The 57,671-nt window shown below is 65.2% G+C and carries 50 protein-coding genes and 1 pseudogene (2 of these 51 cut by a window edge); 39 read left to right on the top strand and 12 right to left on the bottom strand.

The genetic code is table 11. The annotated features are described in order from the left end of the window. The 3 genes from treY to J3S28_RS25255 form a co-directional block, all read right to left on the bottom strand. Window positions 1-1,980, bottom strand: partial view of a malto-oligosyltrehalose synthase gene (gene treY, locus J3S28_RS25265; protein WP_207843706.1) — the 5' portion only. 348 nt of this gene lie to the left of the window's left edge; the window shows 1,980 of its 2,328 coding nt (coding positions 1-1,980); its start codon is at window positions 1,978-1,980; the stop codon falls past the left edge of the window. A 31-nt stretch (window positions 1,981-2,011) separates the two neighbouring features. Beyond that, window positions 2,012-4,306, bottom strand: coding sequence for a glycogen debranching protein GlgX (glgX, locus tag J3S28_RS25260; RefSeq protein ID WP_237342115.1), 2,295 nt, complete (start codon window positions 4,304-4,306; stop codon window positions 2,012-2,014). A 241-nt stretch (window positions 4,307-4,547) separates the two neighbouring features. Beyond that, window positions 4,548-6,770, bottom strand: a complete 2,223-nt coding sequence (locus J3S28_RS25255; RefSeq protein WP_237342081.1) for an acyltransferase family protein — start codon at window positions 6,768-6,770, stop codon at window positions 4,548-4,550. Window positions 6,771-6,951: 181 nt separating this feature from the next. Between J3S28_RS25255 and J3S28_RS25250 the strand changes: the two genes are divergently transcribed. The 8 genes from J3S28_RS25250 (at window position 6,952) to J3S28_RS25215 (ending at window position 14,121) form a co-directional block, all read left to right on the top strand. Next, on the top strand, window positions 6,952-8,256 hold the full coding sequence (locus J3S28_RS25250; RefSeq protein WP_207843720.1) for an adenosylmethionine--8-amino-7-oxononanoate transaminase: 1,305 nt from the start codon (window positions 6,952-6,954) through the stop codon (window positions 8,254-8,256). Window positions 8,257-8,301: 45 nt separating this feature from the next. Continuing rightward, window positions 8,302-9,444: an 8-amino-7-oxononanoate synthase gene (locus J3S28_RS25245; protein ID WP_207843703.1), complete on the top strand. Its 1,143-nt coding sequence runs from the start codon at window positions 8,302-8,304 to the stop codon at window positions 9,442-9,444. A 99-nt stretch (window positions 9,445-9,543) separates the two neighbouring features. After that, on the top strand, window positions 9,544-10,251 hold the full coding sequence (gene bioD / locus J3S28_RS25240) for a dethiobiotin synthase (RefSeq protein ID WP_372436072.1): 708 nt from the start codon (window positions 9,544-9,546) through the stop codon (window positions 10,249-10,251). Between the two features lie 35 nt (window positions 10,252-10,286). Continuing rightward, on the top strand, window positions 10,287-11,300 hold the full coding sequence (bioB, locus tag J3S28_RS25235) for a biotin synthase BioB (protein ID WP_207843702.1): 1,014 nt from the start codon (window positions 10,287-10,289) through the stop codon (window positions 11,298-11,300). A 14-nt stretch (window positions 11,301-11,314) separates the two neighbouring features. Then, on the top strand, window positions 11,315-11,551 hold the full coding sequence (gene bsaP, locus J3S28_RS25230; protein ID WP_207843701.1) for a biotin synthase auxiliary protein BsaP: 237 nt from the start codon (window positions 11,315-11,317) through the stop codon (window positions 11,549-11,551). Beyond that, window positions 11,551-12,138 (top strand): DUF2567 domain-containing protein, encoded by a 588-nt coding sequence (locus tag J3S28_RS25225; protein WP_207843700.1) that lies wholly within the window; start codon window positions 11,551-11,553, stop codon window positions 12,136-12,138. The genes bsaP and J3S28_RS25225 overlap by 1 nt, the downstream gene beginning before the upstream one ends. A gap of 41 nt (window positions 12,139-12,179) precedes the next feature. Further along, window positions 12,180-13,673 carry an MFS transporter gene (locus J3S28_RS25220; RefSeq protein WP_207843699.1) on the top strand — a complete coding sequence of 498 codons (1,494 nt, stop codon included), beginning with the start codon at window positions 12,180-12,182 and terminating at the stop codon, window positions 13,671-13,673. Next, on the top strand, window positions 13,666-14,121 hold the full coding sequence (locus tag J3S28_RS25215) for a MarR family winged helix-turn-helix transcriptional regulator (RefSeq protein ID WP_207843698.1): 456 nt from the start codon (window positions 13,666-13,668) through the stop codon (window positions 14,119-14,121). Before J3S28_RS25220 ends, J3S28_RS25215 begins: the two co-directional genes overlap by 8 nt. Window positions 14,122-14,372: 251 nt before the next feature. Here J3S28_RS25215 and J3S28_RS25210 read toward each other — a convergent pair whose 3' ends face one another. Then, window positions 14,373-15,068 carry an NUDIX hydrolase gene (locus J3S28_RS25210; RefSeq protein ID WP_207843697.1) on the bottom strand — a complete coding sequence of 232 codons (696 nt, stop codon included), beginning with the start codon at window positions 15,066-15,068 and terminating at the stop codon, window positions 14,373-14,375. A 191-nt stretch (window positions 15,069-15,259) separates the two neighbouring features. Between J3S28_RS25210 and nadA the strand changes: the two genes are divergently transcribed. The 3 genes from nadA to J3S28_RS25195 all read left to right on the top strand — a co-directional run bounded on the left by nadA (window position 15,260) and on the right by J3S28_RS25195 (window position 18,369). Continuing rightward, entirely contained in the window at window positions 15,260-16,279 is a 1,020-nt protein-coding gene (nadA, locus tag J3S28_RS25205; RefSeq protein ID WP_207843696.1) for a quinolinate synthase NadA, read from the top strand. Next, window positions 16,276-17,142, top strand: a complete 867-nt coding sequence (gene nadC / locus J3S28_RS25200; protein WP_207843695.1) for a carboxylating nicotinate-nucleotide diphosphorylase — start codon at window positions 16,276-16,278, stop codon at window positions 17,140-17,142. Before nadA ends, nadC begins: the two co-directional genes overlap by 4 nt. A gap of 186 nt (window positions 17,143-17,328) precedes the next feature. Beyond that, window positions 17,329-18,369, top strand: a complete 1,041-nt coding sequence (locus tag J3S28_RS25195) for an NAD(P)-dependent alcohol dehydrogenase (protein ID WP_207843694.1) — start codon at window positions 17,329-17,331, stop codon at window positions 18,367-18,369. 60 nt (window positions 18,370-18,429) lie between these two features. On the opposite strand, the gene J3S28_RS25190 is transcribed toward J3S28_RS25195, so the two are convergent. Further along, window positions 18,430-18,816 carry a phage holin family protein gene (locus J3S28_RS25190; RefSeq protein ID WP_207843693.1) on the bottom strand — a complete coding sequence of 129 codons (387 nt, stop codon included), beginning with the start codon at window positions 18,814-18,816 and terminating at the stop codon, window positions 18,430-18,432. A gap of 116 nt (window positions 18,817-18,932) precedes the next feature. Here J3S28_RS25190 and hisD point away from each other — a divergent pair, with 116 nt between their 5' ends. The 21 genes and pseudogenes from hisD (at window position 18,933) to J3S28_RS25085 (ending at window position 42,213) form a co-directional block, all read left to right on the top strand. After that, complete coding sequence (gene hisD, locus J3S28_RS25185) at window positions 18,933-20,261, top strand: histidinol dehydrogenase (protein WP_207843692.1); 1,329 nt, start codon at window positions 18,933-18,935, stop codon at window positions 20,259-20,261. Beyond that, window positions 20,258-21,382 carry a histidinol-phosphate transaminase gene (locus J3S28_RS25180; RefSeq protein WP_207843691.1) on the top strand — a complete coding sequence of 375 codons (1,125 nt, stop codon included), beginning with the start codon at window positions 20,258-20,260 and terminating at the stop codon, window positions 21,380-21,382. The genes hisD and J3S28_RS25180 overlap by 4 nt, the downstream gene beginning before the upstream one ends. Then, window positions 21,379-21,999, top strand: a complete 621-nt coding sequence (gene hisB / locus J3S28_RS25175) for an imidazoleglycerol-phosphate dehydratase HisB (protein WP_207843690.1) — start codon at window positions 21,379-21,381, stop codon at window positions 21,997-21,999. Before J3S28_RS25180 ends, hisB begins: the two co-directional genes overlap by 4 nt. Continuing rightward, the gene (gene hisH, locus J3S28_RS25170) at window positions 21,996-22,640 is read left to right on the top strand and encodes an imidazole glycerol phosphate synthase subunit HisH (protein WP_207843689.1); all 645 of its coding nucleotides are present in this window, start codon (window positions 21,996-21,998) and stop codon (window positions 22,638-22,640) included. The genes hisB and hisH overlap by 4 nt, the downstream gene beginning before the upstream one ends. Window positions 22,641-22,671: 31 nt before the next feature. Further along, window positions 22,672-22,929: a hypothetical protein gene (locus J3S28_RS25165; protein WP_084892961.1), complete on the top strand. Its 258-nt coding sequence runs from the start codon at window positions 22,672-22,674 to the stop codon at window positions 22,927-22,929. Window positions 22,930-22,935: 6 nt separating this feature from the next. Continuing rightward, window positions 22,936-23,676 (top strand): bifunctional 1-(5-phosphoribosyl)-5-((5-phosphoribosylamino)methylideneamino)imidazole-4-carboxamide isomerase/phosphoribosylanthranilate isomerase PriA, encoded by a 741-nt coding sequence (gene priA, locus J3S28_RS25160; RefSeq protein ID WP_207843688.1) that lies wholly within the window; start codon window positions 22,936-22,938, stop codon window positions 23,674-23,676. A gap of 13 nt (window positions 23,677-23,689) precedes the next feature. Then, window positions 23,690-24,550, top strand: a complete 861-nt coding sequence (locus J3S28_RS25155; RefSeq protein ID WP_207843687.1) for an inositol monophosphatase family protein — start codon at window positions 23,690-23,692, stop codon at window positions 24,548-24,550. Further along, a complete protein-coding gene (gene hisF / locus J3S28_RS25150; RefSeq protein ID WP_207843686.1) occupies window positions 24,547-25,320 on the top strand; it encodes an imidazole glycerol phosphate synthase subunit HisF in 774 nt (257 codons plus the stop codon). The genes J3S28_RS25155 and hisF overlap by 4 nt, the downstream gene beginning before the upstream one ends. Before the next feature lie 43 nt (window positions 25,321-25,363). Beyond that, a complete protein-coding gene (gene hisI, locus J3S28_RS25145) occupies window positions 25,364-25,711 on the top strand; it encodes a phosphoribosyl-AMP cyclohydrolase (RefSeq protein ID WP_207843685.1) in 348 nt (115 codons plus the stop codon). A 40-nt stretch (window positions 25,712-25,751) separates the two neighbouring features. Beyond that, complete coding sequence (locus J3S28_RS25140) at window positions 25,752-25,934, top strand: tautomerase family protein (protein WP_028462844.1); 183 nt, start codon at window positions 25,752-25,754, stop codon at window positions 25,932-25,934. A gap of 25 nt (window positions 25,935-25,959) precedes the next feature. Next, window positions 25,960-27,519, top strand: coding sequence for an anthranilate synthase component I (locus tag J3S28_RS25135; RefSeq protein WP_207843684.1), 1,560 nt, complete (start codon window positions 25,960-25,962; stop codon window positions 27,517-27,519). Continuing rightward, a complete protein-coding gene (locus J3S28_RS25130; RefSeq protein WP_207843683.1) occupies window positions 27,512-28,303 on the top strand; it encodes a Trp biosynthesis-associated membrane protein in 792 nt (263 codons plus the stop codon). Before J3S28_RS25135 ends, J3S28_RS25130 begins: the two co-directional genes overlap by 8 nt. Window positions 28,304-28,451: 148 nt before the next feature. Beyond that, the gene (gene trpC, locus J3S28_RS25125; protein ID WP_207843682.1) at window positions 28,452-29,270 is read left to right on the top strand and encodes an indole-3-glycerol phosphate synthase TrpC; all 819 of its coding nucleotides are present in this window, start codon (window positions 28,452-28,454) and stop codon (window positions 29,268-29,270) included. A gap of 16 nt (window positions 29,271-29,286) precedes the next feature. Beyond that, window positions 29,287-30,561, top strand: a complete 1,275-nt coding sequence (gene trpB, locus J3S28_RS25120) for a tryptophan synthase subunit beta (RefSeq protein ID WP_207843681.1) — start codon at window positions 29,287-29,289, stop codon at window positions 30,559-30,561. After that, window positions 30,554-31,381: a tryptophan synthase subunit alpha gene (trpA, locus tag J3S28_RS25115; protein ID WP_207843680.1), complete on the top strand. Its 828-nt coding sequence runs from the start codon at window positions 30,554-30,556 to the stop codon at window positions 31,379-31,381. Before trpB ends, trpA begins: the two co-directional genes overlap by 8 nt. After that, window positions 31,378-32,664: pseudogene (gene lgt, locus J3S28_RS25110) on the top strand (prolipoprotein diacylglyceryl transferase); the annotation flags it as partial. The gene trpA and the pseudogene lgt, both read left to right, overlap by 4 nt. 186 nt (window positions 32,665-32,850) lie before the next feature. Next, window positions 32,851-37,422 carry a glutamate synthase large subunit gene (gene gltB / locus J3S28_RS25105; protein ID WP_207843679.1) on the top strand — a complete coding sequence of 1,524 codons (4,572 nt, stop codon included), beginning with the start codon at window positions 32,851-32,853 and terminating at the stop codon, window positions 37,420-37,422. Beyond that, complete coding sequence (locus J3S28_RS25100) at window positions 37,415-38,920, top strand: glutamate synthase subunit beta (protein ID WP_207843678.1); 1,506 nt, start codon at window positions 37,415-37,417, stop codon at window positions 38,918-38,920. The genes gltB and J3S28_RS25100 overlap by 8 nt, the downstream gene beginning before the upstream one ends. 105 nt (window positions 38,921-39,025) lie before the next feature. Next, window positions 39,026-40,444 carry a pyruvate kinase gene (gene pyk / locus J3S28_RS25095; RefSeq protein ID WP_207843677.1) on the top strand — a complete coding sequence of 473 codons (1,419 nt, stop codon included), beginning with the start codon at window positions 39,026-39,028 and terminating at the stop codon, window positions 40,442-40,444. Window positions 40,445-40,823: 379 nt separating this feature from the next. Then, a complete protein-coding gene (locus tag J3S28_RS25090) occupies window positions 40,824-41,705 on the top strand; it encodes an acyl-CoA thioesterase (protein WP_207843676.1) in 882 nt (293 codons plus the stop codon). A 22-nt stretch (window positions 41,706-41,727) separates the two neighbouring features. Next, window positions 41,728-42,213, top strand: a complete 486-nt coding sequence (locus J3S28_RS25085; protein ID WP_207843675.1) for a hypothetical protein — start codon at window positions 41,728-41,730, stop codon at window positions 42,211-42,213. Between the two features lie 9 nt (window positions 42,214-42,222). Here the strand turns inward: J3S28_RS25085 and J3S28_RS25080 are convergent, their stop codons facing one another. Continuing rightward, window positions 42,223-43,104 carry a crotonase/enoyl-CoA hydratase family protein gene (locus tag J3S28_RS25080; RefSeq protein WP_207843674.1) on the bottom strand — a complete coding sequence of 294 codons (882 nt, stop codon included), beginning with the start codon at window positions 43,102-43,104 and terminating at the stop codon, window positions 42,223-42,225. A 194-nt stretch (window positions 43,105-43,298) separates the two neighbouring features. Between J3S28_RS25080 and J3S28_RS25075 the strand changes: the two genes are divergently transcribed. Then, on the top strand, window positions 43,299-45,125 hold the full coding sequence (locus tag J3S28_RS25075; RefSeq protein WP_207843673.1) for an AMP-dependent synthetase/ligase: 1,827 nt from the start codon (window positions 43,299-43,301) through the stop codon (window positions 45,123-45,125). A 7-nt stretch (window positions 45,126-45,132) separates the two neighbouring features. Here the strand turns inward: J3S28_RS25075 and J3S28_RS25070 are convergent, their stop codons facing one another. After that, window positions 45,133-45,798: a YoaK family protein gene (locus tag J3S28_RS25070; RefSeq protein WP_307797420.1), complete on the bottom strand. Its 666-nt coding sequence runs from the start codon at window positions 45,796-45,798 to the stop codon at window positions 45,133-45,135. A 185-nt stretch (window positions 45,799-45,983) separates the two neighbouring features. Here J3S28_RS25070 and J3S28_RS25065 point away from each other — a divergent pair, with 185 nt between their 5' ends. After that, a complete protein-coding gene (locus tag J3S28_RS25065; protein WP_207843671.1) occupies window positions 45,984-47,822 on the top strand; it encodes an AMP-dependent synthetase/ligase in 1,839 nt (612 codons plus the stop codon). Window positions 47,823-47,867: 45 nt separating this feature from the next. Continuing rightward, entirely contained in the window at window positions 47,868-48,542 is a 675-nt protein-coding gene (locus J3S28_RS25060) for an HAD family hydrolase (protein WP_372436071.1), read from the top strand. 78 nt (window positions 48,543-48,620) lie between these two features. On the opposite strand, the gene J3S28_RS25055 is transcribed toward J3S28_RS25060, so the two are convergent. Then, window positions 48,621-50,144 carry an MFS transporter gene (locus tag J3S28_RS25055; RefSeq protein ID WP_207843718.1) on the bottom strand — a complete coding sequence of 508 codons (1,524 nt, stop codon included), beginning with the start codon at window positions 50,142-50,144 and terminating at the stop codon, window positions 48,621-48,623. A gap of 104 nt (window positions 50,145-50,248) precedes the next feature. Between J3S28_RS25055 and J3S28_RS25050 the strand changes: the two genes are divergently transcribed. Next, window positions 50,249-50,776, top strand: coding sequence for a TetR/AcrR family transcriptional regulator (locus J3S28_RS25050; RefSeq protein WP_207843669.1), 528 nt, complete (start codon window positions 50,249-50,251; stop codon window positions 50,774-50,776). Here J3S28_RS25050 and J3S28_RS25045 read toward each other — a convergent pair. Genes J3S28_RS25045 through J3S28_RS25035 form a run of 3 tightly spaced genes read right to left on the bottom strand, consistent with a single transcriptional unit; the run spans window position 50,751 to window position 53,429 of the window. Next, window positions 50,751-51,236: a phosphoribosyltransferase gene (locus J3S28_RS25045; RefSeq protein ID WP_207843668.1), complete on the bottom strand. Its 486-nt coding sequence runs from the start codon at window positions 51,234-51,236 to the stop codon at window positions 50,751-50,753. The two genes, J3S28_RS25050 and J3S28_RS25045, sit on opposite strands and share 26 nt — an antisense overlap. Before the next feature lie 59 nt (window positions 51,237-51,295). Further along, window positions 51,296-52,387 carry an NAD(P)H-dependent amine dehydrogenase family protein gene (locus J3S28_RS25040; RefSeq protein ID WP_207843667.1) on the bottom strand — a complete coding sequence of 364 codons (1,092 nt, stop codon included), beginning with the start codon at window positions 52,385-52,387 and terminating at the stop codon, window positions 51,296-51,298. 34 nt (window positions 52,388-52,421) lie between these two features. Further along, window positions 52,422-53,429, bottom strand: coding sequence for a Rieske 2Fe-2S domain-containing protein (locus tag J3S28_RS25035; RefSeq protein ID WP_207843666.1), 1,008 nt, complete (start codon window positions 53,427-53,429; stop codon window positions 52,422-52,424). 118 nt (window positions 53,430-53,547) lie between these two features. Between J3S28_RS25035 and J3S28_RS25030 the strand changes: the two genes are divergently transcribed. Further along, window positions 53,548-54,189: a TetR/AcrR family transcriptional regulator gene (locus J3S28_RS25030; RefSeq protein ID WP_207843665.1), complete on the top strand. Its 642-nt coding sequence runs from the start codon at window positions 53,548-53,550 to the stop codon at window positions 54,187-54,189. Here J3S28_RS25030 and J3S28_RS25025 read toward each other — a convergent pair whose 3' ends face one another. Then, a complete protein-coding gene (locus J3S28_RS25025; RefSeq protein WP_207843664.1) occupies window positions 54,190-56,562 on the bottom strand; it encodes an FdhF/YdeP family oxidoreductase in 2,373 nt (790 codons plus the stop codon). Window positions 56,563-56,761: 199 nt separating this feature from the next. Between J3S28_RS25025 and J3S28_RS25020 the strand changes: the two genes are divergently transcribed. Both J3S28_RS25020 and J3S28_RS25015 read left to right on the top strand, forming a co-directional pair. Further along, complete coding sequence (locus J3S28_RS25020; protein ID WP_207843663.1) at window positions 56,762-56,941, top strand: hypothetical protein; 180 nt, start codon at window positions 56,762-56,764, stop codon at window positions 56,939-56,941. Between the two features lie 71 nt (window positions 56,942-57,012). After that, on the top strand, window positions 57,013-57,671 hold the 5' portion of the coding sequence (locus tag J3S28_RS25015; RefSeq protein ID WP_307797418.1) for a WcbI family polysaccharide biosynthesis putative acetyltransferase. 262 nt of this gene lie beyond the right edge of the window; 659 of the gene's 921 nt are visible here — the first part of the coding sequence; it begins with the start codon at window positions 57,013-57,015; its stop codon lies off the right edge, out of view.

The following is a 57,671-nucleotide window of genomic DNA, read 5'->3' as shown; positions in this document are numbered from 1 at the left end:
CGAGTAATCGACCGGACGTCGATTGTCCGGGTCGACCAGCGAATCGTCGAACCACTCCGTGCCCTGGTAGACGTCGGGGATACCGGGGGCCAGCAGAGCCAGTGCCTTCTGCACCACGGCATCGGACTCGAGGTGGTGCCGGGTGTCGTGGACGAGTTCGGTCAGGTCGTCGCCGCACGGGCCGTCGAAAGTTTGATCCAGCCAGCCGTGGACGGCGGATTCGAAGGCCTCGTCGACGTCGGTCCACGTGGTCCCGACCCCGCCTTCGCGAATGGCCTTCGTCGCATAATCGTGTATGCGGGTGCGCAGCTCCGCTGTGACCGCTCCGTCCGCCGGCCACACGCCGAACAGGTTCTGACGCAGGAACAATCCCGTGACGCCGGCAGGCGCGGGGTTGCGAGCCTGGGAGCGATCGACCAGCTCCGCCCAACGCTCCGGGATCTGCGACAGGAACCCGATCCGCGCCCGGACGTCTTCGCTGCGTTTGGTGTCGTGCGTCGACAAAGAGGTGAGCGCGCGCGGCCACGCCGACGCCCGGTCAGCGTTGAAGAGGTGGAAGTCGTCGAGAGAATCGGCGAAGACCCCGGGGCTGCCACCGACCTCTTGCAGGCTGACCAACCGTGCGGTCCGGTAGAAGAGGCAGTCTTCGACGCTCTTCGCCGTCACCGCACCGCAGACCTGTGCCAGGCGTGCCCGCGACTCTGCATCCGACGCCACTGCAGACCCGATCAGATCGAACGACGACGCGAGAGCGGGGAGTCGCTTCCTCTCGGTGTCCAGTAGCGACTCGAGCGTGCCCGACAGAACCGGATAGTCGCTGCGATACACACCGAGACCGGCCACCACCGCGCCGATCGCGACGTCGAGATCCTCAGCCGCAGGCACGTCGGCGCCGTGCGCGGTTGCCACGAGCGTTCGTCTAAGCCGCGCCCTCTCGGCGGGAAACGTCTCGTCCAGGATCGAGAGTTTGAGGTGTCGCTCGGTGGCTTCCAACCACAGGTTGTCGCCGCGGTCGCCGCTGTAGCGCTGGTGCAGATCGCCCATCGGGCCTTCGCCCTGGGGGTCGACCAGTACTGCGCCGACGGCGCGTAGAACCTCGTAGCCGGTTGTCCCATCGACCGGCAGGGACGGATCGAGTGGTTCGGAGCGGGCCAGGATCTTCTCGATCAGCAGGACGCGATCCGGCCCGATGTCGGCACGCAGGTTTTCGAGGTAACCGACAGGGTCGGCGAGGCCGTCGGGATGATCGACGCGGATCCCGTCCGTGAGATCTTCGGCGACCAGTTGCCGAACGAGGGTGTGGGTGGCGGCGTAGACGGCGGGATCTTCTTGTCGTAGGCCCGCAAGACCGTTGACCGAGAAGAACCGCCGGTAGCCGATGACACCGATGTCCCAGGGCACCAACCGATACGACTGCTCCTGATGCACGACAGTCGCCGACGTCGGGTTCGCCGGATCATAGGTACCCGGTGCCAGCGGAAACCGATGTTCATAGAAGGCGAGCTCCGGCTCGCTGCCATCGGTGTCGATTGTCAAGGCGCCGAGATCGTCGGGGGACCCGAGGACGGGAAGGGCGATCTTGCCCGCGGCACCATTGTCTTTCGACCAGTCGATGTCGAAGTAACCGGAATACTCCGATGCGGCACCCAGCCGCAGGACGTCCCACCACCACGGGTTCTGCCTGGGATCCTCGACACCGGTGTGGTTGGGAACGATGTCGACGATGAGACCGATGCCTCGCGCCGTCGCCGCCGCCCGCAGTGCGCGGAGTCCCTCGATACCACCGAGCGCAGGAGACACCTCGGGCGGCGGCACCCAGTCGTATCCGTGATTCGACCCGGCCTGCGCGGTCTGGATCGGTGACAGGTACAAGTGGCTCACCCCGAGAGCCGAATAGTGATCGAGGTGTTCGATCGAGTCGGCGAAGGTGAACCCGGCGTGTAGCTGAAGCCGATAGGTTGCCGTGAGCGGCAGGATCATGAAAGCTCCGGTGCTTGTCGAATACGAGTGGTCAGTTCACCTTGCGGAGTACCAACAACGACCGTTCTCTAACCAGAAGGCTGCTCTCGGCGTGTGCGCTCACCGAACTATCTCCCACCGCGTCGGCGGTGTCGAGTACCCCGGCCCACTCCTCGGCGTAGAAGGCCGTCGGCACCCGGAAGTCGATCGGCTCGTAGTGCGCGTTGAAACACATCAGGAAGTCGTCGTCCCGTACCACCCGGCCGCGGACATCCTTCTCGCCGATGGCCGAGCCATTCAGGAACACCGCGAGGGACTTGCCGAAACCGCTGTCCCAGTCGGCCTCGGTCATCTCCTCGCCGCCCGGGGTCAGCCAGGCGATGTCGCGTGGCTGATCACCCGAGCGGATCGGTCGGCCCGCGAAAAATCGGCGACGGCGGAACACCGGATGAGCGGTTCGCAGCGCGATGACGCGCGAGGTGAACGCGAGCAGGTCGGAGTTCTCCTCTGCCAGGGCCCAATCCATCCAGGCGATGGGGCTGTCCTGGCAGTAGACGTTGTTGTTGCCGTTCTGGGTGCGGCCGATCTCATCGCCGTGCGCGATCATCGGGGTGCCCTGGCTGAGCATGAGGGTGGCCAGAATGTTCCGCTGCTGGCGGGCCCGTAGACGCTCGATCTCCGGATCGTCCGTTGGCCCCTCGACACCACAGTTCCACGACCTGTTGTGGCTTTCGCCGTCGCGATTGTCCTCGCCGTTTGCGTCGTTGTGCTTCTCGTTGTACGACACCAGGTCTCGTAAGGTGAACCCATCGTGGGCGGTCACGAAGTTGATGCTCGCGCTGGGGCGGCGTCCGGTCGCCTCGTACAAGTCGGACGATCCGGTGAGCCGGGATGCGAACTCGCCCAACGTTGCCGGCTCACCGCGCCAGTAGTCGCGGACGGTGTCGCGGTATTGTCCGTTCCACTCGGTCCACAGTCCGGGGAAGTTGCCCACCTGGTAGCCGCCCTCACCCACGTCCCACGGCTCGGCGATCAGCTTGACCTGACTGACCACCGGATCCTGTTGCACGAGATCGAAGAACGCGGACAGCTTGTCCACGTCGTGTAGTTCTCGTGCCAGGGTGGAGGCGAGATCGAATCGGAAACCGTCGACGTGCATCTCGAGAACCCAGTAGCGCAGTGAGTCCATGATCAGTTGGAGTGTATGTGGATGCCGGACGTTGAGGCTGTTACCGGTGCCCGTGTAATCCATGTAGTGCCAGGGCTCGCCGTCGAGAAGTCGGTAGTAGGCGGCGTTGTCGATACCGCGGAACGCGATACTCGGACCGCGATGGTTTCCCTCGGCGGTGTGGTTGTAGACCACGTCGAGGATCACCTCGATACCTGCCTCGTGGAACGCACGCACCATCGCCTTGAACTCGGGGACGGCACTGCCGGCCTTCTTGTTCGAGGCGTAGTCGGCATGAGGCGCCATGAACCCGAAACTGTTGTAGCCCCAGTAGTTCTTGAGCCCCTGGTCCAACAGGGTCTGGTCCTGCAGGAACTGATGAACCGGCATGAGTTCGATCGCGGTCACACCCAAATCGGTCAGGTGGTCGATGATCGCCGGATGCGCCAGCCCCGCGTAGGTGCCGCGGAGTTGTTCCGGGACCTCGGGATGCGTCGCGGTCATACCCTTGACGTGGGCCTCGTAGATGACGGTCTCGTAGTACGGCCGGTTCGGTGCCCGGTCGTGCTGCCAGTCGAAGAACGGATTGATCACGACCGAGGTCATGGTGTGCCCCAACGAATCCAGCCGCGGCGGCTCGCCGAACAAAGGATCGGGCGGTTCAGGTGTCGGTTCGGGTTCGACGATGGCTGCCTGCTGGGCCGAGTCGCTGTCGTCCTCACTCACGGCCGCGGCGGAGTCATCGGCGTCGACGGCGATCGTCTGGCGGTTCACATCCGAAGGGAGGGAGGATGTCTCGGCCTCTGCTGGCTCAGGTTCGGCCTCGGGGGTCTCGAGCACGATCGGATAGGAATACAGGGAGGCGTCGCCGTCGAACTCGCCGTGAAACGCCTTCCCGTAAGGGTCCACGAGCAGTTTGGAAGGGTCGCAACGCAAACCCTGGCGCGGGTCATAGGGGCCGTGCACCCGGTATCCATACATCTGGCCCGGAGCGATCGAGGGCAGGTACGCGTGCCAGACATATCCGTCGACCTCTTCGAGCGAGATACGGGTCTCGGAATTGTCCTTGCCGATCAAGCACAACTCGACCTTGGTGGCGACCTCGGAGAACAGGGAGAAGTTGGTGCCGGCGCCATCGAACGTGGCGCCCAAGGGATAAGCGGTGCCCGGCCACACCATGATCTCCGCGGCCACGGCGTGGCTCGTCCCGTTGGCGGAGTCGGCTGAAGTGGCGGTGGTCGCCGGGTCGATCACGTCGGTGTGCGCGGAAGTGCCGGTGACCTCGGCGTGCGCTCCGACCTCGGGCGGCGTCATCTGCACCCTCGTTTTTTCATGGCTTGACCCTACTTGTCGATGGAGCGGGTGGCATGTCCAGCGCGGGCGGGGTGCAGCGGCGCGGACAGGTCGGTGAATGTGGTGGTCAGGTCCAGGGCAGCGCGGCCTGCATCTGCCGCTGTAATTCGGGGACCAAGCTACGGACGAACGTTGCGCTGAGGTGGTGCAGGTCGTGGTAGACGATGATGTTCCCCACAACTGCGGGGCACTGTGTTTCGGTGCACATTCCGTCGGTGAGGTCGAGCGGCAACACGTTGGGGTGATCTCGCACTATGTCCAGCGTTGGATTGGTGGGGGCGAACGACGACGCGCGCGAGGTCGAGCATTCGTCGACATTATTGTTCGAGAGACAGTCCGGGGTGTTGATCGACCCCTCGCCGTTGTGCGGCCAGGATGTGTCGCGGATGCCGAGCACCGGGATACCCGCCTCGCCGAACTGGTCGAAAATCGGCAGGTAGTCGTCGGGAACCCAGTCGCCCGGCTCGTAGTCCCGAGGTCGCGTGGAATTGGTGAACACTGCATCGGGTCTGTCGGCGATGATCTGGGGCACCACCTTCTCGACCCAGTCGTGACATTGCGGGTACGGCACACCGGCCTGTTTCGGAATCAGTTCTGTCGAGAGCGGGCAGCCCATCTTCAGGTACGTCTTGACCTTGAAGTGGTTCTGTTTGCCGAGGATGTCCAGAGCGGTGATCCACATCTCGGCATGCGACCCTCCGGCAAGAGCAATCGTCTTGGTGGCCAACGGATCCCCGTAGACGCCGACGTGCACACCGTCGTCCTTGAAGTCGCTGATGTGGCCGTTGAACGACGTCGCGGGCAAATCCTTGACGACCTGCAGCGGCGAGGGTTGCGGGTCGACGTGGGGGACCGGTGCGTTCTCGAGCAGCGCGCGTGCTCCCGGATACACCCGCGGGTCGAGATCGGTCGTGTCCACGGTCATGTGTGCGACGTGGTAGTCCCAGGCCTTGAAACCCACGGTCATCAGAATCGCGCCGACGGCGAGCATCGTGGTGACCACGGTGGTGTAGTTCAGCATCCGTGCGCGCCACGGGTTGACCGGTGCGGCGTGCGCCGCGTGGTGGTGCCGAGTGGGACTGCCTTTGTGCGGCGGTGATTCTTTGTGGATCGAGACCGAGCGCGGCGCACGGAGCGGCTCCTCGATGTACCGCTTGGTGAGCCAGGCCATCGCAATCGACACCGCGATCAGTACCGTGCCCTCGACGATCGAGGCGTGATCCTTGTCCCGCCATGTCAGATAAAAGATCAGCAGCGGCCAATGCCACAGGTACAGCGCGTAGGAGATGGAACCGAGCCAGACCATCTGCGGGGTCGAGAGCCCCTGGTTCACCTTTGGCTGATCCGTCGTCGGGCCGTGCTGCAGGCCTGTCGCGCCGGCCCAGATGATGGCGAGGGTCGACAAGACGGGGACCAGCGCCCAGGGCCCCGGATACTGCTCGACCCCGACGATCCACCACCCGCAGGTGATGATCATGCCCAGGGCGACGATGGCCACCAGGCTGCGGATGACATTCGGTACCCGCCACTTCGGCATCCAGATCGCAAGGAGCCCGCCGGCGAGCGGTTCCCATGCGCGGGAGATGGTGTCGTAGTAGTTGAACTGCTGGTTGACCTCCATGCGCATGTGAGCCCAATAGAAGGACACAGCGGCAACACCCAGGATGGCGACGAACACCACGACCCTGATCACGGTCGGATCGGCCAGCTTCTTCACGCCGGCCCGCACCAGCAACTTGATCGCACCCGCGAACGCGAGGGCTGTGAGCATCGTGAGGACGAAGAACTGGCCCTGCACCGACATGGACCACAGATGCTGGAGGGGGCTGTTGGCCGAGCTGGCCGCGGTGTAGTCCTGCGAATTGAACGCCAGATGCCAGTTTTGGTAGTAGAAGAGGCTTGCGATGACCTCTTTGCCGGTCGACACCCACCTCGTCTGGGGGAAGATCAACAACGTGCCCAGGCTGATCACGATGAGGATGGCCACCAGTGCCGGCAGTAGTCGCCTGGCGAGCCGGGTGAGCCGCTTTGTCGGATTGACGGTGTGCCAGAGTGTCGCGCGATCGTCCTGGCTGACGATCACGTGGCGGAGCAGCGATCCGACGAAGAAATAGCCGGACAGGGTGAGGAAGACATCGACGCCGCCGGAGACCCGTCCGAACCAGATGTGAAAGCACGCCACCAGCACGATGGCGAGGCCACGAAGGCCGTCGAGGTCAGTGCGATACGAGGGCACGGTGTCGGCCGGAACCGACGGCGGCCGACTGTCCACACTGGGCGTGGCTGTCAACTGGTTGTGTCTCACTTGTCCGGTTGCGCTGAAATCGGTGTTGCTTCCCAGCATCGGGTGGGCTGTTCCGGCACGTAATGTACCTGCTCTTGCTTAGAATCCCCGGCCGGGAACGCCGCACGAGGCTCACTAGGGTGGAGCAGTGCCCCCATTGCCCGAGTTTCCGACCCCGCGAGCACCGATGTCGGCGCAGGAGATAGTGCGCCTCGATTCCGAGCTGATCTGGCATCCCTACGGGACCCTGCCGCACCCGGATCCCGCGCCGCGGGTGGTGCGGTCCGCAGCCGGCGTCCGGCTGACGTTCGCCGACGGGACAACCGTCGTCGACGGGATGAGTTCGTGGTGGGCCGCGATCCACGGCTACGCCCATCCGGTTCTCGACGAGGCCGCGCGCCGCCAGCTCGACGCGATGGCACATGTCATGTTCGGCGGTCTGACCCACGAACCGGCAGCTCGGCTGGCCGAACTCCTCGTCCAGATCACGCCGGAGCCACTGCGCACCGTCTTCTTCTGTGACTCGGGATCGGTCTCGGTGGAAGTGGCGGTGAAGATGGCGCTGCAGTATTGGCGGGCGCGTGGTGAGTCGCGGCGTACCCGACTGCTGACCTGGCGCGGCGGTTATCACGGGGACACGTTCACTCCGATGAGCGTCTGCGATCCCGAAGGTGGGATGCACACCTTGTGGACTGACGTGTTGACCCCACAGGTGTTCGCAGACGCACCCCCCGCAGAGTTCTCGGCCGATTACGTCACACACCTGGAGAACGTGGTCGCCGAACACTCCGGTGAGCTCGCCGCGGTCATCGTGGAACCGGTCGTACAGGGCGCCGGCGGCATGAGATTCCACGACGCGCGTTATCTGACCGAGCTGCGCCGGATCTGCGACGAGCACGGACTGCTGCTCATCTTCGATGAGATCGCCACCGGGTTCGGACGCACCGGTGCACTGTTCGCCGCCGATCATGCCGGGGTGTCGCCCGACATCATGTGTCTGGGCAAGGCGCTCACCGGTGGTTACCTGTCGATGGCGGCGACACTGTGTACCCGTGCCATCGCCGAGACCATCTCCCGCTCGGAGGTCGGGGTGCTGGCGCACGGACCGACCTTCATGGCCAATCCGCTGACGTGTGCGGTGGCTCTTGCCTCGACCGAACTGTTGCTTGCCTCGCCGTGGCGACAGCGGGTGACGCACATCGAAGAACGTCTGACCACCGGACTGGCCCCACTCGCCGAACTGTCAGGAGTGCGTGAGGTCCGGGTGAAAGGCGCGATCGGCGTCGTGCAGCTGGAGCAACCGGTCGACATGGGCCCGGCGACGTATGCCGCGGTCGACGCGGGCGTCTGGTTGCGGCCTTTCCGCGACCTCATCTACACGATGCCGCCTTTCATCTGCTCAGATGATGATCTCGACGCGATCGTCGGTGGTATCGGCGCGGCGGTCACGGCGGTGACCGGCGAGCGAGTGTCCGGCAGTCATAGTGGGTGAGAGGTGACAACGTCGCCTGTGAGACGCTCTTGGGCAGTGAATCCGATGACATCTTCCGACACGGCGACCGCGCTCAGCTGGCTTGACGAGGCCGCGGATGTGCGCGCGGCCGCCGGCCTGCATCGCACGTTGGTACCGCGTGCCGCCGAGGGCGACCTGCTCAACCTGGCGTCCAACGACTATCTCGGACTGTCCCGCGAACCGTCCGTGATCGCGGGTGCCCGAGACGCTCTCGAGCGATGGGGCGGCGGGGCCACGTCGTCGCGGCTGGTGACCGGCACCACCACGTTGCACTCCGAACTCGAGGCCGACCTCGCGGCTTTCCTGGAGTACGAGTCTGCGCTCGTGTTCTCGTCCGGCTATCTGGGGAACGTCGGGGCCGTGTCAGCGCTCATGGGCCGCGGTGACCTGATCGTCAGCGACGGCGGCGCGCATGCGTCGTTGATCGATGGATGCCGGCTTTCGCGTGCACGCGTGGTGGTGGTCGATCGCGGTGACCACGATGCAGTACGGCGCGAACTCGACAGGCGAACCGAAGAACGCGCCATGGTGGTCACCGACTCCGTGTACTCCATCGACGGAGCCATCGCGCCGGTGACGCAGTTGTATTCGGCCGCCCGAGACCACAACGCCGTCCTGCTCGTCGACGAGGCCCACGCGCTCGGCATCCGGGGCGCCGGTGGTCGCGGTGTTCTGCACGAAGCGGGACTGTCGGGCGCCCCAGATCTCGTCGCGACCGCGGTGCTGTCCAAATCGTTGGGATCTCAGGGGGGAGTGGTGCTCGGATCGGCAGCGGTCCGCGGTCACCTCATCGACCGGGCCCGGAGTTTCATCTTCGACACCGGACTCGCCCCGGCTGCTGTCGGTGCCGCACAGGCGGCCTTGACCCTGTTGCGGCACCGCCCTGAACTCGCGGTCCGCGTGCGGTCGAATGCTGCGCGCCTGGCCCAACTGTGCGGCGGAGAAGTTCCGGAGGCCGCCGTGGTCTCGATCGTCCTCGGCGACCCGGCCCGTGCCCTCGACGCCGCCCAGCGTTGCCGCGACCGTGGAGTCCTCGTCGGCTGTTTCCGGCCGCCATCGGTCCCGCCCGGCACGTCGCGACTGCGTCTGACGGTCCGCGCCGACCTCACAGACGACGACATCACGACCGTGACCGAGGTGGTCAACTCCGTGCTCGCCGAGATCTGACATGTCTCCCGTCGAACGTGCCGACAACGCCGTCGAGCGTGCCGATAACGCCCTCGAGCGTGCCACAACAATCGCCATCGGCCCGTCATCGTGAAACTCGTGATCACCGGCACCTCCACAGAGGTGGGAAAAACGGTCGCGACCGCTGCACTCACGGCCGCGGCGATCGACCGCGGAGCCTCGGTCGCGGTCTGTAAACCCGCGCAGACCGGGGTCGGGCCGGGCGAGCCCGGGGACATCGCCGAAGTGCGTCGGCTGACCGGGGTCAGGGCAACCGCAGAGAGTTTTCGCTACCGCGACCCATTGGCGCCGGACCGGGCCGCCCGTCGGGAGGGCGCACCGTTCGTCGACCTCGAGACGGTGCTGTCCGCGGTGTCACAGTTCGACGATCACGACCTGACATTGGTCGAGGGCGCCGGGGGAGCGCTGGTGCGGTTGGCTCCGGATCTCACCATCCTCGATGTGGCGGCAGGCCTCGACGCGCCGTTGCTGGTGGTCGCCGCCGCAGGGCTCGGCACCCTCAACCACACCGAGCTGACCATTCGCGCCATCGAGGCTGCCGGCCTCGATTGTGCGGGCATCGTCATCGGTTCCTGGCCCGACGAACCCGATCTTGCGGAGCGCTGCAATATGGAGGATCTGCCGCTGGTCACCGGCGTTCCGATCGTCGGCCGGATCCCGACAGGCGCGGGCCGTTTCGATCGGCGATTCTTCGGTGCGCAGGCACGGCACTGGTTCGATGCCGATTGGCTGTCGCGGCTTGTGGTGTACCCCAAGTCCGCCGACGCAGGTGATAGGGCACACTAGGACCGCAAAGTGTCATGACGAGAGGGAGGCCCAACGTGACCCAGGCGCCAGTACGCACGGACATTCTCGACGTCGCGCGTGAGCAGGTGTTGGAACGCGGTGAGGGTTTGAGCCAGGAGCAGACGCTGCAGATCTTGCAGTTGTCCGATGATCGGCTGACGGACCTGCTGCAGCTCGCTCACGATGTGCGGATGAAGCACTGCGGACCTGAGGTCGAGGTGGAAGGCATCATCTCCCTCAAGACCGGTGGTTGTCCCGAGGATTGCCATTTCTGTTCGCAGTCGGGTCTGTTTGCCTCTCCGGTGCGTAGTGCGTGGATCGACATTCCTGCGCTGGTGGAGGCGGCCAAGCAGACTGCCAAGTCGGGTGCGACGGAGTTCTGCATCGTCGCTGCGGTGCGTGGCCCGGACAAGCGTCTGATGGCGCAGGTCGCTGCGGGTATCGAGGCCATTCGCGCCGAGGTCGACATCCAGATCGCGTGCAGCCTGGGAATGTTGACCCAGGAGCAGGTCGATGCGCTCAAGGCGATGGGGGTGCACCGGTACAACCACAATTTGGAGACCGCGCGCTCGCATTTCCCGAACGTTGTCACCACGCACAGCTGGGAAGAGCGTTTCGGGACGTTGAAGATGATTCGCGAGGCCGGCATGGAGGTCTGCTGCGGCGGCATCCTGGGTATGGGTGAGACGCTCGAGCAGCGCGCCGAGTTCGCCGCCGATCTCGCTGCACTTGATCCCGACGAGGTTCCCCTGAACTTTCTGAACCCGCGTCCGGGTACCCCGTTCGGGGACCTCGACGTGCTGCCGGCTGCCGAGGCGCTCAAGGCGGTTGCGGCGTTCCGGTTGGCGTTGCCGCGCACCATCTTGCGGTTCGCCGGTGGCCGCGAGATCACCCTGGGTGATCTCGGTGCCAAGCAGGGCATCCTCGGTGGCATCAATGCGGTGATCGTGGGTAATTATCTGACGACCCTGGGCCGTCCGGCCGAGACTGATCTGGATCTGCTCGAAGAGTTGCAGATGCCGATCAAGGCACTCAACGACTCGATTTGAGCGCGAGCCCACTCGTGAGTGACATCCCGACACCACTGGCCGCACCGTTGGTGTTCGGGGTCTACACCGGGGTGAAACTCGACGTCGAAGACCCGCAATCAGTACCGCGCGCAGCGCAATTGGGCCTCGAGCCGCCGCGCTATTGCGGGCAATGCGGTCGCCGGATGGTGGTGCAGGTGCGTCCTGACGGCTGGTCTGCGCGGTGTTCTCGGCACGGTACTGTCGACTCCGTGGAGCTGACACAACGTTGATGGGCAGTGGTCGGTCCGGGCTGTTCGCGGCCGCGGGCGTGGCGGCAACGGGGATCATCTGGGGCGCCGTCTGGGCCTTGCTGACACCGGGTATCGAAGGCCGGGCCGTCGAGGACGGTCGGGCGGTTGCGATCGGCGATGCGACGGCCGAGTTCGGCGCGATCGCGCGATTCTTCTGCCTCGCACTCGCGGCGGGTGTTGTCCTGGCCATCGTGTTCTGGTATCCGCCCGCGCTGCGCGGTCCCTTGGGGGTGGTCGGGTTGTCTGCCGGCGCCGTGGCGGCGGGGATCTTCGCGATCTGGGTTGGTGATGCCATTGCCCGGCAACGTTTTTCCGGCCGGGATGGCGTCCCGGCAGGCGGTGAGTTCACTCAGCCGCCGACTCTTCGGATCGATGGTGCACATCTCGACACCTTGGGTGGGCTGAGCGTGTCGTGGGTGCTGCTGGTGGTCGCGCCTCTCACCGCGTTGGTGACGTATTTCCTGCTCGTGGTGATGAATCGAGACGCCGATCTGGGTCACCCGGCCTCGGCCCCTCATGATTCGACGGCCCTCGATTCGACTCTGAGTGAGCCATCGCATAGTTGAGGGCCTTGCTGCGCCGATAGTTGTAGTTTCACAATAGTTAGGTGAACTCAACTACAGGCACGCTCACTCCGCGCCGAAAGGCTGCGATCTTGGCGACCTGTTGCCTCAGTCTGCTGATCGTCTCGATGGACGCGACCATCGTCAACGTTGCCATTCCCTCTATCCGTAGCGATTTGGACGCAACGCCGTCCCAGCTGCAGTGGGTGATCGACGTCTACACCCTGGTGCTGGCGAGTTTGCTGCTGTTGTCGGGGACGATGGCGGATCGCTTCGGCCGGCGTCGGGTCTTCCAGATCGGATTGGGTACTTTCGCGCTCGGATCGCTGTTGTGCAGCTTGGCGCCGACCATCCAGGTCCTCATCGCCGCACGATTCCTGCAAGCGGTCGGCGGTTCGATGCTCAACCCGGTCGCGATGTCGATCATCACGCAGACGTTCTCCGGACGGGTCGAGCGCGCCCGGGCCGTAGGTGTGTGGGGTGCGGTCGTCGGGATCTCGATGTCGCTGGGCCCGATAGTGGGCGGTCTGCTGATCGATTCGTTCAGTTGGGAGTCGGTCTTCTGGATCAATTTGCCGATCTGCCTGATCGCAGTGGTGGCGACGGCCCTCGTCGTGCCCGAATCGAAGTCGGCCAAGGTCCGAGGGCTCGATCCCATCGGGCAGGGTCTGGCGATCGTCGTCATGGCAGGCATGATCGTCGGGTTGATCGAGGGGCCGGGCCTGGGCTGGACCGATCCGCGCACCATCGCGATCTTCGCCGTAGGGATCGCGTCGTTCGCAGCCTTCTGTCGCTACGAGCTACGCCGCGACGAACCGTTCATCGAGCTTCGGTTCTTCCGGAGTGTCCCGTTCGCTGCGGCGACGGTCACCGGTGTGTTCGCCTTTGCCGCATATGGCGCCTTCTTGTTCATGATGTCGATCTACCTACAGAGCATTCGCGACTACTCGCCGGTGCAGACCGGGCTGATGTTTCTCCCCATCGCCGCCGGAACACTGGTGTTCTCGCCGCTGTCGGGGCGGCTGGTCGGCAAGTACGGGACGCGGCCCTCGTTGGTGATCGCCGGGTTGTTGCTGGCGGTGGCGTCGGCGACCCTGACCCAACTCGACCAATACACACCCAACTGGCAGCTGCTGGTGGTGTTCGGTCTGTTCGGTATCGGTTTCGGCATGGTCAACGCTCCGATCACGACGGCCGCGGTCAGTGGGATGCCGCGGGACCGGGCAGGCGCAGCCTCGGCCATCGCGTCGACCAGTCGTCAGGTCGGGATCAGCCTGGGCGTCGCGTTGTCGGGAACGCTTGCCGGAACAGTGATCGCCGCGGATGCGAACTCGGCAGGCGCGGTGGACGACATGGCTCCGCTGTGGTGGGTTTCGGTCGGACTGGCCCTCGGCATCGCCGCGCTCGGGTTCTACTCGACGACTGCGGCGTCGGCGCGCACCACGCAGCGCGTTGCCACGTTGTTCGCTGAATCGGACGAGGAACCGATCACGCAACCCACCCTTGCCGGGCGCGCTCGCGGGAGCGCACATGAGTGATCGCCGAGACGACGTCTGGCAGGTGATGGCGTCGCTGGTGCACAGTAATCGCGATACCTGGCGACGAGCGGTGATCGAACGTAGCGGCCTGCCTTTCAGCAGATTTCGGGTTCTGAGCAGGCTCGATGACGGGCCTCGCTCGGTCAAGGCATTGGCGGCGGCGGCAACGCTCGACGCGCCCGCGACCACCGTCGCCGTCAACGATCTCGCTGAGCGCGGACTGGTGGACCGGAAGGTCGACCCCGGTAATCGCCGCAGCAAGATCGTGTCGCTGACCGGGGCCGGACGTGAACTCCTCGATTCGATCCGAGCAATCGGTGATCCTGCCCCGTCTGCTTTCGAAGTCCTGTCAGATGACGAACTCTCGACCCTTGCCGGACTGCTGGAAAAGCTGAGTCAGGGGTCAGGCGGCCGGTCGACGAGAAATGAGAACGAGCGGGTGACGTAGCGGCTACGTTCCCATCCGCCGAGCGTGCCCTTCCAGACGCCGACCGTGCCCTTCCAGACGCCGGCCGTGCCCTTCCAGACGCCGACTGGGCTTTACCGGACGCCGAGCGTGCCGTTTCCGCCGCCGAGCGGGCTCATCCGACGGCGCCGACGCCGACGCCTGCCGGCTCGCTGCCGAGCGCGCTCGCAAACAGCACGCTCGGCGACGCCAAGGGCACGCTCGGCGTCTGGAAGGGCACGCTCGGCGGATGGTCAGGGAGGCGGACGTAGTGTCGCGAACTCGTCGGTGATGCGTAAACGGTTGTCGGCGAAGCGATACAGGGCAGGCGGCCGTCCACCGTTCGGTCCCGTTCGGCCGACTGTCCCGGTTGCGGTGATCACGCCGCGGCGGGACAAAATGCGCAGTAGGTTCGTCGAATCCACCGGGTAACCCAGTGCAGCGCAATAAATGTCGGACAACGCTGACATCGAGAATTCCGGCGGCGCGAGCGCGAACGCGATGTTCGTATAGGACAGCTTCGCGGCTAGCCGTGATCGCGCCCTTTCGATGATCGTGCTGTGGTCGAAGCTGATCTGGGGCAGCAGTGATACCGGATGCCAGCGTGTGTCCGGGGGCAGGTTCGGTCGCGAATCCGAGGGCACCATGCCGAGGTACGAGGATGCGATGACCCGCGGACCGGGGATCCGGTCGGGCGCAGAGAACACGGTCAGCTGTTCGAGGTGGGCGACCTCGCGGACATCGACCTTGTCCGCGAGCTGACGAAGCGCAGACGACCTGAGGTCTTCGTCGGCATCGAGGTGACCACCTGGCAGCGACCACGAACCGGCCTGAGGGTCGTATGCACGTTGCCACAGCAGTACCGACAACTGGGGGGCTTGGCCGACGTGGTGCTCGCGAACCTGGAACACGGCGCAGAGGACCTCGTGAAGGACACTCTGAGCGGGCATGGCTGCGAGTGTAGTGGCTCGTTCGCCTCGTGCCTGACCAGCCGACTTCTTCCCGGACGTTGACGGGTGATCGGCCCCACACCGTGCAGTGCTACGATCGGGGACAGGTTTTCGATCTACAGTCGAAAACCCAGCCCCCACGCCAAGGCCGGCCACCGACTGACCGGCGCCACGAACAGGAGGTGGTTGTCATGACCACCACGTCACTCACGCTCGGGTCGACCGAACCCGCCTACACCGGGGTCGAGCCGACTCCCGAATGGTTTGCCGAGATCAAGAGCCTCGCCAAGAAGCGCAACGCCACCCTGCTGGCCCACAACTATCAGTTGCCCGCCATTCAGGACGTTGCCGATCACGTGGGCGATTCCCTCGCCCTGTCGCGTATCGCGGCGGAGGCCGAGACAGACGAGATCATTTTCTGCGGCGTTCACTTCATGGCGGAGACCGCCAAGATCCTGAGCCCCGACAAGCGGGTCCTGATCCCGGACGAGCGGGCAGGTTGCTCACTCGCCGACTCGATCACCGCCGATGACCTGCGTGCGTGGAAAGCGGACCATCCCGACGCGGTGGTCGTCTCGTACGTCAACACCACTGCGGAGGTGAAGGGCCTGACCGACATCTGCTGCACCTCGTCGAACGCAGTCGACGTCGTGAACTCGATCGATCCCGACAAAGAGGTGCTGTTCCTGCCGGACCAGTTCCTCGGCGCGCACGTCAAGCGGGTCACGGGTCGGCAGAACATGCAGATCTGGGCGGGTGAATGCCACGTTCACGCCGGGATCAACGGCGACGAGCTGACCGCCAAGTCGCAGTCGCACCCCGACGCCGAGCTGTATGTCCACCCCGAATGTGGTTGCGCCACCTCAGCTCTCTACCTCGCCGGCGAGGGTTTCGTTCCTGCCGACAAGGTGAAGATCCTCTCGACCGGTGGCATGCTCGACGCCGCGCGGGAAACAGGTGCGACGCAGGTTCTCGTCGCGACCGAGGTCGGGATGCTGCATCAATTGCGCAAGGCTGCGCCGGACGTCGATTTCCAGGCCGTCAACGATCGCGCCTCGTGCCCCTACATGAAGATGATCACCCCGGCTGCGCTGCTCCGCTGCCTACGTGAGGGCAAGGACGAGGTGCACGTGGCACCCGATGTTGCCGCGCGGGCAAAGCTGAGTGTCCAGCGGATGATCGAGATCGGCACCCCCGGGACAGGGGAGTGACGGGCAACCCGGCCGGCACCGCGGAGGTCGCGACCCTGATTGCGACCGCTCTCGACGAGGACCTGCGTTACGGACCTGACGTCACCACGGCCGCAACGGTTCCCGCCGGTGCGGTGGCGACCGCAGTGCTGTCGAGTCGTCAGCACGGTGTGCTGGCAGGTCTCGATGTCGCGCTCGAGGTCTTCGACGCCGTCGTCGGCGCCGGTGAGTACGAGGTGCTCGACCGGCTCGAGGACGGCGCCGAACTCGAACCCGGCACGGCGGTGGCGACTGTGCGCGGCCCGGTTGCGGGTCTGCTCGTTGCAGAGCGCACGGCACTGAACCTGCTGTGCCACCTGTCCGGTATCGCGAGCGCCACGGCCCTCTGGGTCGCGGAGGTCTCCGATACCAAGGCGCAGATCAGGGACTCACGAAAAACGTTGCCCGGCATGCGAGCACTGCAAAAGTACGCCGTGCGGTGCGGCGGCGGTCACAACCATCGGATGGGTCTCGGCGACGCCGCGTTGATCAAGGACAACCACGTCGCCGCGGCAGGATCTGTCACCGCAGCGCTGCAGGCGGTCCGCGCCGCAGCGCCCGACATCGCGTGTGAGGTCGAGGTCGACAGTCTCGAGCAACTGGACGAAGCTCTGGCGTTGAGCGCTGAACTCGTTCTGCTGGACAACTTTCCGCTCTGGCAGACGCAAATGGCGGTGCAACGCCGAAATGCGAAGTCTCCGACGACGGAACTGGAGAGTTCGGGAGGGCTCACCATCGATGTCGCGCAGGATTACGCCAAGACCGGCGTCGAGTATCTGGCAGTGGGAGGTCTCACGCACTCGGTGATGGCCCACGACATCGGCTTCGATTGGGTCGGCGACTGACATCAGGGCAATCGGTGCCGGCTTTGCAGGACCGCACCCGACCCTGCAACTGGGGCACGTGGACGGAAAGGCGGCACGTATTCCGGGTTGTGGCACATCTCGCAATCATTAGCCATGCTCACATGCGTATGTAGGCTTGGTTCGGCGGTTCCGCCCATCCCACCCGATTTTCGGAGGTAAGAACACGTGCCGACCATCAATGCCTACGCCGCGCCGTCCGCGAGCGAAGCCCTGGTTCCCACCACCATCGAGACCCGCGACGTGGGCCCGACCGACGTGCGTATCGCGATCGCCTACGCCGGCATCTGTCACAGCGACATCCACACCGCACGTGACGAGTGGGGTGGTACCCGTTACCCCGTCGTGCCCGGTCATGAGATCGCGGGCACGGTCTCCGAGATCGGTTCCGAGGTCACCAAGTACCAGGTCGGGGACCGGGTAGGGGTGGGCTGTTTTGTCGACTCCTGCCGCGAATGTGAACCCTGCCTTCTCGGCCAGGAGCAATACTGCGAGAAGGGGAATGTCGGTACCTACAACGCAATCGGCGCCGACGGAAAACCAACCACCGGTGGCTACGCCCAGGAAGTGGTGGTCGACGCCAACTACGTCCTACGGATCCCTGACTCGCTGGCCCTCGATGTGGCGGCCCCGCTGTTGTGCGCCGGCATCACCACCTACTCGCCCTTGCGCCATAGGGGCGCGGGCCCGGGCAAACGAGTAGCCGTCATCGGGCTCGGAGGTCTGGGACACGTGGGAGTCAAGATCGCCCACGCGATGGGTGCGGAGGTCAGCGTGATCTCACAGTCACTGAAGAAGATGGAAGACGGACTCCGTCTCGGTGCGAGCAACTACTACGCCACCGACGATCCCGACACCTTCAAAACACTTCGCGGCAAGTTCGACCTCATACTCAACACCGTCTCGGCGAACTTCGACATCAACAAATATATGTCGATGCTTGCCATCAACGGGATGCTCGTCGAACTCGGTCTGCCCGAGAAACCCATCTCGGTACGTGCTTTCTCACTTGTCGCGAACCGCCGATCCCTCGCCGGTTCGATGATCGGCGGGATCGCCGAGACCCAGGAGATGCTCGACTTCTGCGCCGAACACAACATCGGTGCGGAGATCGAGGTCATCTCGGCCGATCAGATCAACGAGGCCTACGAGCGCGTCGTCGCCTCCGACGTCCGCTACCGCTTCGTGATCGACAACTCCACCTTGTAATCCCGATAGTGGGTCCTTATGGCGAACAAAACCCCTGGTCAGGGTCGCTAAAAGGGCACATTATCGGTCTTGACGGTCGGGAACCAGCGCGCCGAGCAAAAAGTTCACGATCGAGATGATAATCGAACCCCAGATCGCGGTCCAGAAGCCATCGACGCTGAGTCCGAAGTCCGTGGTCTCGGTGACCCACGCCGTCAGCAACAGCATCAGCGCGTTGATGACCAGGGTGAACAGTCCGAGGGTCAGTATCAGCAGCGGTAGCGAGAGCAGCTGGACGATCGGTTTGATCGCGGTGTTCACGATGGTGAAGACCAGGGCGATGAACAGCACCACCAGGATCTGAGCAGCGGTGTCGCGACCGTCGGTGGCGATCGAGATGCCACCGACGAGCGCGGCGGCGATCCAGATGGCGACGGCATTGATGAGTAGTCGGGCAGCGAAGACCATGCCGAGAATCGTAGTGCTGTGGACCACCGGTGAAAACGGCTGGCCGGACCGCATATCCTTGAGGTCAGTCCATGGCGAACTGTGGATCGTTCACCAATTGTCAGGAGTCAGTGTCCATGCTTGCCCGCACCGACCTTCGCGGCGGCAATGCCACCACCGCCCAGCTCCGCCGGGCGCTGCCGCGCGGCGCCACCGATGTCGACACCGTCCTGGACCAGGTCAGGCCGGTCATCGACGCGATTCGCGAGCGCGGTGCCGCCGCAGCCCTGGAGTACGGACAGAAGTTCGACGGCGTCGCACCTGACACTGTTCGGGTACCGGCGGACCACATAGAGCGGGCTCTCGCCGATGTCGCCCCCGATGTCCGTGCCGCGCTGACCGAGTCGATCGATCGGGCCCGGCGGGTGCATGCCGCCCAGCGCCGCACCGATGTCACCACCGAGGTCAGTCCGGGTGGCACCGTCACCGAGCGGTGGATCCCCGTCAGTCGGGTCGGTCTCTACGTGCCCGGTGGCAACGCGGTGTATCCCTCGAGCGTGATCATGAATGTGGTGCCCGCGCAGGAGGCGGGCGTCGACACCCTCGTCGTGTCGTCGCCGCCGCAGGCCCAGTTCGGCGGCCTGCCCCACCCCACGATCCTGGCGGCGTGTGCACTTCTGGGGGTGACCGAGGTCTGGGCGGTCGGAGGGGCGCAGGCCGTGGCTTTGCTGACCTACGGCGGTACCGACACCGACGGCACCGACCTCGAGCCGGTCGACCTGATCACCGGGCCCGGGAACATCTACGTCACCGCAGCAAAACGGTTGTGCCGCAGCGTGGTCGGTATCGATTCGGAGGCAGGTCCGACCGAGATCGCGATTCTGGCCGACGACTCCGCCAACCCGGTCAATGTCGCCGCCGACATGATCAGCCAGGCCGAACACGATGTGATGGCCGCGTCGGTCCTCGTCACCGACAGCGCGGCGCTCGCGGACGCAGTCGACGCGGAGATCGAGATCCAGGTGCAGCGGACAAAACACAGCGAGCGCGTGCGCGAGGCGCTCGGCGGTACGCAGTCCGGAATCATCTTGGTGGACAACGTCGACCAGGGTTTGCGGGTGGTGAACGCGTACGCCGCTGAGCACTTGGAGATCCAGACGAGAAACGCACCTGCAGTCGCCGCGCGGGTACACAGTGCGGGCGCTGTTTTCGTGGGCGACTACTCACCGGTCAGCCTCGGTGACTACTGCGCCGGTTCCAATCACGTTCTTCCCACCTCGGGTTCGGCGCGGCACAGTTCGGGCCTGTCGGTTCAGACGTTTCTCAAGGGCGTCCACATCATCGACTACGACGAGGCCGCTCTCAAAGAGGTCTCGGGTCACGTGCTGACCCTGGCCAAGGCCGAGGACCTGCCGGCTCACGGTGAAGCGGTGCGGGTGCGCTTCGGCGGAGGCGGCGCCGAGTGACGCCGGCCACGAGTCGGATCTCCCTGGACGATCTTCCGCTGCGCGATTCCCTGAAGGGTCAATCACCCTACGGTGCACCGCAGCTCGACGTCCCGTTCCGGCTGAACACGAACGAGAACCCGCACCCGCCATCACAGGCGTTGATCGACGATGTCGCAGTGTCGGTGCGCGAGGCCGCAGCCCAGTTGCACCGGTATCCGGACCGTGACGCCGTGGCACTGCGGACGGATCTGGCGAGGTATCTCACTGCCCGGACCGGCGTCGAATTGGGGGTCGAAAACCTTTGGGCTGCAAATGGTTCCAATGAGATCCTGCAGCAGCTACTGCAGGCGTTCGGCGGGCCGGGCCGCAGTGCGCTCGGGTTCGTCCCTTCCTACTCCATGCACCCGATCATCTCGACCGGTACCGATACCGCCTGGATCGACGGAAGACGCAGCGCCGACTTCTCGTTCGATCTCGCGGGTGCACTGTCGGCCATCGAGGAGCTGGGTCCCGACGTGGTGTTTCTCACCTCGCCGAACAACCCGACCGGCGGGTCGATCGCGCTCGACGACATGAGGGCGGTCGCGGCTGCCGCGCCGGGAATCGTCATCATCGACGAGGCGTACGGCGAGTTCTCTGCGGCGCCGAGTGCGGTCGAACTGATCGACGAGTTCCCCGCGACTGTCGTGGTGAGCCGCACCATGAGCAAGGCGTTTGCGTTCGCCGGCGGCCGCCTCGGGTATCTGGCCGCGGACCCGGCGGTCATCGATGCCCTGCTCTTGGTGCGCTTGCCGTATCACCTGTCGGTGGTCACGCAGGCCGCTGCCAGGGCCGCATTGCGCCACGCCGACGACACCCTCGCAGGCGTCGCCGCCATCGTCGCCGAACGGGAGCGGGTCGTCGCCGCGCTGAGCGGATACGGCTACGACGTCATCCCGTCCGACGCGAACTTCATCTTGTTCGGTCGGTTCGTCGACGCCACGGCGAGCTGGCAGCACTACCTCGACGGCGGGGTGCTGATCCGTGACATGCATATCGATGGACATCTGCGTGCGACGATCGGGTTGCCCGCCGAAAACGATGCCCTCCTCGCGCGGAGCGCCGAACTCGCACGTACCGACCTGCTAGGAGAACTATGAGCACCTCGCCACGGGTGGCCCGGATCGAACGGACCACGCGCGAATCGGCGATCACCGTCGAGATCAACCTCGACGGCACCGGCATCACCGACATCTCCACCGGCGTAGCGTTTTATGACCACATGCTGACCGCGTTCGGTGCGCACGGCAGCTTCGACCTCACCGTGGCGGCCAAGGGCGACGTCGAGATCGAGGCCCACCACACCGTCGAGGACACCGCCATCGTGCTCGGCCAGGCGATCCGGCAGGCCCTCGGCGACAAGAAAGGTATCCGGCGCTTCGGTGACGCCTGGATCCCGATGGACGAGACCTTGGCCCAGGCGATCGTGGACGTCTCCGGGCGGCCCTACTGCGTGTTCAGCGGCGAGCCCGAGCACCTGCTGACCACCACCATCGGCGGCAACCCCGGAGTGCCGTACCACACCGTCATCAACAAACACGTCTTCGAGAGTCTTGCGATGAACGCGCAGATCGCACTGCATGTGCGCACCCTGTACGGCCGAGATCCACACCACATCACCGAAGCGCAGTTCAAGGCTGTGGCGAGGGCGCTGCGCGCGGCAGTCGAACCCGACGCCAGAGTCACCGGCGTGCCGTCGACCAAGGGCACGTTGTGAGCACGGGCGACCGCACGGTCGCGATCCTCGACTACGGGTCCGGCAACCTTCGCTCGGCGCAGCGGGCGCTGGAACGAACCGGCGCCCAGGTGACGGTCACCTCGGAACCAAAGGTCGCGCTCGAGGCCGACGGGCTCGTGGTTCCCGGCGTCGGCGCCTATGCCACGTGCATGGCCGGCCTGCTCGAGGTCAAGGGCGACCGGATCATCGACGAGCGACTCGCCGGTGGCAGGCCGGTACTCGGAATCTGCGTGGGCATGCAGATCCTGTTCGAGCGGGGCGTCGAGTTCGGGGTCGAGGCGGATGGCTGCGGTCAGTGGCCGGGGACGGTCACCGCACTGCCCGCCCCCGTGCTGCCGCACATGGGCTGGAACACCGTCGAGAGCGAACCGGATTCGGTCCTGTTCGAGGGGATGGGCGAGGATGAGCGGTTCTACTTCGTCCACTCGTACGCCGCGCAGAGTTGGGAACTGGCCGCGGACGGACCTCTGAAGCCGGCGAAACTGACCTGGTCAGAACACGGCGGCCGATTCCTCGCGGCCGTCGAGAACGGACCACTGTCCGCGACCCAGTTCCATCCCGAGAAATCCGGCGACGCCGGCGCGCGGCTCTTGAGCAATTGGGTCCGGTCGCTCGAATGAGCGCGATCGAGCCCACCTCGCCCAACATCCGATGACACAGCAGCGGCGTTTCTCGTTCGCCCGGCTCGCGTTGTTCTCACTCGGAGCCGGCGCGCTGGTTCTCGCCATCTCGGTACCCGTGGTGATCGGGTTGGCGCAGCTCTCGCCTGTCGCGGCTCTGATCGTGGCGGTGCTGGCGCTGATTCTCGCCGTGGCCGCGATGGGTATCGTTGCCAACCGGATGGTCGACCGCGCGGCCGATGCAATGCGCGCGGAATCCGACCCGAAATCTACAACCGAGGGAGATTGACACCCCATGAACGCCCGACTTGAACTGCTTCCGGCGGTCGATGTGGCCGACGGCCAGGCGGTACGCCTGGTGCAGGGCGCGGCCGGCAGTGAAACCTCCTACGGTTCACCGCGTGACGCCGCGCTGACCTGGCAGCGCGACGGTGCTGAGTGGGTGCACCTGGTGGATCTCGACGCCGCGTTCGGGCGGGGTAGCAACCGCGACCTGCTCGCCGGCGTCATCGATGAGCTCGACGTGAAGGTGGAGTTGTCCGGCGGTATCCGCGACGACGAGTCACTCAAGGCCGCACTGGCCACCGGTTGCGCGCGGGTGAACCTGGGCACCGCCGCCCTGGAGAACCCGGAGTGGTGCTCGCGGTCGATCGGCGAATACGGCGATCGCATCGCAGTGGGCCTCGACGTCCAGTTGGTCGACGGCTCCTACCGCCTGCGCGGGCGCGGCTGGGTGTCCGACGGCGGCGAGCTGTGGGACGTCCTCGAGCGACTCGAGCGGGACGGCTGCAGCCGTTACGTGGTCACCGACGTCACCAAAGACGGCACCCTGACCGGGCCCAACCTCGAGTTGCTGCGTGAGGTGACCGCCAAAACCGATGCGCCGGTGGTGGCTTCGGGTGGGGTCTCGACTCTCGATGACCTCGTCGCCATTGCCGGGCTCGTCGACGAGGGCGTGGAAGGCGCGATCGTCGGCAAGGCGCTTTACGCGGGTCGGTTCACGCTCGTCGAGGCGCTTGCGGCGGTCGCGACGTGAGCCCAGTTTCCTCATGAATTCGGTTGTGGAAGGCGGGCTTCCGGTCGGATTCGACCCTGAGAAGCTGCTGGCGATCGCGGCGCAGGTACTCGACGGTGTCACCGACAAGTTCCTGGCAGGGCTGGGCGCCCCGAGTGCGGTGACCAAGGGCCCGGGCGACTTCGCGACCGAACTCGACCTCGAGCTCGAACGGCTGGTGAGCGGCGAACTGTCGCAGCGCACCGGAATCGCGGTGCACGGTGAAGAGTACGGCGGCCCGGACCTGAGCACGGGCACCGCCTGGGTGGTCGATCCGATCGACGGCACCTACAACTACTCGGCCGGCCTGCCTCTCGCCGGCATGTTGGTGGCACTGGTTCACGACGGTCAACCGGTTCTCGGACTGACGTGGCTACCCATGTCGGGGCTGAACTATCAGGGGTTCGTGGGTGGTGGTCTGGTCTGCAATGGCGAACCCGTCGCACCGATGCCCGACATCTCCCTCAGCGAGGCGATGATCGCCTTCGGGGCCTTCAACCTCGCCAGTCGCGGGCGGTACCCGGGTGCGTTCCGGGTGACGCTGCTCGGGGAACTGAGCCGGCGCACCGCGCGTCTACGGCTGTTCGGGAGCACGGGCTACGACCTCGCGCTGACCGCCGGTGGGTTGCTCGGTGGTTCGGTCACCTTCGGCCATCACGCCTGGGACAACGCCGGTGGTGCCGCGCTCGTGCTGGCCGCCGGTGGACGCATCAGCGACATCGAGGGACGGCCGTGGTCGGTCACGTCGCCTTCGATACTGGCCGCCGGCCCCGCAGCGCACGAAGAACTACTGGACCTGATCGGCCAACTCGGCGATCCCGGCGCATTCGAGCCACCTGAGGAGAAGTACCGATGACCGTCGCTGTGCGGGTGATCCCGTGTCTGGACGTCGACGACGGCCGTGTGGTCAAAGGCGTCAACTTCCAGAACCTGCGCGATGCGGGCGACCCCGTGGAACTCGCCGCGGCGTACGACGCGGCGGGCGCCGATGAACTGACGTTTCTCGACGTCACCGCCTCGAGCGGCAATCGTGGCACCATGCTCGACGTCGTCCGTCGCACCGCGGATCAGGTCTTCATCCCGTTGACCGTCGGCGGCGGCGTGCGAACGGTCGCCGACGTCGACATCCTGCTGCGCGCGGGTGCCGACAAGGTGGGCGTCAACACCGCCGCCATCGCCAACCCCGATGTCCTCGGTGAGATGAGCAGGCATTTCGGCTCGCAGTGCATCGTGCTCTCCGTGGACGCCCGCACCGTCCCCGAGGGTGACAAGCCCACGCCGTCGGGCTGGGAGGTCACCACCCACGGCGGCCGCAAGGGCACCGGTATCGACGCGGTCGAGTGGGCCCGGCGTGGCCAGGACCTCGGTGTCGGCGAGATCTTGTTGAACTCCATGGACGCCGACGGGACCAAGAACGGTTTCGACCTGACGATGATCACCGCGGTGCGCGCAGCCGTCGGCGTACCCGTGATCGCCAGCGGTGGCGCCGGTGCGGTGGAACACTTCCCACCCGCTGTGCGTTGCGGAGCAGACGCGGTGCTGGCCGCCTCGGTCTTCCATTTCGGTGAGCTCACCATCGGCCAGGTCAAGGACGCCATGCGCGCCGATCAGATCCCGGTGCGCTGAACGCCGCACTGCGCCAGATCTTTACGTACGAGGAGTGGACGACATGTCGCTGGATGCCCGGATAGCAGGACAGCTCAAACGCAACGCCGACGGGCTGGTCTGCGCCGTGGTGCAGGAAGCGGGCACCGGTCAGGTTCTCATGGTCGCCTGGATGGACGACGACGCACTCGCCCGCACCCTGGACACCGGTGAGGCCACCTACTTCTCGCGCTCGCGCGGCAAGCAGTGGGTCAAGGGGGAGACCAGTGGTCACACGCAGAAGGTCACCGAGGTCCGTCTGGACTGCGACGGTGACACCGTGCTCCTGACCGTCGAACAGACCGGTGCCGCCTGCCACACCGGTGACCACACCTGCTTCGACGCGAATGTCCTGTTCACCACGATTTCCTGACCACCGACTTTCCAGCGACAACAGTGAGGGACACCCATCGATGCCATTGATCCAGATCTCGCAGACCCCCGGGCTCAGTGACCGTGTGAAGCGCGAGACCATCGCTGCCGTGACCGAGGCATATGCGCGCGCCACCGGCAAGAACCCCGATTCGGTGTGGGTCACGATCACCGAGGTCCCGCGCTCGCATTGGGGTGTGGGTGGGGAGCCGCTCGGGCAGTAGCGGCGGGCTGGGACACTAGGTGACGATGCCGAACAAGACCACCGCCTCGACTGCAGGCGGCTTCCCAGACACCACCACGTTGGCACAGTTCCTCGAACTGGCCGCCGATCACCGGGTGGTACCGGTGACCCGCAAGGTGCTCGCCGACTCGGAGACGCCCCTGGGTGCCTACCGCAAGCTCGCCGGCGACCGGCCCGGGACGTTCCTGCTCGAATCCGCGGAGAACGGTCGGTCATGGTCGCGCTGGTCCTTCATCGGAGCTGGTTCGCCCGCCGCGTTGACCTCGGTGGACGGCGAAGCGCAGTGGTGGGGCACCCAGCCCGCGGGCGCCCCGTCGGGCGGAAACCCGCTGGCGGCCCTGGCCGAGTCCTTGAAGATACTCGCGACCGATCGCTTTCCCGGCCTACCGCCACTGACCGGCGGGTTCGTGGGCTTCCTCGCCTACGACGCGGTGCGGCGTCTCGAACGCCTCCCCGACACCACGGAGAACGATCTGAAGTTGCCCGAGATGCTGATGCTCCTGGCAACCGACATCGCGGCGGTCGATCACCACGAGGGCACCATCACGCTGATCGCCAACGCGGTCAACTGGGACGGGACCGACGACCGCGCGGAACACGCCTACGCCGACGCGGTGGCCCGGCTCGACACGATGACCGCAGCCCTCGCCGCGCCTGCGCCGTCGACCGTCTCGACGTACCGCAGTGCCGTCCCCGAGTTCGAGGCCCAACGCACCCGCGAGGAGTACGGGACGATAGTGACGAGTCTGGTGTCGGAGATCGAGGCGGGCGAGGCGTTCCAGGTGGTGCCCTCGATGCGCTTCGAGATGAAGACCGACGCCGACCCGATCGACGTGTATCGGGTGTTGCGCACGACCAACCCCAGCCCTTACATGTACCTGCTCCGGGTTCCCGGTAACGACGGACCCGACTTCACCATCGTGGGTTCGAGTCCGGAAGCCCTTGTGACCGTGAAGGATTCGGTGGCCACCACCCATCCCATCGCGGGGACCCGCTGGCGGGGCGCCGACGAATCCGAGGACGTCCTGCTCGAGAAGGACCTGCTCGCGGACGAGAAGGAGAACTCGGAGCATCTGATGCTCGTGGATCTCGGGCGCAACGATCTCGGCAGGGTCTGCGAACCGGGCACGGTCGAGGTCCGCGACTATCGGCACATCGAGCGCTACAGCCACGTGATGCATCTGGTGTCGACGGTGACCGGCCATCTCCGGTCCGGCAAGACCGCGCTCGATGCGGTCAACGCCTGCTTCCCGGCGGGCACGCTGACCGGCGCCCCCAAGGTACGGGCCATGGAGTTGATCGACGAACACGAGAAGACCAGGCGCGGGCTGTACGGCGGCATCGTGGGTTATCTCGACTTCGCGGGGGACGCCGACACCGCGATCGCGATCCGCACCGCCGTACTCAAGGAGGGTCGCGCCTATGTGCAGGCCGGCGGGGGAGTCGTGGCGGACAGCGAACCCGACTACGAATACAACGAGGCCAGCAACAAGGCCAGCGCCGTCCTGCGGGCCATCGCGGCGGCAGGAACCATGACCCGGGTGAGTGGGTCCGGCGATGAGTGAGCCCACAGACCCGACGCCTGCCGGACCGGACCCGACGCCTGTTCCCGCCTCGACCTCGGCAGCGGCGTCCGCCCGGGCCGGCCGGGGCAGACGACTCGGGATCATCGCGTTGTTGCTCGGGCTCGCCGCCGTGGCCTTCTGGAGCGCGTCACGAATGACCTGGGCCGAGCTCATCGGAGCCGACGGTTTGGCCCCGCCCCGTACGTTCACGGTGAAGGGATCGGACTGGACGCCGCTGTTGACACCGCTCGCGCTGGTGCTCCTCGCGGGGATCGCGGCAGCGGCGTCACTGCGTGGGTGGGCGTTGCGGCTGACAGCGATAGTCGTTGCCGCCGTCGCCGTACTCGGCCTGCTCCCCGCCCTGACCCTGCTGACCGGAGACGATCACACCTCGTACGCCGCGGACGTCATCGATCTGCCCAACCGCTACCAGGCTGTTCAGGTCGACACCTCGGTACTGCCCGGGTTGATCGTCTGTCTCGGCACCGCCTGCGCGGTTCTGGGCGCTGTTGTCATGCTCCAGATCGCATCTCGTGATGCGCCGATGTCGTCGAAGTACAAGTCGCCTGCGGCTCGGCGGGCCGAACTCGAGGAGCAGGTCTTCGCCCAGCGGGCGGCCGAGAAGAAGGCAGCGACCACCGCGAGCGCAGACCCCGAGGACGAATCCGGGCCGGCAGCCGAGTCGGTGCCGTCCGCCGAGACGGACTCCGGGAACAACGAACGCTTGCTGTGGGATGCACTCGATACCGGCGACGATCCGACCATCGGGCCGGCAGACCGGTGAAAAGTGACGGGATTCACGTGGACTGGTGGTACCCCGAATCCGGTCGCGGCGGGGCCGCAGCTACCCTTTGTGTACTGAAAACACGAGCAGCCGTGTGCATGACCAAGCAGGGCGCAACCTCGTCAGTCGCGTCAGAAAGGGGTTGATCATGAGCACGCAAACCGTCCTCGACTCAATACTCGCCGGAGTCAAGGCCGATGTGGCTGCCCGCGAATCAGTGATCGACTTCACCGCGATCAAGGCAGCTTCCGCAGCAGCACCAGACCCCATCGACGCTGCAGCGGCTCTGCGCGAGCCGGGCATCGGGGTCATCGCAGAGGTGAAGCGGGCGAGCCCCTCCAAAGGCGACCTGGCCGACATCGTCGACCCGGCTGCCCTGGCATCGGCTTATGAGGCCGGTGGCGCCCGGATCATCAGCGTCCTGACCGAGGAACGCCGGTTCCGCGGTTCGCTCGCAGATCTGGACGCGGTACGTGCCGCGGTACAGATCCCGGTCCTCCGCAAAGACTTCATCGTCGGTCCGTACCAGATCCATGAGGCGCGCGCCCGCGGTGCAGATGTCATCCTGCTGATCGTGGCGGCACTCGAGCAGAACGTGCTCTCCGCCCTGCTCGATCGCACGGAGTCGCTCGGTATGACGGCGCTGGTCGAGGTGCACACCGAGGAAGAGGCGGACCGCGCCTTGCAAGCGGGTGCGTCGGTAGTGGGTGTCAATGCCCGCAACCTCAAAACTCTCGAGGTCGATCGAGACAGTTTCTCCCGGATCGCCCCCGGACTGCCTTCACAGGTGATCCGGATCGCTGAGTCCGGGGTCCGCGGCACCGCCGACCTGCTGGCCTACGCCGGAGCCGGTGCCGATGCGGTGCTGGTCGGAGAAGGTCTGGTCACCTCTGGTGATCCTCGTGCCGCAGTCTCCGAACTGGTCACCGCCGGAACACATCCGTCCTGCCCGAAACCAGTCCGATAGGCCCTGAGTCTCCCTTATGACGTCGTCGTCTCCCGCACCCCTTTCCGATCTACCTTCCGCCAGCGCCGGCCTTGTCAGCCGCACCTCGCTGGAACCCGACCGCGGTGGTCACTTCGGTGTCTACGGCGGACGGCATGTACCCGAGGCCCTGATGGCCGTGATCGAAGAGGTCACCGCCGCGTACGAGAAGGTCCGCTCCGATGATGAGTTCCTTGGCGAACTCGATCGGCTCCAGCGCGACTACACAGGCAGGCCCTCACCGTTGTACGAGGCCACCAGACTGTCCGAGCTGGCCGGCGGGGCACGCATCTTCCTCAAGCGAGAAGATCTGAACCACACCGGATCCCACAAGATCAACAACGTGCTCGGGCAGGCGTTGCTCGCGAAGAAGATGGGCAAGAATCGGGTCATCGCGGAGACCGGTGCCGGTCAGCACGGGGTGGCCACCGCCACGGCGTGCGCGATGCTCGGCCAAGAATGCATCGTCTACATGGGCCGGGTCGACACCGAACGGCAGGCTCTCAATGTCGCCCGGATGAGGCTGCTGGGCGCGTCGGTCGTATCCGTCGAAACCGGTTCGGCGACTCTGAAAGATGCCATCAACGAGGCGATGCGCGACTGGGTCACCAACGCGCACGACACGTACTACTGTTTCGGCACCGCGGCCGGACCCCATCCGTTCCCGATGATGGTGCGTGACCTGCAACGAGTGGTCGGGCTCGAGGCCCGTCAGCAGATCCAGCAGGCCGCGGGTCGATTGCCTGATGCGGTCGTCGCGTGTGTCGGCGGCGGCTCCAACGCGATCGGCATCTTCCATCCGTTCCTCGACGACACCGATGTTCGGCTGATCGGCTACGAGGCGGCCGGAGACGGCGTCGAAACCGGTCGACATGCGGCAACCTTCACCGGCGGAACCCCGGGTGCCTTCCAAGGCGCCTACTCATATCTGCTGCAGGACGGCGACGGGCAGACCACCGAATCGCATTCGATCTCTGCCGGCCTGGACTACCCGGGCGTGGGACCCGAGCACGCGTACCTCAAGGACATCGGCAGGGCCGAATACCGGCCGATCACCGACACCGAGGCAATGGACGCGCTGGCACTGCTCAGTCGCAAGGAAGGCATCATCCCGGCCATCGAATCGGCGCACGCCGTAGCCGGTGCCCTCAAATTGGGTCCAGAGCTCGGTGCCGACTCGATCATCGTGGTCAACCTGTCCGGGCGTGGCGACAAGGACGTCGACACCGCCGCCAAGTGGTTCGGACTCTTCGAAGTGGATGGTCATGCCTGAATCCCCGTCGGCCGATTCTCGGCTGGGACCGCTGTTCGCTCAATGCCGTGAGGAAAAACGTAGCGCCCTCATCGGTTACCTACCGGTCGGCTATCCCGACCTGCCGGGATCGCTCGACGCGATGCGCACGATGGTCGAGGCCGGCTGCGACATCATCGAGGTCGGTGTCCCGTACTCCGATCCGGTGATGGACGGACCCACCATCCAGGAAGCGGCCGAACAGGCACTGCGCCAGGGTATCCGTGTCAAGGACGTCTTCAAGGCCGTCGAGGCGATCTCCGACGCCGGTGGCAGCGCGGTGGTGATGACCTACTGGAACCCGGTGATGGCGTACGGCATCGATGCGTTCGCGCGCGACCTCGCCGGGGCTGGCGGACTGGGTTTGATCACTCCCAACCTGATCCCCGAAGAGGCCGATCAGTGGATCGCCGCGTCGCACGAGCACGACCTCGACCGGATCTTCCTCGTCGCCCCGTCGTCGACGGAGGAACGGCTCGCGATGACTCTCGAGGCGAGCAGTGGGTTCGTCTACGCGGCCTCCACCATGGGTGTCACCGGTGCCCGCGACAGTGTGTCGACCATGGCCCCCGAACTCTGTGCCCGGGTCCGGTTGCACTCCGAGATCCCGATCGGTGTGGGTCTCGGCGTGCGAAACAAGAAGCAGGCCGCGGAGATCGCCGGCTACGCCGATGGCGTGATCGTCGGATCTGCACTGGTCAGCGCCGTGACCGAGAGTCCTGAGGCGCTCCGCGCGCTCACCGCCGAGTTGGCAGAGGGCGTCCGGGCCGGCCACACCGAAGGCGCCGGGGTTCATTCGTGAGCACCGAGGTGCTGGCCTACATCCCCAGCCCGTCGCAGGGTGTGTGGAACGTCGGCCCGTTTCCGCTACGGGCCTACGCGCTGTGCATCATCGTCGGCATTATCGTCGCCATCTTCTGGGGCAACCGACGCTGGGTGGCCCGCGGTGGACGCGACGGTGAAGTTCTCGATGTCGCGATCTGGGCGGTGCCCTTCGGTCTGATCGGCGGTCGGATCTACCACGTCTTGACCGATTGGAACACCTACTTCGGTGATGGACCGAAGAGTCCGATCGATGCCCTGAAGATCTGGGACGGCGGACTCGGCATCTGGGGTGCGGTGGCCTTCGGTGCACTCGGTGCCTGGATCGGTGCCCGCCGGGCAGGGATCAAACTACCTCCGTTCGGTGACGCCATCGCGCCCGGAATCCTGCTGGCGCAGGCGATCGGCCGACTCGGGAACTACTTCAATCAGGAGTTGTACGGCGATCGCACCGATCTGCCGTGGGGCCTCGAGATCTACGAGCGTTCCGACTCGTCGGGCTTCACCAGCCCCGGCTTGATCGACGGCAAATCAACAGGTGTGGTCTACGCGGTCGTCCAGCCGACCTTCCTGTATGAGCTGTTGTGGAATGTGCTGGTGGTGTTGGCGCTCGTCTTCATCGATCGTCGGTTCCGGATCGGGCACGGGCGGTTGTTCGCCCTCTACGTGGCCGGATACTGCCTCGGGCGGTTCGTCATCGAGACGCTGCGCACCGACACCGCGACCCTGCTCTGGGGCATCCGTATCAACCTGTTCACCGCAGCCATCGTGTTCGCCTGTGCGGCCATCTACGTGGTGATCGCCCCCAAGGGCCGCGAGACCCCGGCCGAGATCTATCACCCGGGCAGCGGGCCGGAACCCGAGCTCAGCGAGGATCCGGTGGTCGGTTTCGTCGAGGACGACGCACCCGTCTCGAGCAAGACCAAGCCCGCGGGGACCGCAACCAAGACTGCTGACAGCAAGACCAGGCCCGCCGAGACCACTACCACGACGGCTGAGGCCAAGACCGAGACCATGACCAAGGCGCCTGAGGCGGCGACCGAGGTCGCCGTGACACCCACCGCCGAGGCACAGGCAGCGGAGCCGGAGCCTGGCGAGACCACCTCGGCAGCGACTGAACCGGCCGACGTCGAAACGGCAACCGAAGCGACTCCGGTCGCACCGGTGCCCACGCCGGAGGACACCGAGGAACCCGAGACCGGGGCCCCGGCCGACTCGAAACTGGACACCGCGGCCAAGCCGTATCGGAAGGCCAAGCCGGACACCACAACCGGTGGAGACGACCAGACTGTTTAGGGTCTGCTCACCCGTTCTTTGCCTGATATCATGGGAAGTTGCACCACCGCGAGTGCCGCAGGTGTGCACATTTCACCCCACGGGCCAGTGACGTCCTGAGGATTACTGGCTGGTTCCCTCGTCTTGGCGAGGACCTAGGCGTGGAGGTCGGATTTGCTGTTCTCTCAGCTCCCGGAAGCTCAGGGTCTGTACGACCCCGACATGGAAGTCGACTCGTGCGGTGTCGCGATGGTCGCAGACATCCACGGCCGGCGCAGTCACGAGATCGTCGCCGACGGGTTGCTGGCACTCGAGAACCTCGATCACCGCGGCGCCGCCGGAGCGGAGACCAACAGCGGAGACGGCGCGGGCATCCTCGTGCAGGTTCCCCACGCGTTCTTGCGTGAGGTCGTCGACTTCGATCTTCCCCCGGTGAACCTGAACGGCGAGAACACCTTCGCCGTCGGTAACTGCTTCCTGCCCGCAGATCCGGCGGCCAGGGCACGAGCGGTCGCCCGGGTCGAGGAGATCGCGGCGGAGGAGAACATCACCATCCTCGGGTGGCGCGAACTGCCGGTCGAGGTGGATGCCGCCGACATCGGCCACACCGCCCGGGGTTGCATGCCGTACATGAGTCAGCTGTTCGTCAGCGGTCCACTGAACGCCGACGGCACCGCGCCGTCAGGACTCGACCTCGACCGCTTGGTCTATCCGCTCCGCAAACGCGCCGAGCGGGTGACGGAAGAACGTGAGGCAGACGGCAGCGGGCTGTATTTCGCGTCGCTGTCGAGCCGGACCATCGTCTACAAGGGCATGCTCACCACGATGCAGTTGCCGCTGTTCTACACCGATCTACGCGACGAGCGCACCGAGAGCGCGATCGCGATCGTGCACTCACGCTTCTCCACCAACACGTTCCCGTCCTGGCCGCTGGCCCACCCGTTCCGGTTCGTCGCCCACAACGGCGAGATCAACACGGTCCGAGGTAACCGGAACCGTATGCGTGCCCGCGAGGCGCTGCTCGAGACCGACCTGATCCCCGGCGATCTCACCCGGCTGTTCCCCATCTGTACCCCCGAAGCGTCCGACTCCGCGTCCCTCGACGAGGTCCTCGAATTGCTGCACCTCGGTGGCCGCAGCGTCCCGCACTGCGTGATGATGATGGTCCCCGAGGCTTGGGAAAACGTCCCCGACATGGATCCGCGCCGTCGGGCCTTCCTGCAGTTCCATTCCTCGTTGATGGAGGCGTGGGACGGACCAGCGTGCGTGACCTTCACCGACGGCACGCTGGTCGGAGCGGTTCTCGACCGTAACGGCCTGCGTCCCGGCCGCTGGTGGCAGACCCGAGACGGCAAGGTGGTGCTCGCGTCCGAGGCCGGTGTCCTCGACATCAGCAGCGAAGACATCGTCGCGAAGGGTCGGCTGGAACCGGGCAAGATGTTCCTGATCGACACCGCTGCCGGACGACGGATCCCGGATGCGGAGATCAAGGGTCAACTGATCGACGAGCGGCCCTACGAGGAGTGGCTGCACGCCGGCCTGCTCGAACTGGCCCGGCTGCCGCAGCGGCCGCGGTTCATCCCTACCCACGACTCGGTGGTGCGGCGGCAGGTCTCGTTCGGGTACACCGAGGAAGACCTGCGGGTGCTGATCGCGCCGATGGCCGCGTCGGGATACGAAGCTCTCGGTTCCATGGGCACCGACACCCCGATCGCCGTGCTCTCTCAGCGTTCCAGGTTGCTCTACGACTACTTCGTCGAATTGTTCGCGCAGGTGACCAACCCGCCGCTCGACGCGATCCGGGAAGAGATCGTCACCTCGATGGCCCGTGTGATGGGTCCGGAACAGAACCTGCTGGAGCCGACCGCGGCGTCGTGTCGGCAGATCCTGCTCCCGTGGCCGGTCCTGGACAACGACGAACTCGCCAAGATCGTGCACATCAACGACGAGGGCAACCACCGAGGTCTGTCCGCGAAGGTGCTGCGCGCGCACTACCCGGTCGCCGAAGGTGGACCGGGACTCGAACGCGCACTGGCGGACCTGCGGACGCGGGCCAGCGAGGCCATCGCGAGCGGCTTCCACACGCTGGTCATCAGCGACCGCGAAACCGATCGCGACAACGCGCCCATCCCGTCGCTGCTGGCCACCTCGGCCGTGCACCACCATCTGGTCCGGACGAAAGAACGGACCCGGGTGGCGCTCGTCGTCGAGAGCGCCGACGCGCGGGAGGTCCACCACGTGGCGCTGCTGATCGGTTTCGGCGCGGCAGCGGTGAACCCCTACCTGGCGTTCGAGACCATCGAGGATCTCGTCCGGGAGGGCGAACTCACCGGGGTGTCGGCGTCGAAGGCGGTGCGGAACTACCTGCAGGGCTTGGGCAAAGGTGTGCTCAAGGTGATGAGCAAGATGGGCATCTCGACGGTCGGGTCGTACACTGCGGCACAGTGTTTCGAAGCTGTCGGGCTCTCAGGTGATCTCGTCCGCGAGTACTTCACCCGCACGGTGTCGCGGATCGGTGGCGTGGGCCTGGACGAGATCGCGGAAGAGGTACGCCTGCGTCACCATCGGGCGTACCCGCCCAACCCCACCGAGCAGGTGTATCGGCGCCTCGAGATCGGCGGCGAATACCAGTACCGGCGTGAAGGCGAACTCCACCTGTTCAGCCCCGAGACGGTCTTCCTCTTGCAGCATGCCTCGAAGTCAGGAAAGACCGACGTGTATCGCAAGTACACCGACGAGGTGAACCGGCTCTCGCGCGAAGGCGGAACGCTGCGCGGATTGTTCGAGTTCGACACGCAGGGAAGAGAACCCGTACCCCTCGACGAGGTCGAGTCCGTCGAATCGATCATGAAGCGGTTCAACACCGGTGCGATGAGCTACGGTTCGATCTCGGCGGAAGCCCACGAGACGATCGCGATCGCGATGAACACCATTGGTGGCCGGTCGAACTCGGGGGAGGGAGGCGAGGACACCGACCGGCTCTACGACCCGATGCGGCGCAGCGCGGTCAAGCAGGTCGCCTCCGGTCGCTTCGGTGTCACCAGCGACTACCTCATCAACGGGACCGATATCCAGATCAAGATGGCCCAGGGCGCCAAACCCGGTGAAGGTGGCCAACTCCCGGCGTACAAGGTGTATCCGTGGATCGCCAAGACCCGGCACTCCACGCCCGGAGTGGCACTGATCTCGCCGCCGCCGCATCACGACATCTACTCCATCGAGGATCTGGCCCAGTTGATCCACGACCTCAAGAATGCCAACTCGCAGGCGCGGATCCACGTGAAGCTGGTCAGCGCGATGGGCGTGGGCACGGTGGCGACAGGCGTGTCGAAGGCGCATGCCGACGTGGTGCTCATCTCCGGCCACGACGGTGGCACCGGTGCGTCGCCGTTGACCTCGCTCAAGCACGCCGGTACCCCGTGGGAGATCGGGCTGGCCGACGCGCAACAGACGTTGATGCTCAACGGCTTACGTGATCGCATCACGGTGCAGTGCGACGGTGCTCTGCGCACCGGCCGTGACGTGATGGTGGCAGCGCTTCTCGGTGCGGAGGAGTACGGATTCTCCACCGCGCCGCTGATCGTCGCCGGATGCATCATGATGCGCGTCTGCCACCTCGACACGTGCCCGGTCGGCGTCGCGACGCAGAATCCGAAGTTGCGGGCGCGGTTCACGGGCCAGGCCGAGCACATCGTGACCTTCTTCAAGTTCATCGCCGAAGACGTCCGGGAGCATCTGGCGATGCTCGGCTTCCGCACCCTGGACGAGGCGATCGGTCGCTCGGACGCGCTGCACACGGCCCCCGGGGTGGCGCATTGGAAGTCGAAGGGACTGGATCTCTCGCCGATCTTCCGGATGCCGGTGAGCGATTCGCCGCGCCGCCGGATGCGCGGACAGGATCACGCCCTGGACAAGGCGCTCGATCAGACCCTGATCCAGCTGTCCGAAGGAGCGCTCGAGGACGCGCACCCGGTGCACCTCGATCTCCCGGTGCGCAACGTCAACCGCACGGTGGGAACTCTGCTCGGCTCCGAGGTCACGCGTCGATACGGTGCCGACGGACTGGCCGAGGACACGATCACGGTCTCGCTGACCGGTTCTGCGGGTCAGTCCCTTGGTGCGTTCCTGCCGCCTGGAGTCACGCTGTCGCTCACCGGTGACGCCAACGATTACGTCGGCAAGGGTTTGTGTGGCGGCAAGATCGTGGTCAGACCGCACACCGACGCAACGTTCGTCGCCGAGGATCAGGTGATCGCCGGCAACACCATCCTCTACGGCGCCACCAGCGGGCAGGTGTATCTGCGAGGCCGGGTGGGGGAGCGATTCTCCGTCCGCAACTCGGGTGCCATCGCCGTGGTCGAAGGTGTCGGCGACCACGCGTGCGAGTACATGACCGGTGGGCGCGTGATCATCCTCGGGCCGACGGGACGCAATCTCGCTGCGGGTATGTCCGGTGGGATCGCGTTCGTCTACCACTTGGATTCGTCGAAGGTCAATCAGGCGATGGTCGATCTCCAGAGCCCCGACCCTGACGATCTGCTCTTCCTGCACGATCAGGTGAGTCGACACGTCGAGCTGACGGGCTCGGCGGTGGGGGCTTCGATGCTTGCCGACTGGCCCCGGCGCAGCCGGAAGTTCACCAAGGTGATGCCCACCGATTACCAGCGCGTGCTCGACGCCGCGCGCATGGCGGAAGCGGAAGGACGAGACGTGGATTCAGCGATCATGGAGGCGGCTCGTGGCTGACCCGCGCGGATTTCTCGAAGTCGGCAAGGCCGAAGCGGTCACCCGGCCGGTGTACGAGCGGGTCAACGACTGGAGGGATGTCTACGCCGACAACGACCCCCTCAAGGAGAACGAGAACGTTGCCGAACAGGCGCGCCGTTGCATGGACTGCGGGATCCCGTTCTGCCATTCCGGGACGGCGGGTTGCCCCCTCGGAAACCTGATCCCGGAATGGAACGATCTGGTGCGCCGTGGCCGGTGGGACGCCGCCAGCGATCGTCTGCACGCCACGAACAACTTCCCGGAGTTCACCGGGAAGATCTGTCCGGCCCCGTGCGAGTCCGCGTGTGTGCTGTCGATCTCGCAGTCGAGCACCGGCGGCAGTGTCACCATCAAGCGCATCGAGAAGACGATCGCGGAGGAGGCCTGGCGCGAGGGTCTCGTCGGTCCGCAGACATCGATGACCCATTCAGGGAAGACCGTCGCGGTCGTCGGTTCCGGTCCGGCCGGGCTCGCCGCCGCACAGCAACTCACCCGCGCCGGTCATTCCGTGACCGTCTTCGAGCGTGACGACCGACTCGGCGGCTTGCTGCGATACGGCATCCCCGAATACAAGCTGCAGAAATCAGACGTCGATCGTCGGCTGGGGCAGATGCGGGCCGAGGGCACCGAGTTCGTCACCGGCTGCAACGTGGGCGTCGATCTGACCGTGGACGAACTCCGGGAGCGGTTCGACGCGGTTGTGCTCGCGGTGGGAGCCCTGGCGGCCCGCGACAACACCGGGGTGCCCGGGCGAGACCTGAACGGCGTTCATCTGGCGATGGAGCATCTGGTGCCCGCGAACCGGGAGTGCGAGGGTGATGGGCCGTCGCCGATCTCCGCGCAGGGCAAACATGTCGTGATCATCGGGGGCGGTGACACCGGTGCCGACTGCCTCGGCACCGCTCACCGGCAGGGCGCGGCGTCGGTCACCCAACTCGACTACAACCCGGAGCTGCCATCGGACCGCGACGACGACCGATCGCCATGGCCGACCTGGCCGCTCATCCTGCGCAGTTCGTCCGCACACGCCGAGGGCGGCTCCCGTCGGTACGAGGTCGCCGTGCAACGGTTCGTCGGCGACGACGACGGCAACGTCATCGCGATGGTCCTGGCCGAGGTGAAGGTTCAGCGTGATGACGATGGGAACCGTACTGTCGTCCCCATCGGCGACGAGTTCGAATTACCCTGTGAATTGGCACTTTTCGCGATCGGTTTCGAGGGAGTCGAGCGCACCGAACTGCTGTCCGAGCTCGATCTGGCCCCGAATCGTCGCGGCGCGCTCGCCTGTGGCAGCGACTGGCAGACCGACGTGCCCGGCGTCTTCGTGTGTGGCGACGCGCACCGGGGGGCCTCGCTGGTCGTCTGGGCGATCGCCGAGGGCCGTGCCGCCGCACGAGGGGTGGACGAGTTCCTGATGGGCGAATCGGACCTGCCCTCACCGGTGCATCCGGCGGCACTACCGCTGTCGGTCCGCTGAAGCGCATTTCCGCAGGGACCGCCATCTTCTTAACACAGCGAATTATGGGTGACGTCTTGGCTACTTACGTGGAGAGGATCGCCTGTGCGGACTAGGCTCGGCGAGGTGAATCGACGTACCAAAATTGTGTGCACCCTCGGACCGGCCACCGCAACCGACGATCGGGTGCGTGAACTGGTCGAGAGTGGAATGGACGTGGCGCGGCTGAACTTCAGCCACGGCAAACACGAAGACCACAAGGAGATGTACGACCGGGTCAGAAAAGCGTCCGACGTGACAGGACACGCGGTCGGCATCCTCGCCGATCTGCAAGGCCCGAAGATCCGGCTCGGTACATTCGCCGACGGTCCAGTTCAGTGGAACGCAGGCGACGAGGTCAGGATCACCGTCGAGGACTGTGCGGGCACCGCCACCCGCGTCTCGACCACATATAAGGAACTGGCCAATGACGCACAGCCCGGTGACCGACTGCTCGTCGACGACGGCAAGGTCGGGCTGACTGTCGTCGAGGTCGACAAGAACGACGTGATCTGCACCGTCACCGAAGGCGGCCCGGTCAGCAACAACAAGGGTGTCTCCCTACCCGGCATGAACGTCTCGGTGCCTGCCATGTCGGAGAAGGACATCGCCGACCTCGAGTTCGCGCTTGCCCTCGGTGTCGATCTGATCGCGCTGTCGTTCGTCCGATCACCCGCGGACATCGAACTGGTCCACGAGATCATGGATCGGGTCGGCCGCCGGGTGCCCGTCATCGCCAAGCTGGAGAAGCCGGAGGCCATCGACAACCTGGAAGCCGTTGTCCTGGCCTTCGACGCCGTCATGGTCGCCCGCGGCGATCTCGGTGTCGAGCTGCCTCTCGAAGAGGTCCCGCTCGTCCAGAAGCGCGCCATCCAGATGGCTCGGGAAAACGCCAAGCCGGTCATCGTCGCCACGCAGATGCTCGAGTCGATGATCGAGAACTCGCGACCCACCCGCGCCGAGGCCTCTGACGTCGCCAACGCCGTCCTCGACGGTGCCGATGCCGTCATGCTCTCCGGCGAGACCTCGGTCGGCAAGTACGTCATGGAGACCGTGCAGACCATGGCCCGGATCGTGAAGGCCGTCGAGAACGGAACCCGCGACGTGCCGCCGCTCAGTCACGTACCGCGCACCAAGCGCGGAATCATCTCGTACGCTGCCCGCGACATCGGCGAGCGTCTCGACGCCAAGGCCTTGGTGGCGTTCACCCAATCCGGAGACACTGTGCGCCGCCTGGCGCGACTCCACACGCGGCTCCCGCTGCTGGCCTTCACCCCGTTGCCGGAGGTACGCAGTCAGCTCGCCATGAGCTGGGGAACAGAGACCTTCATCGTCCCGCGCGTCGAATCCACCGACGAGATGATCAAGCAGGTCGACGCTTCACTGCTCGAGATCGGTCGCCTCAAGGTCGGCGACCAGGTCGTCATCGTCGCCGGTGCACCTCCCGGAACCGTCGGCACGACGAACCTGATCCACGTCCACAGGATCGGTGAGGACGACCACTAGTGTGGCGGGCTGGCGCCCGCATGCAGGCAGCCCTGAAGTCGCGTGCTCTTCCCTCGTCGGCTCAGTCGCTTCGCTCCCTCGCTCCTCCGTCCAGAGCACGCGGGGGCTGCCTGCGCTCCTCACCTCGCTGGCGCTCGTTCGTCGGCAGTCCAGAACAACCGCGGCCACACCTCCGCGGTGTGTCCGTCGACCGGGCCGATAACGCCGTCGAGCGTGCCGATAACGCCGTCGAGTGGGCCGAAACAGCCGTCGACCGGGCCTTTCCGTGCGTTGATCGTGCCGGTGGACGGCCGGAACGGCCCGGTCGGCGTTCGGATGGGCCCGCTCGACGTCCGGAGCGGCCCGGCTGCGCAGCGGTGGCGTCCTCTAGAGTCTTGCTGTGACTGAAGCCCCCGGTACGACGTCTGATCTGAGCAAGCTGCTCGAACTCTTCGATCTGGAGCAGCCCGAACCCGACCTGTTCATCGGGCTCCACCCGACGGAGGTCGGGGCCCGCACCTTCGGCGGGCAACTGTTGAGCCAGGGAGTGGTGGCTGCCGGGCGTAGTGTGCCCCGCCCTACACCCGTGCACGCGCTCAACGCGCACTTCATACGCGGCGGCGACGTCACCAAACCGATCGAATACCACGTCACACGGCTGCGCGATGGCAAACCGTTCGCCAACCGTCTCGTGAACGCCGTGCAGGAAGGCGAAGACATCTTCTCGATGCTCGTCGCGTTCCAGGACAACAAGGCCGGCCTGGAGCATTCTGTGCAGAGCCCAGACGTGGCCTACCCAGAGGATCTGCCGCCGCTGGGTGAGCACTTCAAGGGCTTCGAGGATCGCATCGCGCTGTTTGTGAACGCCATGCACCCGATCGACATCCGATTCGCCAACGACCCCACGTGGAAAGTGCGCGAATCCGGGGAGCGGCTAGAGCACAACAGGGTCTGGATGCGAACCGACGGTCAGATGCCCGACGACCCGCTGCTCCACATCGCAGCCCTCTGCTACGCCTCCGACACCACCGTTCTCGACTCGATCATCACGACGCACGGCTTGTCCTGGGGTATCGACCGCTTGTTCGCCGCGACCGTGAACCACTCGATGTGGTTCCACCGCGACTTCAGATTCGACGAATGGTTGCTGTACGCGACGGAGTCACCCGTCGCAGCTGGGTCGCGGGGCCTGGGCACCGGCAGGTTTTTCACCCGCGACGGTCTGCTGGCCACGACAGTCGTGCAAGAGGCGCTGATCAAATACTTCCCGCCGAAGAAGTGACCCGATAGGGCAGACTCAAGTCATGCAGCCCGTCCAGCAGACGCCGCAATACTGGCTGAATCCCGGCCCCGATCTACCTCCACGGACGTGGCAACGCCGAACCCGCAAACCGATCATCGTGATCAGCTCGATCGCCGCCACGATCCTTGCGGTGATCGCGATCGGTGCCCTGGCCCTCGGAGTGCAAGAACGCGACTTCACCGCCGACGGTTCCGTGGTCCTCACCGATCAGCAATACGAGGTTTCCGCCACCGACATCTGCGGCGGCACCGGCGAATTCGAGGACGTGAGACAGGGAACCCGGGTGCGAGTGCTGGACGAGGACTTGTCGATCCTCGGACAGTCCGAATTGGCTGCACCTGAACTGTCCGACAACAGATGCTTTCTGCCGTTCTCGATATCGGGGATTCCCGAGGGTCGGGCCGACTACGTGGTCGAAATCGGCACAACCCTGCGCTACGAAGCCAGTGAGTCCAGATTGGCGAACGGCATCACGATCGAACCCTGAGGCTCCGGATCAGATCTCGCGATCCCGGAACACCGGCGTCTGACGAGTCATGCCCGCCTTGCGGGCAATCGCGTGGTTCTTGGTTCGCAGCAGTCTTAGCTGCAGAACCTGTTCGACGGGAAACGAGAATCGCGGGGACCGCGACCAGGTCTTTTCGAACAGCTTCTTGGTCGACGCCACCGAGTCGGGTGAGCGCGCGGCGATCTTCTCGATCAAAGCCAGTGCTTCGGCGTGCGGGTCGGCGGCGACACCGGTCACCACACCGATCTCCTTGGCGTAGTCGGCCGAGAACATCTCGCCGGTCATGGTCAGACGTTTCGCGGTGTCGATTCCGGTGAGCTGCGACAACGCGGCCGAGGCAGACATGTCGGGGATCAGACCCCATTTGGTTTCAAGGATGGAGAAGTCGGCGTCGGGGGTGGCGAACCGGAAATCGGCGCCGAGGGCGATCTGCAGGCCGCCGCCATAGCAGTGGCCGTGGACGACCGCGATCACCGGTACGGGTACCCGCCTCCAGTGCCAGGCCGGATTCTGGAATCCATTGGAGCCCTGCAGCAGATTCGGCACGAACGTACGCAGGACGCTCTTCTGCTTACCTGCGAGACTGCCGAAATCGAGCCCGGCGCTGAATGATCTGCCGGCACCACTGATAATCACCGCGCGCAACGTTCGGTCTTTCGCAGCCTGTTTTGCGGCCTGGGTGAGCCCGGCGAGCAGGGGCAGGGTGAGGGCGTTGTGCTTGTCGGGCCGATTGAGCTGGACATGTGCGATCGGTCCGGCAGGCGTGTGCTCCACGCGGTACGTTACGGAGTCGTCGGCGGCCGGGCTGCCGTGCGGATCGGCGGCGAGCGTCAGCGGTGCAGGTGCGGATACGCCATCGGTCGCTGGCATGGAGGGCTCCTTCAGGTGGGAATCTTCGGTCCTACGGTACGCGGGCCGGCACCGTAATGATCCGCGGCACGCACCGATTCTGTTATCTTCAGATCACACGTGTGGTCAGAAATGTTCTGAAGAATTGCTGTCTTCTGAAGTCGCTGTCGCACAGCCGGTTTGGTTCAACCTCGAGTAATTGATGGAGAAGTCCGATGTCAGCCGTCGCCGAGATCGCCTTTCCGCATGCGTCCGGAGTCGGGGTGCGCACCCTGCCTGAAGGGTTTGCGCACACCGCCCGCATGCGTCCTGACGCCGTCGCGTTACGCACGTCGGGAGGCGCGGTCGAGATCACCTGGGCCGAGTACGCGCGGCGGGTCGAGCGCATCGCTGCCGGGTTGTCGGCGTTGGGCGTCCGCCGCGGCGAACCGGTGGCATTGATGCTCAGCAACCGTCCGGAGTTCCATGTGGTCGACACCGCACTCCTGCATCTGGGTGCCATTCCGTTCTCCATCTACAACACGAGCGCCCCCGAGCAGATCAACTACCTGTTCAGCGACGCGGGCAACTCCGTGGTCATCACCGAGCAGGCCTTCGTCGCGGCGATCGACGGTGCCGGAGCGGCGCTCGAGCACGTGGTCAGTGTCGACAGCGGCGGCACCACCACGCTCGCAGAGGTCGAGGCCACCGATTTCGGTGACTTCGATCTGCAGGCGGCGGTCGATGCGGTCCAGCCGTCCGATGTCGCGACCCTGATCTACACCTCGGGCACCACCGGCCCGCCGAAAGGCGTCGAGATCACCCACGCGAACATCATCGCCGAGTTGTCGGCGCTGGCAGAACACCTGACCATCGGTTTCGACGACCGCATCATCTCGTATCTGCCCGCGGCGCACATCGCCGATCGGGTGTCGGCCCACGCGGCGAACCTGGTGCGCGGCATCCAGATCACGTCGGTACCGGACCCTCGCGAGATCGCCGCCGCGCTGGCCGAGGTGCATCCGTCCGTGTTCTTCGGGGTGCCCCGGGTCTGGCAGAAGATCAAGGCGGGTATCGAAGGAAAACTCGAGGCGGAAACCAATCCGGTGAAGTCGAAGCTGGCGGCGTGGGCTCTCGGTGTCGGATCCGCGGCCGCCCGCGCCGACCTCGCCGGCAAGAGTCGCGGCCGCATCCTCGACGCCCAGTACAAAGTCGCGGACAAGCTGATCCTGTCCGCCGTGCGCAGTGCTCTCGGTCTGGACAACATCAGTTTGGCGGCCTCTGGCGCGGCGTCGATCCCTGCGGAGGTCCTGGAGTTCTTCGCCGGCCTCGGCATCCCGGTCGTAGAGGTGTGGGGCATGTCCGAGACCACGGCGGTCTCGACCATGACCACCGCCGACGATCTCAAGATCGGCACCGTCGGCAAACCGCTGGCCGGGGTCGAGATCAAACTCGCCGACGACGGGGAATTGCTGGTACGCGGCCCGATGGTCATGCGTGGGTACCGCAACCAGCCGGAGAAGACCGCGGACACGATCGACGCCGACGGCTGGCTGGCCAGTGGCGACATCGCCACCGTCGACGCCGATGGAAACTACAAGATCGTCGATCGCAAGAAAGAACTGTTGATCAACGAGTCGGGAAAGAACCTCTCGCCGACCAACATCGAGAACGCACTGAAGGCGGCGTCGTCGTTGATCAGCCAGGTCGTCGCCCTCGGCGACGGTAAGCCGTACGTGGCAGCGCTTGTGGTCCTGGACCCCGATGTGGCCGCGGCGCGTGCCGGCGCACTCGGTCTCGACCCGGCCGATCTGGCCTCGCTCGCCGAGCAACCCGACATCCGGGAGGAGGTCCGGGTCGCGGTCGCGACGGGCAATTCCAGGTTGTCGCGGGTGGAGCAGATCAAGCGATTCGTGATCCTGCCCGAGGCGTGGGAGCCAGGAGGGGACGAACTCACGCCGACCATGAAACTCCGGCGCACACCGATCTCGACGAAGTACGCGGAGCTGATCGTCGACCTCTATGCGACCGATCCCGGTGGTGCCGTGATCGATCTACGGTGAGTCGGCGTCACGTTCGGTAACCGCGCTGATCGACAACGAAGAACACCAGTGTGACGGCGAGAAAGCCGGCGGCCAGCCAGACTGCGTGGGCGTTCATCAGTTGCGTCGCGATGGCACCGATGAGCGCGCCCGCAGCGAAGGTGCCGGCGACCCTGGCATAGGTCGAGAAGGCCGCCAACGCTTCTTTGCGCTTGTCGACCGAAGCGGCGTACCCGTACTCGATCATGTGCATCAGGTTGCCGGTCGTCGCGACGGCAAAGTAGCCGAGTTCGCCGATGCTGCGAAACATCGTGATCGTCATCGCCGTGCAGAAGGCGATGGGCACGGTCACGTAGGTGTGGGGGACCGAGGTCGGCACAAACCCCACAGCCGCCAGCACCCCGACCTGAAGCGCGATCGTCCACCGAATCGGATGGTTCAGCAGATGATCGACCCTGCCGGACTTGATGTGTACGGCCAAGGTAACGCCGAGCAGGAACGCCAGGATCGGCCACAGATGCAGCAGTGCCGCGGCCCAGTGGCGGTCGGACAGCCCGATCCCCATCAGGATCACATTGGCGGTCTGGACGTTGGCGAACACCCCTCCACGGACAAGGAACGTATACGAGTCGAGGAAGCCACTGGCCAACGTGATCAGCAGGGCGAACCGTAGTGTCGAGCTCGTACTCTGCACGTGGCCACTTTCGAAGGAAATCGTTGGTCTGAAAGATATCAGGACCCGCCGAGCAACCCCGGCCAATCTGCTCCGTAGAAGGTGTCCCCGGGGATAGGTTCTCGGGTACGGCATGTCCGATTTGATCGTTGTTTCAGGGGATGTCGCATCGAGACTTGTCGCCATCATTCGTCAGGAGTCCACCGATGAGCCCGAACACCGCAGACACCGTCTTTCACCACGCGTCCGGAGCGGCCGTCCACACCACGGCAGAAGCGTTCCAGCACACCGCGAAAATGCATCCGGATCGCGTCGCGTTACGTACCCCCGGGGGTATTCAGGAGATCACGTGGCGCGAGTACGCCACGCGAGTGGAGTCGATCGCGCTGGGGCTGGTGACCCTCGGCGTGAAACGCGGCGACACCGTCGGCCTGATGCTGACCAATCGGCCCGAGTTCCACCTCGTGGACACCGCGATCGTGCATCTCGGTGCCATCCCGTTCTCGGTGTACAACACCAGTGCGCCGGAGCAGCTCGCTTATCTCTTCGGTGACGCCGCCAATCGGGTCGTCGTGACCGAGCAGGTCTTCGTGCCCGCGATCCGGGAGTCCGGTATCGCCCTCGAGCACATCATCACCGTCGACGGTCCCGCCGAGGGCGCCATCGAACTACGCGACGTCGAGGCCGATCCGGACACCGAGTTCGACTTTCAGGCGTCCTGGCGCGCGGTGGAACCCGACGACCTCGTCACGCTGATCTACACGTCCGGGACGACCGGGCCGCCCAAAGGGGTCGAGATCACCCACCGCAACGTGATCGCGGCCGCGGAGTCGGTGTCCGCCGAACTCGACGCCGGCTTCGACGATCGGATCATCTCGTACCTACCTGCCGCACACATCGCCGATCGGGTGTCTTCGCATGGCGCAAATCAATTGCGGGGCATACAGATCACGTCGGTGTCCGATCCTCGCGAGTTTGCCGCGGCCCTCCCCGATGTGCGGCCGACGGTGTTCTTCGGTGTTCCCAGGGTGTGGCAGAAGATCAAGGCCGGCATCGAGGCGAAGGTCGGAGAGGAGACGAGCCCGGTCAAGTCCAAGCTCGCGACATGGGCGCTCGACGTGGCCGCTCGGGGTGCCAGGGCGGACCTGTCGGGTCGGCCACGGGGCCGGGCGCTACAGGTGCAGTACCAGTTGGCGGACTCGCTCGTGCTGTCGAAGGTGCGCGCTGCGCTGGGCCTCGACGAGTTGAAATTGGCGATCTCGGGCGCCGCGTCGATTCCGTCGGAGGTCATCGAGTTCTTTGTGGGACTGGGCATTCCGGTCATCGAGGTGTGGGGTCTGAGTGAGACCACGGGCGCGGCGACGAAAACCACCGTGGACAATTTGAAGGTGGGCACGGTCGGCAAACCCGTAGAGGGTGTCGAGATCAAGCTGGCCGAGGACGGGGAGGTGCTCGTGCGGGCACCGATCATCATGCGCGGTTACCGCAACAAACCGGAAAAGACTGCGGAGGCCATCGATGCCGACGGCTGGTTCGCGACGGGCGATGTCGGCACCATCGATGCCGAGGGCAACCTGACGATCGTCGATCGGAAGAAGGAGCTGATCATCAACGAGTCGGGGAAGAACATGGCTCCGAGCACCATCGAGAACGCGATGAAGTCGAACTCGTCGCTGGTCAGTCAGGTGGTGGCGATCGGCGACGACAAGCCGTACATCACTGCGCTGATCGTGCTCGATCCCGATGTCGCCGCGCTTCGTGCCAAGGCGCTTGGTGTCCCGGAGGCCCAGATCGCCGACCTTGCAGGCAATCCGGCGATCATCGAGGAGGTGACGTTGTCGGTGAAGGCGGGCAACGCAAAGCTCTCCCGGGTCGAGCAGGTGAAGCGATTCGTCATCGTTCCGGCGGCGTGGGATCCCGGAGGAGACGAGTTGACCCCGACGATGAAGCTGCGGCGCAAGCCGATCGCGAGCAAGTATGAGCAGACCATCGTCGATCTGTATTCGACGCCTGCGGGCCCGGGTGTCGTCGACCTGGCAAAATGACCGCCCGGCATGCGACGTCGAGTCAACGCGGGAGATGATGGCGGGGTGATTGAAGCACTGGTTTTCGACATGGATGGCGTGCTGGTCGACTCGGAGCCGATCTGGGAAGAGGTGCGTCGCGGTGTCGTCGCCGACCATGGCGGTACGTGGCTCCCCGAGGCACAGACGGCGCTGATGGGGATGAGCACCCCCGAGTGGGCGACCTATCTGAGCGAAGACCTCGGCGTCGGCAAGGCGCCGGCGGAGGTCGCGACCATCGTGATCGATCACATGGTTGCCCGTTACGAAAAACACCTTCCGGTGTTGCCGGGTGCGGATGAAGCCGTTCGCCGCTGTGCAGCGCGCTGGCCACTCGGCCTGGCCAGTTCGTCGCCGCGCAGGCTCATCGATGCAGTACTCGACACTGCGGGCTGGACAGACTTGTTCGAGGTCACCGTATCGACCGAAGAACTCGACCGCGGCAAACCCGCGCCGGACGTGTACGTGCACGCCGTACGGGGGCTGGGTCGAAAACCCGCCGCATGCGCGGCCATCGAGGATTCGTCGAACGGCATGCGATCGGCGACGGCGGCAGGTTTGATTCTGATCGCGGCGCCGCGGCCCGACTATCCGCCCGCCGATGATGCTCTCGCGGAGGCCGCCCTCGTGATCGACGGAATCGACGCGCTGACGACGGGCGCGGTCGAGTTGTTGGGCTCAGATCAGGGGAGCACACGGTGACAACCACGCCGTGGTTCGGCCACGGTGGGACCGGCGGGCCAGGGGTCGTCCTCGGGCGGGTCGAACTCGAGCACTGCACTAGACCGGTCGGTCGACGGATTTCTTGAGCCGTACGTGAACAAGCACCGCACTCAGCGCCAGCACTGCTGCCGTTGCGATCGACGCAGCGTGCATGCCGGACACGAACGCGTCGTTGGCCGAATTCGTCAGCGCCGCAGCGGCCTCAGGGCCCAGCTGCGATGCGACGGATGAGGATCCACCAAGCGTTTCCTGAGCCGCCGCGGCTGTCGAGGGGTCCAGCGCTCCGGTGTCGAGACCTCTGCGGAAGATCGACATGACCACACTTCCGAGGACTGCCACGCCGAGGGCCACACCCAGTTCATAGGCGGTCTCGGAGACCGCAGAAGCCGCGCCGGCTCGTTCTGGCTCGACCGCGCTGACCACGAGGTCCGACGTCAGGGTCAGCGCGATCCCGACTCCGATCCCCACCAGCACGAAACCTGCGATGAACAGCCCGAGGCCGCTGTCGGTACCCAACCCGATGAGCAGCAGCGCACCGACGGCCGATATGGCGAGTCCACACGCCAGAACCCCGCCGGTGGTCCACACGCGGACGAGATAAGCCGCACCCAGGGAAGCGACTGCGCTGGCGGCGGTCCCTGGTAGCAACACGAGGCCGGCTTCGAGTGGGCTGCACCCCAGCACCTGTTGCAGATACTGCGATCCGAAGAACAACACCCCGGACAAGGCGAAGATCGACAGGAAGTTGGTGAACACGGCAGTCGAGAAGTCGGCTTTGCCGAACAGCTTCAGGTCGATCATCGGTGCGTCGAGGATTCGCTGTCGTCGAACGAAGACGACGCCGGCCACGATCCCGGTGAGTGCCGCGAACACGTCAGTCAGGCTCGGCCCGTGGGCCGCCGTCTCCTTCACGGCGTACACGATCGGCACCAGAGCCAGCATTGACAGACCTGAGCTCAGCAGATCGAACCTTCCCGGACTCGGATCCTTGGATTCCGGGATGACCAAGGGGCCCAGGATGATCAGAGCGACCATGAGGGGGAGGTTGATGAGGAACACCGAACCCCACCAGAAGTGCTCGAGCAGCCAGCCACCGACGAGGGGACCGCCCGCAGCTCCGCCACCTGCCATCGCGCTCCACACACCGATGGCGGTGACGCGCTGGCGGGGATCTTTGAAGATTGTCCGGATCAACCCGAGCGTGGCCGGCATCAGGGTCGCACCGGAAACACCCTGCAACACCCGGGCGGCGATGAGCATCTCCGGGCTGACGGCGAAGGCCGCGAGCACCGAGGCGATACCGAATCCGGCTGCGCCGATCAGGAGCAGGCGCCGCCGTCCGATGCGATCGCCGAGGGTGCCCATGGTGATGAGCAGACCCGCCAGGACGAATGAATAGACGTCGATGATCCAGAGCAGTTGTGTGCTGGTCGGCTCGAGATCGGCGCTCAGGAACGGTAGGGCGATATCCAGCACGGTCGCATCGATCGCGATCAGGAGAACCGCGAACGCGAGCACGACGAGCCCCAGCCACTCCTTGGCTCCAGCGGTTTCGTGGTCGCTGTGCTGCGTACCAGGCATGCGCAACCCACTCACGACGTGTACTCCCTCGTTCGGCCCGGAGAAAACCGTCCGGACGGTACAGTAACCGTAGCAGTGAACCGTCCAGCCGGTAAAGTAGCGCCATGGCCGCTGACACCCGTGATCGGATCCTCGATGCCTTGGAAGAGATGTTGCTGAACGAAGGGCTGTCCAGGGTCACACTGGAGAGCGTCGCAAAGTCGGCCGGTGTGTCGAAAGGTGGTCTGCTGTACCACTTCAGCAACAAAGACGCGCTGATCGCCGCTATGGTTCGGCGATTGGGGGAACGCTCTGACGGCCAGCGCGCCGACGCCGCCCGCGGCGGGACCACGGTTGCCACCTGGTATCTGCAACCCCCGGAGTCGACGTCCGACAAGGAACTCGCGCTGTTCCGATCGACCCTGGCGGCGTTGCGGAGCGTCGATGGGAACCCCGGTGAAATCCAGGCGGCGGTCACCGAGGTGATGCAGCTCTGGGACGAGGGTCTACGGGCCGAGATCGACGATCCCGTGGACGCCGAGATCATTCGGCTCGTGGGCGACGGCCTGTATCTCGGGGGATTGTTGGGTTTGCCGTCCATCGATCCCGACCTGCATCAGCGAGTCGTCAATCGGCTGTTGCGCGAGGCGTGATCGGCGGCTCGGTGGACCACGGGAAGTTGATCCAGAGGTCGGTGTACTTCCACGTGTAGTCGGCGTGGATCACCGATGCCGGCTTCTCGTAGAGCACGGCGGTCTTGACCTCCGACGCGTGATCGCGGCAGAACGAGTGCACGAGTTCGAGGGTCTTCCCGCTGTCGGCGACATCGTCGACCACGAGCACGCTCAGGCCGTCGAGTTCGGTCGCGTCGAGGATCGGCGGCAGGATGACCGGACTGTCCAAGGTCGTCCCGATGCCGGTGTAGAACTCGACATTCATCGTGAACAACGCCTTGCAGTCGAGAGCGTAGGCCAGCGATCCAGCGGGTACGAGACCACCACGCGCGATACCGAGTACGACGTCAGGGGCAAAACCTGAGTCCGCGACGGTCTGCGCGAGCTCCCGGCTTGCGCGTCCGAAGATCTCCCACGTCAACACTTCTCGATCGCTCATCGAGCAATGGTCCCACGTCGCGGGCTCCTGGCAAGCAGATGGCCACTCGGGCCTGGAGGCTACTTCTTGAAGCGGCCGGCGAATCCTCTCAGCGGGAGGTCGGCGCTGGTGATGATGCCCGGCCGCGCGGCGACGACGCTGCGGATCGAGTTGAGAGCGGGCAATCCGGTGACGGTCATGCCGATGGATGCGAAGTTGGCGGGATCGGACAGATCCACGCCGCGCTTCGGGAAGATCATGTGCTTGTTGTAGATACATGGGTCGCCTTGGATCTGAGTGATGTAGCAGCCCTTGATATCCCAGTTGGGTGTCGTGTGCGGGGTCATCTGCCATTCCAGGTGGGTCTCGATCCTGGGAACGCCGTCGACCATGCCCTGGTACTTGATGTAGTTGCCACCGAGCGATCCCTTGGGCAGCTGATACCAGCCGAGATCGACGTCCTTGGTGCACGCGCCGAGTTCGTAGCTGAACGTCACCTCGTCGAGTTCGAGGCCGAAGCAGTCGGCCATCAGGAGCACGCTGTCGCCGAAGACCCGGGTGTACTTCTCGAGTTTGTCCGGAATGCTCGGATCGTCGACGGGCAAACCGTAGCCGACCTCGATCCAGGTGTCCTTGGAGTGATGGCAGGACACGTCGACCGATTCAATGGTGATGATGTTCTCGATCTCCGCGACATCGGCCGAGCACACCACACCGAGGATTTGGTTGACACCGGGATTCATACCGGTGCCGTAGAACGTCGATCCGCCCCGCTGACACGCTGCCTCCAGCACCTCGGTGACCTTCTTGCCCGACACGTGCGGATGGTTCTCGTCGCGGTGGTGGCCGGTGATGAAGTCGGCGGTGGTGACGATGTTGATCCCGGCTTCGAGCACCTTTTCGTAGAGGTCTTCGTCGGGAAAGACGCCGTGGAACGTCACGACATCGGGATGTGCGGCGATGATCTCCTCGACGGTGCCGGTGGCCGTGACACCGATGGGGTCGAGTCCGGCGATCTCACCTGCGTCGCGCCCGATCTTTTCCGGGGTGTAGCAGTGCAATCCGATGAGTTCGAGATCGCGGTGGGTGCCGATTCGCTTGATCATCTCGGTTCCCACGTTGCCGGTTGCGACCTGGAAGATCCTGATCGGGGAGTGCTCAGCGGTGCTCATGAAGTGGCCTTTCGGGCGAGAGACTGGTGGATGGTCAGCGAGCCGTTGCTGCCTTCGGGTCGAAGTCGGCGGGGTAGAACTGCGTGGCCCACTTTCTGATGGCGGTGAAGCCCTTGAACTCCGAGGGAGAAAGAGCGGGTGGGTCGGAGTAGCGCTGGTGCTTCCAGATTCCGATGTCGTTCTGGAACTGGTCGATCACACCGCGGGCATTACGCAGCGCACGAGAAGAGGGACCGTCGCTGTCGTCGCCGGGTGTGCGTCCGATCCAGACGGTGAACCGGATGTCCGAGGTCGCGTCGTCGATCGGGGTGACCGAGGTGAGCGTGCGATTGTCGATCATTCCCCAGCTCTTGGTGCCCGCCACCCCGATTCCGCTGTTGATCGCCTGCACTCCACTGTTGATCTCGTCGGCAGGCACATCGTCGAACGCGATGGTGAAATCGACATAGGACACCGGGGCGTCGAAGTCGTGGCGGGTGAACTCGGGCACCAGCGGGGTGTTGTGCACGTATTTGAAGTGGGCGAAGTCCACCCCGTTCTCCATCACGTACTGCGGGTGGATCTCCAGCCCGGTCTCGAACAATGTGCTGTGGCCGTAAGCGGGGTAGTAGTCGGCGGCGCTCCTGCCGTCGTCGAACCCCGACAAGACATCGGCGACCTCGAAGTACGGTGCACGACCGTTCTCGTCGAACCAGATGAACACAGATTCGCTGTGTTCGGTGACCGGGTAGGTTCGGATGCGCCTGCCCTTGTTGGGGCGTTTCTCGTAGGGGATGCACACGTTTCGTCCCTGGGTGTCCCACTCCCAGCCATGGAACGGGCACCGCAGGATCTCGCCGTCGACAGTGCCGCCGTGGCCGAGATGCGCACCTAGATGTTCGCAGTAGGCATCCATGACCGTGACCTGACCGGATGCTGATCTCCAGGCGATCATCTCGGTGGCGAAATACGTCATCCGATGAACCTCGCCCGCCCGGATCTCCGCGGACCACGCCACCTGGAACCAGCCTGTCGGCTTCATGGGCAGCGGTGTCTTCGCCATCGAGGCCTCCCGTACGCGTCGTCGTGTCCGAGGGGAATCATAGACCCCTCTTCGAATCTTTGGAAGAGGGTTCTACGAATCTGAATGCCGGCGACGAGGCGTCGTTAGTATGGGTCAGATGACCGGAGCGGAGGTCGCCGGCAGGCGCAGCAACAAACGGGGGATGGCAACTCGTGACAGCATGCTCGACGCCGCGTTACGGTCCCTGGCCTCTGGGGATCCCGGCGCTGTCTCGGGCAACCGTATCGCCAAAGAGATCGGCGCCACCTGGGGAACGGTCAAGTACCAGTTCGGAGATATCGATGGCCTGTGGGCAGCGGTGCTGCACTATACCGCCGAGCGTCGGGGCGATCTGCCGGCGAGCGCGCCGGCGAGTGCGTCGCTGCGCGATCGGGTCGGTGCCATCGTCGACAACCTGTATGAGGGGTTGAGCGGCAGAGATTCTCGTGCCATCGAGACCCTGCGAGCCGCCATGCCGCGAGACCGCGTGGAGTTCGAACGGCTGTACCCGTTGACCGCGGCCGAGTTCGAATCGTGGCGGCAGGCGTGGCTCGATACCTGCCGCCGCGCGTTCAGCGGCCTGGATGTCGACCCGGACCGAGTCGCCGAGGTCGCCGCGTTCATCCCCGGCGCGATGCGGGGAATGGTCTCGGAGCGGCAGCTCGGTACGTACACGGACCTGGACTTGGCCAGGCGTGGATTCACCAATGCGATAGTGAACTATCTCGAACCGTCGTGCACGGCGCCCGGTCCGGACTGATCAACTCAGGTGGTGGGGCTGGGGGTGAGACTTGTGACCCCAATCAGACCCTGTCGAATCCTGATCGGACGTACCGGAATCCGTAACTCCCCGTCCTGCGGGAACCAGGGACACGATGATCGATTTCGACGTCGGACAATTGCTGTCGAGAGCGGTGGAATCCAGCGGAACCAGCGGGTTGGTCTCGGGGTAGTAGGCAGCAGCGCACCCCCGCGGTGTCGCGTACTCGACAATGCGGAATGACGGTGCGCACCGGACGTTGTCGTCGTCGTCCCACCGCGAGACGATGTCGACGATGTCGCCGTCGCGGTAACCGAGTGCCGAGATGTCCTCTCGGTGCATGAAGATCACCCTTCTGCCGCCCTCGATGCCGCGGTACCGATCGCTGAGTCCGTAGATCGTCGTATTGAACTGATCGTGACTGCGGAGTGTCTGCAGGATCAGGTGGCCGGCGGGAACCTGCAGCACCTCGATCGGCGAGACAGCGAATTCGCCTCGGCCGGAGTCTGTCTCGAAGGTTCGGGTATCACGAGGCGGGTGGGGGAGGATGAAGCCTCCCGGTCTGCGGACGTTCACCTCGTAACCCTCGCAGCCGGGCACGACGCGGGAGATGTGAGCGCGGATGGTGCGGTAATCGCTGCGCATGGCGGCCCAGTCGATGCCATGGCGGTCGCCGAGGGTGGCTTCCGCGATGCCGGTGACGATCGCGACTTCCGATCGCAGGTGAGGACTCGCCGGGGCCAGCGGTCCCCGGGAGGCGTGCACTGAACATGTCGAATCCTCGACCGTGATGAATTGTGGCCCACCCGCCTGCTCGTCCTTTTCCGTGCGGCCGAGAGTGGGCAGGATGAGTGCGGTGTCCCCGCACACGAGGTGACCCCGGTTGATCTTCGTCGAGATCTGCACTGTCATCCGGGCGCTGCGAAGAGCCTTGAACGTGACGTCGCTGTCGGGTGTGGCCTGGGCGAAGTTCCCGCCGAGACCCAGGAAGAAGTGGGCCTTCCCGTCGCGTAACGCTCGGATCGAATCGACTGTGTCGAGGCCGTGCTCGCGCGGCGGATCGAAGCCGAACTCACGCTGCACCGAATCCAGAAAGTGTTGAGGCGGTCTTTCCCAGATACCCATCGTGCGGTCGCCCTGGACGTTGGAGTGTCCGCGGATCGGGAAGAGCCCGGCGCCGGGCTTGCCGATGTTGCCTTGTGCAAACGCGAGATTGGTGACTTCTTTGATCGTGGCGACCGCGTTGCGATGCTGGGTCAACCCCATCGCCCAACAGAACACCGTGGCCTTCGAACCGCGCAAGAGCTCGGCCGCATCCGTGATCTGCTGGCGGGTCAGACCGGTTGTCGTAGTCACGACCTCCCAGTCCACCGCCCGGACGTGCTCGCGCCAGGCCTCGAAACCGGTGGTGTGTGCATCGATGAAGTCGTGGTCCAGGGCATTCCAGTCGACGAGCAATGACCCCAGAGCCTGAAACAGGGCGAGGTCACCGTTGAGCGCGATCGGCAGGAACATGTCGGTCAGGTCGGTGCCTGGGCCCACCATGCCTCGCGGGGTCTGCGGGTTCTTGAAATTGACCAACCCGGCTTCGCGAAGGGGGTTGATGGCCAGGATCTTCGCGCCGTTCTGCTTCGCCTTCTCGAGGGCAGAGAGCATCCGGGGATGATTGGTGCCCGGATTCTGCCCGGCGATGACGATCAGTTCGGCGTTGTAGACGTCGTCGAGGGTGACGCTCGCCTTACCGATCCCGATCGATTCCTGAAGGGCGATCGAGGTTGATTCGTGGCACATGTTGGAACAGTCGGGCATGTTGTTGGTGCCGAACGCGCGGGCGAACAGTTGATACACGAAGGCAGACTCGTTCGAAGCCCGGCCCGAGGTGTAGAAGATGGCCTCATCGGGGGTTTCAAGACCGTTCAATTCGTCGGCGATGAGTGCGTACGCGTCATCCCATGCGATGGGTTCGTAGTGGGTCCCGCCGGGGCGTTTGATCATCGGGTGGGTGATGCGACCCTGTTGACCGAGCCAGTGCTCGGTGTGACCGTCCAGCTCGGCGATGCTGTGAGCAGCGAAGAATTCCGGTGTGGCCCGGGTGGTCGTCGCCTCTTCTGCGACTGCTTTTGCGCCGTTCTCGCAGAACTCCGCGGTGTGCCGGTGACCTGGGTCGGGGTCTGGCCAGGCGCAGCTCATACAGTCGAATCCCTCGGCCTGATTCAGCGACAGCAACGTCTTGGCGGTGCGGACCGGTCCCATGTGCCCCAGTGCGCGTTTCATCGAGACGGCGACGGCCGTCGCTCCCGCTGCATGATTCTTGGGCGATTCGATGTCGAGGTCGCGCAGGTCGTTCTCGTTGTTGTCGCTTTCTGCCGGCATGGTGCCCCTTCGTGTCTCACGCGCTGATGTCGCATCGTCGATTCGCTGGCTGCGTGAACATGGTTACCCCATGGGGCCGGTCCTCACGCCTGCCGCGCGGGCAGTGTTTCCCGGGCCTCGACCGTGGCTATCCGAGAGACAAGGGCCGTGCCAGAACCTGGCCGAAGCCACGCCATCGGGACAGAGGGTCGCAGTACTCATGGAAATTGTTGCATTCGTCGTTATCGCCATCATTGTGATTGTCGTGGTGATTCTGCTGCCGCGCAGGAAGAAGTCGCAGCAACCGCATGACAACCAACCGCACCTGAGGCATGAGCACCGGACTGGACGGGCGCGGGCCCTGCGCGATCGGCTGCGTTCCAAAACACCTCGCGAGTGACGTACTCGATGATTGCTTCTCCGCGGGATCGGATACCCCGAGGTGAGGTTGACGGTCAGCGAAGGTGTGAGGTGGACGGGCGGACGTTGCATTACGGCGAGTTCTATGGCGTTTGCGACGGCTCGACCGCCGACGATCGGGATCTGTTGGTCGTATGGGGTAACTGCCAGGCAGAGGCTCTGCGCATCGTGCTGTCGAGTTCCGTTGATTTGCCATACCGCACGGTGCGGGTACCGCCCGTGCACGAACTGGAGTCCGACGACATCCCATCGGTCGAACGGACGATCCGCCGTGCCGCGGTGATCGTCACGCAGCCGGTTCGCGCGGGATATCGCGGACTGCCGATCGGTGGGCAGGATCTGACCGAGATCGCGCCGTCGGCGACCGCAATCGTGTGGCCGGTGATTCGTTACGGCGGGCTGTACCCATTTCAGGTGATCGTCAGGCATCCCGAGACCCCTGCCGCCACGCCCGCGGCGGTCCCGTACCACGACCTGAGAACCGTGGTCGCTGTTCGAGATCGACGGACGACATTCGGCGACTGGGACATCGATCTCGAACCCGATCGCATTCGCGCGGCGGCCCGCTGGAGCATCGAGCAACTCGCCGCCCGTGAGCGTCGACAGTGCGATGTCGCCATTTCCGACATGCTGCTCGGGCTCGGTGCCGACGCGGCCCACACGATCAATCATCCGGGCAACAACGTGCTGGTGGCTCTGGCTGGTCGCAT

This window comes from Williamsia soli (assembly GCF_017377795.1).
GTDB lineage: Bacteria > Actinomycetota > Actinomycetes > Mycobacteriales > Mycobacteriaceae > Williamsia > Williamsia soli.
The sequence above is the reverse complement of the archived record's forward strand: the minus strand, read 5'-3'. Positions and strand labels throughout refer to the sequence as shown.

What these genes read in the sequence shown, in the direction of transcription:
- J3S28_RS25020 (WP_207843663.1), top strand. Translation starts at nt 56,762, where the DNA reads ATGGAAATTGTTGCATTCGTCGTTATCGCCATCATTGTGATTGTCGTG.
- J3S28_RS25065 (WP_207843671.1), top strand. Translation starts at nt 45,984, where the DNA reads ATGAGCCCGAACACCGCAGACACCGTCTTTCACCACGCGTCCGGAGCG.
- J3S28_RS25225 (WP_207843700.1), top strand. Translation starts at nt 11,551, where the DNA reads ATGGGCAGTGGTCGGTCCGGGCTGTTCGCGGCCGCGGGCGTGGCGGCA.
- nadA (WP_207843696.1), top strand. Translation starts at nt 15,260, where the DNA reads ATGACCACCACGTCACTCACGCTCGGGTCGACCGAACCCGCCTACACC.
- J3S28_RS25165 (WP_084892961.1), top strand. Translation starts at nt 22,672, where the DNA reads ATGACACAGCAGCGGCGTTTCTCGTTCGCCCGGCTCGCGTTGTTCTCA.
- J3S28_RS25025 (WP_207843664.1), bottom strand. Translation starts at nt 56,562, where the DNA reads ATGCCGGCAGAAAGCGACAACAACGAGAACGACCTGCGCGACCTCGAC.
- hisI (WP_207843685.1), top strand. Translation starts at nt 25,364, where the DNA reads ATGTCGCTGGATGCCCGGATAGCAGGACAGCTCAAACGCAACGCCGAC.
- J3S28_RS25075 (WP_207843673.1), top strand. Translation starts at nt 43,299, where the DNA reads ATGTCAGCCGTCGCCGAGATCGCCTTTCCGCATGCGTCCGGAGTCGGG.
- J3S28_RS25080 (WP_207843674.1), bottom strand. Translation starts at nt 43,104, where the DNA reads ATGCCAGCGACCGATGGCGTATCCGCACCTGCACCGCTGACGCTCGCC.
- hisB (WP_207843690.1), top strand. Translation starts at nt 21,379, where the DNA reads ATGAGCACCTCGCCACGGGTGGCCCGGATCGAACGGACCACGCGCGAA.
- J3S28_RS25215 (WP_207843698.1), top strand. Translation starts at nt 13,666, where the DNA reads ATGAGTGATCGCCGAGACGACGTCTGGCAGGTGATGGCGTCGCTGGTG.
- J3S28_RS25250 (WP_207843720.1), top strand. Translation starts at nt 6,952, where the DNA reads ATGTCGGCGCAGGAGATAGTGCGCCTCGATTCCGAGCTGATCTGGCAT.
- J3S28_RS25030 (WP_207843665.1), top strand. Translation starts at nt 53,548, where the DNA reads ATGACCGGAGCGGAGGTCGCCGGCAGGCGCAGCAACAAACGGGGGATG.
- hisF (WP_207843686.1), top strand. Translation starts at nt 24,547, where the DNA reads ATGACCGTCGCTGTGCGGGTGATCCCGTGTCTGGACGTCGACGACGGC.
- trpB (WP_207843681.1), top strand. Translation starts at nt 29,287, where the DNA reads ATGACGTCGTCGTCTCCCGCACCCCTTTCCGATCTACCTTCCGCCAGC.
- trpA (WP_207843680.1), top strand. Translation starts at nt 30,554, where the DNA reads ATGCCTGAATCCCCGTCGGCCGATTCTCGGCTGGGACCGCTGTTCGCT.
- J3S28_RS25245 (WP_207843703.1), top strand. Translation starts at nt 8,302, where the DNA reads ATGACATCTTCCGACACGGCGACCGCGCTCAGCTGGCTTGACGAGGCC.
- J3S28_RS25045 (WP_207843668.1), bottom strand. Translation starts at nt 51,236, where the DNA reads ATGAGCGATCGAGAAGTGTTGACGTGGGAGATCTTCGGACGCGCAAGC.
- J3S28_RS25130 (WP_207843683.1), top strand. Translation starts at nt 27,512, where the DNA reads ATGAGTGAGCCCACAGACCCGACGCCTGCCGGACCGGACCCGACGCCT.
- hisD (WP_207843692.1), top strand. Translation starts at nt 18,933, where the DNA reads ATGCTTGCCCGCACCGACCTTCGCGGCGGCAATGCCACCACCGCCCAG.
- glgX (WP_237342115.1), bottom strand. Translation starts at nt 4,306, where the DNA reads ATGGTGTGGCCGGGCACCGCTTATCCCTTGGGCGCCACGTTCGATGGC.
- J3S28_RS25085 (WP_207843675.1), top strand. Translation starts at nt 41,728, where the DNA reads ATGCAGCCCGTCCAGCAGACGCCGCAATACTGGCTGAATCCCGGCCCC.
- J3S28_RS25055 (WP_207843718.1), bottom strand. Translation starts at nt 50,144, where the DNA reads ATGCCTGGTACGCAGCACAGCGACCACGAAACCGCTGGAGCCAAGGAG.
- trpC (WP_207843682.1), top strand. Translation starts at nt 28,452, where the DNA reads ATGAGCACGCAAACCGTCCTCGACTCAATACTCGCCGGAGTCAAGGCC.
- J3S28_RS25050 (WP_207843669.1), top strand. Translation starts at nt 50,249, where the DNA reads ATGGCCGCTGACACCCGTGATCGGATCCTCGATGCCTTGGAAGAGATG.
- J3S28_RS25210 (WP_207843697.1), bottom strand. Translation starts at nt 15,068, where the DNA reads ATGCCCGCTCAGAGTGTCCTTCACGAGGTCCTCTGCGCCGTGTTCCAG.
- J3S28_RS25135 (WP_207843684.1), top strand. Translation starts at nt 25,960, where the DNA reads ATGCCGAACAAGACCACCGCCTCGACTGCAGGCGGCTTCCCAGACACC.
- J3S28_RS25190 (WP_207843693.1), bottom strand. Translation starts at nt 18,816, where the DNA reads ATGGTCTTCGCTGCCCGACTACTCATCAATGCCGTCGCCATCTGGATC.
- J3S28_RS25040 (WP_207843667.1), bottom strand. Translation starts at nt 52,387, where the DNA reads ATGAGCACCGCTGAGCACTCCCCGATCAGGATCTTCCAGGTCGCAACC.
- J3S28_RS25035 (WP_207843666.1), bottom strand. Translation starts at nt 53,429, where the DNA reads ATGGCGAAGACACCGCTGCCCATGAAGCCGACAGGCTGGTTCCAGGTG.
- J3S28_RS25140 (WP_028462844.1), top strand. Translation starts at nt 25,752, where the DNA reads ATGCCATTGATCCAGATCTCGCAGACCCCCGGGCTCAGTGACCGTGTG.
- J3S28_RS25155 (WP_207843687.1), top strand. Translation starts at nt 23,690, where the DNA reads ATGAATTCGGTTGTGGAAGGCGGGCTTCCGGTCGGATTCGACCCTGAG.
- priA (WP_207843688.1), top strand. Translation starts at nt 22,936, where the DNA reads ATGAACGCCCGACTTGAACTGCTTCCGGCGGTCGATGTGGCCGACGGC.